The organism is Paraburkholderia sp. SEWSISQ10-3 4 (genome assembly GCF_030464785.1).
GTDB classification, from domain to species: domain Bacteria; phylum Pseudomonadota; class Gammaproteobacteria; order Burkholderiales; family Burkholderiaceae; genus Paraburkholderia; species Paraburkholderia aspalathi.
Genome location: NZ_JALPRI010000037.1, coordinates 1 through 45,875 on the forward strand (window position 1 = coordinate 1; position 45,875 = coordinate 45,875).

41 protein-coding genes and 1 riboswitch are annotated in these 45,875 nt (G+C 63.5%); of the genes, 16 read left to right on the forward strand and 25 right to left on the reverse strand.

Annotated features, from left to right (window positions below; genetic code table 11):
• Positions 1–104: 104 nt before the first annotated feature.
• The 4 genes from M0D68_RS35515 to M0D68_RS35530 all read right to left on the reverse strand — a co-directional run bounded on the left by M0D68_RS35515 (position 105) and on the right by M0D68_RS35530 (position 5,029).
• A complete protein-coding gene (locus M0D68_RS35515) occupies positions 105–1,340 on the reverse strand; it encodes a multifunctional CCA addition/repair protein (protein ID WP_266212754.1) in 1,236 nt (411 codons plus the stop codon).
• Positions 1,337–1,990: a glutathione S-transferase family protein gene (locus tag M0D68_RS35520; RefSeq protein WP_266226795.1), complete on the reverse strand. Its 654-nt coding sequence runs from the start codon at positions 1,988–1,990 to the stop codon at positions 1,337–1,339. The genes M0D68_RS35515 and M0D68_RS35520 overlap by 4 nt, the downstream gene beginning before the upstream one ends.
• Before the next feature lie 32 nt (positions 1,991–2,022).
• Positions 2,023–2,976 (reverse strand): complex I NDUFA9 subunit family protein, encoded by a 954-nt coding sequence (locus tag M0D68_RS35525; RefSeq protein ID WP_200620596.1) that lies wholly within the window; start codon positions 2,974–2,976, stop codon positions 2,023–2,025.
• Between the two features lie 85 nt (positions 2,977–3,061).
• Positions 3,062–5,029: a lytic transglycosylase domain-containing protein gene (locus M0D68_RS35530; protein WP_093640991.1), complete on the reverse strand. Its 1,968-nt coding sequence runs from the start codon at positions 5,027–5,029 to the stop codon at positions 3,062–3,064.
• A 77-nt stretch (positions 5,030–5,106) separates the two neighbouring features.
• Here M0D68_RS35530 and M0D68_RS35535 point away from each other — a divergent pair, with 77 nt between their 5' ends.
• Complete coding sequence (locus M0D68_RS35535) at positions 5,107–5,649, forward strand: 5-formyltetrahydrofolate cyclo-ligase (RefSeq protein ID WP_234487889.1); 543 nt, start codon at positions 5,107–5,109, stop codon at positions 5,647–5,649.
• Between the two features lie 58 nt (positions 5,650–5,707).
• On the opposite strand, the gene M0D68_RS35540 is transcribed toward M0D68_RS35535, so the two are convergent.
• Positions 5,708–6,220 carry a winged helix DNA-binding protein gene (locus M0D68_RS35540; RefSeq protein WP_054040851.1) on the reverse strand — a complete coding sequence of 171 codons (513 nt, stop codon included), beginning with the start codon at positions 6,218–6,220 and terminating at the stop codon, positions 5,708–5,710.
• A 207-nt stretch (positions 6,221–6,427) separates the two neighbouring features.
• On the opposite strand from M0D68_RS35540, the gene pxpB reads away from it, so the two are divergent.
• The 6 genes from pxpB to M0D68_RS35570 all read left to right on the forward strand — a co-directional run bounded on the left by pxpB (position 6,428) and on the right by M0D68_RS35570 (position 12,889).
• Positions 6,428–7,081: a 5-oxoprolinase subunit PxpB gene (gene pxpB, locus M0D68_RS35545; RefSeq protein ID WP_266226797.1), complete on the forward strand. Its 654-nt coding sequence runs from the start codon at positions 6,428–6,430 to the stop codon at positions 7,079–7,081.
• Positions 7,078–8,130 carry a biotin-dependent carboxyltransferase family protein gene (locus tag M0D68_RS35550; protein ID WP_256455914.1) on the forward strand — a complete coding sequence of 351 codons (1,053 nt, stop codon included), beginning with the start codon at positions 7,078–7,080 and terminating at the stop codon, positions 8,128–8,130. The genes pxpB and M0D68_RS35550 overlap by 4 nt, the downstream gene beginning before the upstream one ends.
• Before the next feature lie 19 nt (positions 8,131–8,149).
• The gene (gene pxpA / locus M0D68_RS35555) at positions 8,150–8,902 is read left to right on the forward strand and encodes a 5-oxoprolinase subunit PxpA (RefSeq protein ID WP_093640982.1); all 753 of its coding nucleotides are present in this window, start codon (positions 8,150–8,152) and stop codon (positions 8,900–8,902) included.
• 272 nt (positions 8,903–9,174) lie between these two features.
• Complete coding sequence (locus M0D68_RS35560; protein WP_256455913.1) at positions 9,175–9,924, forward strand: DUF969 domain-containing protein; 750 nt, start codon at positions 9,175–9,177, stop codon at positions 9,922–9,924.
• Positions 9,921–10,877 carry a DUF979 domain-containing protein gene (locus M0D68_RS35565; protein WP_175053966.1) on the forward strand — a complete coding sequence of 319 codons (957 nt, stop codon included), beginning with the start codon at positions 9,921–9,923 and terminating at the stop codon, positions 10,875–10,877. The genes M0D68_RS35560 and M0D68_RS35565 overlap by 4 nt, the downstream gene beginning before the upstream one ends.
• Before the next feature lie 218 nt (positions 10,878–11,095).
• On the forward strand, positions 11,096–12,889 hold the full coding sequence (locus M0D68_RS35570; RefSeq protein ID WP_266226798.1) for a tetratricopeptide repeat-containing glycosyltransferase family protein: 1,794 nt from the start codon (positions 11,096–11,098) through the stop codon (positions 12,887–12,889).
• Positions 12,890–12,987: 98 nt separating this feature from the next.
• Here the strand turns inward: M0D68_RS35570 and M0D68_RS35575 are convergent, their stop codons facing one another.
• The 13 genes from M0D68_RS35575 to M0D68_RS35635 form a co-directional block, all read right to left on the reverse strand.
• Positions 12,988–13,245 carry a BrnA antitoxin family protein gene (locus M0D68_RS35575; protein ID WP_211706175.1) on the reverse strand — a complete coding sequence of 86 codons (258 nt, stop codon included), beginning with the start codon at positions 13,243–13,245 and terminating at the stop codon, positions 12,988–12,990.
• 51 nt (positions 13,246–13,296) lie between these two features.
• The gene (locus M0D68_RS35580) at positions 13,297–13,575 is read right to left on the reverse strand and encodes a BrnT family toxin (protein ID WP_093640967.1); all 279 of its coding nucleotides are present in this window, start codon (positions 13,573–13,575) and stop codon (positions 13,297–13,299) included.
• Positions 13,576–13,777: 202 nt separating this feature from the next.
• Positions 13,778–14,929: a TraB/GumN family protein gene (locus M0D68_RS35585; RefSeq protein ID WP_200653120.1), complete on the reverse strand. Its 1,152-nt coding sequence runs from the start codon at positions 14,927–14,929 to the stop codon at positions 13,778–13,780.
• Entirely contained in the window at positions 14,922–15,941 is a 1,020-nt protein-coding gene (locus M0D68_RS35590; RefSeq protein WP_093640961.1) for a peptide ABC transporter ATP-binding protein, read from the reverse strand. Before M0D68_RS35590 ends, M0D68_RS35585 begins: the two co-directional genes overlap by 8 nt.
• Complete coding sequence (locus M0D68_RS35595) at positions 15,938–16,942, reverse strand: ABC transporter ATP-binding protein (protein WP_054040839.1); 1,005 nt, start codon at positions 16,940–16,942, stop codon at positions 15,938–15,940. Before M0D68_RS35595 ends, M0D68_RS35590 begins: the two co-directional genes overlap by 4 nt.
• 1 nt (position 16,943) lies before the next feature.
• A complete protein-coding gene (locus tag M0D68_RS35600) occupies positions 16,944–17,861 on the reverse strand; it encodes an ABC transporter permease subunit (RefSeq protein ID WP_093640955.1) in 918 nt (305 codons plus the stop codon).
• Positions 17,862–17,868: 7 nt separating this feature from the next.
• On the reverse strand, positions 17,869–18,879 hold the full coding sequence (locus M0D68_RS35605; protein WP_093640952.1) for an ABC transporter permease subunit: 1,011 nt from the start codon (positions 18,877–18,879) through the stop codon (positions 17,869–17,871).
• 132 nt (positions 18,880–19,011) lie between these two features.
• The gene (locus M0D68_RS35610; RefSeq protein ID WP_093640949.1) at positions 19,012–20,640 is read right to left on the reverse strand and encodes an ABC transporter substrate-binding protein; all 1,629 of its coding nucleotides are present in this window, start codon (positions 20,638–20,640) and stop codon (positions 19,012–19,014) included.
• 208 nt (positions 20,641–20,848) lie between these two features.
• Positions 20,849–22,492 carry an ABC transporter substrate-binding protein gene (locus M0D68_RS35615; RefSeq protein ID WP_093640946.1) on the reverse strand — a complete coding sequence of 548 codons (1,644 nt, stop codon included), beginning with the start codon at positions 22,490–22,492 and terminating at the stop codon, positions 20,849–20,851.
• A 311-nt stretch (positions 22,493–22,803) separates the two neighbouring features.
• A complete protein-coding gene (gene metF, locus M0D68_RS35620) occupies positions 22,804–23,634 on the reverse strand; it encodes a methylenetetrahydrofolate reductase [NAD(P)H] (protein ID WP_093640943.1) in 831 nt (276 codons plus the stop codon).
• 11 nt (positions 23,635–23,645) lie between these two features.
• Complete coding sequence (locus M0D68_RS35625; RefSeq protein ID WP_054040830.1) at positions 23,646–23,999, reverse strand: phage holin family protein; 354 nt, start codon at positions 23,997–23,999, stop codon at positions 23,646–23,648.
• 128 nt (positions 24,000–24,127) lie between these two features.
• Positions 24,128–25,543: an adenosylhomocysteinase gene (gene ahcY / locus M0D68_RS35630; RefSeq protein WP_093640940.1), complete on the reverse strand. Its 1,416-nt coding sequence runs from the start codon at positions 25,541–25,543 to the stop codon at positions 24,128–24,130.
• 33 nt (positions 25,544–25,576) lie between these two features.
• Positions 25,577–25,711: riboswitch (S-adenosyl-L-homocysteine riboswitch) on the reverse strand.
• Positions 25,712–25,764: 53 nt separating this feature from the next.
• On the reverse strand, positions 25,765–26,562 hold the full coding sequence (locus M0D68_RS35635) for a glycosyltransferase family A protein (RefSeq protein WP_266226800.1): 798 nt from the start codon (positions 26,560–26,562) through the stop codon (positions 25,765–25,767).
• Positions 26,563–26,785: 223 nt separating this feature from the next.
• Here M0D68_RS35635 and M0D68_RS35640 point away from each other — a divergent pair, with 223 nt between their 5' ends.
• On the forward strand, positions 26,786–27,763 hold the full coding sequence (locus tag M0D68_RS35640) for a LysR family transcriptional regulator (protein ID WP_093640937.1): 978 nt from the start codon (positions 26,786–26,788) through the stop codon (positions 27,761–27,763).
• 145 nt (positions 27,764–27,908) lie between these two features.
• Here the strand turns inward: M0D68_RS35640 and M0D68_RS35645 are convergent, their stop codons facing one another.
• Both M0D68_RS35645 and M0D68_RS35650 read right to left on the reverse strand, forming a co-directional pair.
• Positions 27,909–29,660: an OmpA family protein gene (locus M0D68_RS35645; RefSeq protein ID WP_266226803.1), complete on the reverse strand. Its 1,752-nt coding sequence runs from the start codon at positions 29,658–29,660 to the stop codon at positions 27,909–27,911.
• Between the two features lie 172 nt (positions 29,661–29,832).
• The gene (locus M0D68_RS35650; protein ID WP_266226805.1) at positions 29,833–31,482 is read right to left on the reverse strand and encodes a GMC family oxidoreductase; all 1,650 of its coding nucleotides are present in this window, start codon (positions 31,480–31,482) and stop codon (positions 29,833–29,835) included.
• 309 nt (positions 31,483–31,791) lie between these two features.
• Here M0D68_RS35650 and M0D68_RS35655 point away from each other — a divergent pair, with 309 nt between their 5' ends.
• Together M0D68_RS35655 and M0D68_RS35660 are read left to right on the forward strand one after the other, a co-directional pair.
• The gene (locus tag M0D68_RS35655; RefSeq protein WP_266226806.1) at positions 31,792–33,519 is read left to right on the forward strand and encodes an isovaleryl-CoA dehydrogenase; all 1,728 of its coding nucleotides are present in this window, start codon (positions 31,792–31,794) and stop codon (positions 33,517–33,519) included.
• 63 nt (positions 33,520–33,582) lie between these two features.
• Complete coding sequence (locus tag M0D68_RS35660; RefSeq protein ID WP_266226807.1) at positions 33,583–35,001, forward strand: coniferyl aldehyde dehydrogenase; 1,419 nt, start codon at positions 33,583–33,585, stop codon at positions 34,999–35,001.
• Positions 35,002–35,069: 68 nt separating this feature from the next.
• Here the strand turns inward: M0D68_RS35660 and M0D68_RS35665 are convergent, their stop codons facing one another.
• The 5 genes from M0D68_RS35665 to fliE all read right to left on the reverse strand — a co-directional run bounded on the left by M0D68_RS35665 (position 35,070) and on the right by fliE (position 38,344).
• Positions 35,070–35,435 carry an EscU/YscU/HrcU family type III secretion system export apparatus switch protein gene (locus tag M0D68_RS35665; RefSeq protein WP_175053982.1) on the reverse strand — a complete coding sequence of 122 codons (366 nt, stop codon included), beginning with the start codon at positions 35,433–35,435 and terminating at the stop codon, positions 35,070–35,072.
• Positions 35,435–36,874 carry a flagellar hook-length control protein FliK gene (locus M0D68_RS35670; protein WP_266226810.1) on the reverse strand — a complete coding sequence of 480 codons (1,440 nt, stop codon included), beginning with the start codon at positions 36,872–36,874 and terminating at the stop codon, positions 35,435–35,437. Before M0D68_RS35670 ends, M0D68_RS35665 begins: the two co-directional genes overlap by 1 nt.
• Before the next feature lie 81 nt (positions 36,875–36,955).
• Positions 36,956–37,282, reverse strand: a complete 327-nt coding sequence (locus M0D68_RS35675) for a flagellar protein FliT (protein WP_093640916.1) — start codon at positions 37,280–37,282, stop codon at positions 36,956–36,958.
• Entirely contained in the window at positions 37,279–37,713 is a 435-nt protein-coding gene (gene fliS, locus M0D68_RS35680) for a flagellar export chaperone FliS (RefSeq protein ID WP_093640913.1), read from the reverse strand. Before fliS ends, M0D68_RS35675 begins: the two co-directional genes overlap by 4 nt.
• 295 nt (positions 37,714–38,008) lie before the next feature.
• The gene (fliE, locus tag M0D68_RS35685) at positions 38,009–38,344 is read right to left on the reverse strand and encodes a flagellar hook-basal body complex protein FliE (protein ID WP_093640911.1); all 336 of its coding nucleotides are present in this window, start codon (positions 38,342–38,344) and stop codon (positions 38,009–38,011) included.
• A gap of 237 nt (positions 38,345–38,581) precedes the next feature.
• On the opposite strand from fliE, the gene fliF reads away from it, so the two are divergent.
• The 6 genes from fliF (at position 38,582) to M0D68_RS35715 (ending at position 45,752) form a co-directional block, all read left to right on the forward strand.
• Positions 38,582–40,381 carry a flagellar basal-body MS-ring/collar protein FliF gene (gene fliF / locus M0D68_RS35690; protein ID WP_093640908.1) on the forward strand — a complete coding sequence of 600 codons (1,800 nt, stop codon included), beginning with the start codon at positions 38,582–38,584 and terminating at the stop codon, positions 40,379–40,381.
• Positions 40,371–41,366 (forward strand): flagellar motor switch protein FliG, encoded by a 996-nt coding sequence (gene fliG / locus M0D68_RS35695; protein ID WP_093640905.1) that lies wholly within the window; start codon positions 40,371–40,373, stop codon positions 41,364–41,366. Before fliF ends, fliG begins: the two co-directional genes overlap by 11 nt.
• A complete protein-coding gene (gene fliH, locus M0D68_RS35700; protein ID WP_208620711.1) occupies positions 41,353–42,036 on the forward strand; it encodes a flagellar assembly protein FliH in 684 nt (227 codons plus the stop codon). Before fliG ends, fliH begins: the two co-directional genes overlap by 14 nt.
• A complete protein-coding gene (fliI, locus tag M0D68_RS35705) occupies positions 42,030–43,697 on the forward strand; it encodes a flagellar protein export ATPase FliI (protein WP_093640899.1) in 1,668 nt (555 codons plus the stop codon). Before fliH ends, fliI begins: the two co-directional genes overlap by 7 nt.
• Positions 43,698–43,699: 2 nt before the next feature.
• Positions 43,700–44,149, forward strand: coding sequence for a flagellar export protein FliJ (gene fliJ, locus M0D68_RS35710; protein ID WP_093640896.1), 450 nt, complete (start codon positions 43,700–43,702; stop codon positions 44,147–44,149).
• Positions 44,150–44,210: 61 nt separating this feature from the next.
• Positions 44,211–45,752, forward strand: coding sequence for a flagellar hook-length control protein FliK (locus M0D68_RS35715; protein WP_093640893.1), 1,542 nt, complete (start codon positions 44,211–44,213; stop codon positions 45,750–45,752).
• The last annotated feature ends 123 nt before the right edge of the window (positions 45,753–45,875 follow it).

The window sequence follows — 45,875 nt, forward strand, 5'->3', positions numbered from 1 at the left end:
CTAATAGACCACTAACAATTCAAGGAAAGGCACGAAAGCCAGAACAAGGAAAGGCCAACCCCCCAAGAACACTGACGAACAAGCGCCGCACAGGCAAAAAAACCTCAAACAACAAGAGCCCCTTCAACAGCGCGAACGCGCTCCTGATGCACTGCATCCTTAATCCCCGCAGGCGAGTCAACGAGCCGCTTAGCCACGGCACCAGCATCCACCCCCCGCGCAGCAACAAGCGCAACCCGCAGCCGCTCAGCCTGCGGATACTCCCGCATCTCAAACCCAAGCCGCCCACGCGCATCCGCCTCACAAGCCTGCAAGGCTTCAGCAAACCGCCCAGGTTTCCGAATCGCATCGCTGCGCTCGAGCAGCCTCACCAACGCGGCTGCCCCCATCTCCATCACGCGATGAATATTCCCGTGCTCCCGCGCGACCAGCAGCGCCAGATCGCGGCATTCATTCGGCACCCGCAGCCGCTCGCATAAAGGCTTCAGCAAATCCACGCTGCGCCCCTCATGCCCGATATGCCGCGGCAATACGTCGTCCGGCGTCGTCGCTTTGCCCAGATCATGCGTGAGCGCCGCAAACCGCACCGGCAACGCGTAACCCTGCTGCGCGGCATGGTCGACCACCATCATTACGTGCACGCCCGTATCCACTTCGGGATGATAGTCAGCCCGCTGCGGTACGCCGAACAATGCATCGATCTCCGGCAGAATCCGCGCCAAAGCGCCGCATTCCCGCAGCACTTCGAACATGCGCGACGGCTTCTTCTCCATCAATCCGCGCGACACCTCCTGCCATACGCGCTCGGCGACCAGTGCATCGACCTCACCCTCGGCCACCATCTTGCGCATCAGCGCCATCGTCTCCGGAGCCACCGTGAAATCGACGAAACGCGCCGCAAATCGCGCAATCCGCAAAATCCGCACAGGGTCTTCCAGAAACGCATCGCTGACGTGACGAAACAGCCGCGCCTGCAAATCGCCCCGGCCGTTGAACGGGTCGATCACCGGGCCGGTCAGTTCGCCGTCCGGGCGCATTTCGCGCGCCATCGCGTTGATTGTCAGGTCGCGGCGCGCGAGGTCCTCTTCGAGTGTGACGTCCGGCGCGTAGAAGAACTGGAAGCCGTGATAGCCCGCGGCCGTCTTGCGTTCGGTGCGCGCAAGCGCGTACTCCTCGTGCGTCTGCGGATGCAGAAACACCGGGAAATCCTTGCCCACCGGACGATAGCCCTGCGCCACCATCTGCTCGGGCGTCGCGCCCACCACCACGTAGTCCCGGTCCTGCACGGGTACGCCCAGCAACTCGTCGCGGATCGCACCGCCTACTGCGTAGATATTCATGGGCATACGTCTTGGTACGGAATGGCATGCGTTTCGCGCAGCGCGTCGTCGATCCACGACTTCACCGCCGGCAACGCCGTCACGCGACGAACATAAGCCGCGGCGGCCTCGGAGAGCGCCGGTTGCCATGTGTTGAAGCGCATCACGACCGGTGCGTACATCGCGTCCGCAATGCTGAACTCGCCGAACAGGAAAGGACCGCCGTAGGTATCGAGACACCTGCTCCAGATCGCGTCGATACGCGCAATGTCGGCCAGTGCGCCCGGTGTGGCGTTCTTACCCGGAAACGACGCGCGAATGTTCATCCACATGTTCGAGCGCAATTCGCCGAAGCCCGAATGCATCTCGGCGCTGATGCTGCGCGCGTGACTGCGCGCCGCCGGGTCGCGCGGCCACAGCGCATGCTGCGGGAAGCGCTCAGCCAGTGTCTCGGCGATCGCCAGCGAATCCCAGGTGGCCAATCCATCTTCGCCGATCAGGCACGGCAACTTGCCCGGACCGGTCGGCGCATACGCCAGAATCGCGGACTTCGTGCCGGCTTCATTCAGATGAATCAGCACCTCTTCAAATGGAATGCCGAAATGTTTGACCAGCAACCACGGACGCATCGACCATGACGAGTAGTTCTTGTCACCGATAAGCAGCTTCATGCCTGGTATAAAAGGTAGAGATTAGAAAAGGTTCAACGCCCCGCGCTCGCGCGAAACGTGTCGAAGCGCGAACGCGACGACGCGCCGGTCAGATACACGGGCGCGATCGTTTCGATGCTGGCGGGTTCGATGCCGAGTTCAGGCGCAAGCGGTCCGCTCAACACGTTGTCGACTTTCATCGAATCGAGATTGTCGCGCGAAATCACCGGTTCGCCCGGCGCCATTTCAAACGTCAACGCCTGCAAGCGCGCCAGCGCCTCCGGCAGGCGAATGATTCGCGCATGCCGGCCGATCACGTCGCCGCAATACTTGACGAGGTCTTCGAGCGTATAAACGGTCGGCCCGCCCAGCTCGTAGGTATGGCCGCTCGCCGCGTCGAGATCGAGCACGTTGCAGATCGCTTTGGCCACGTCGCCGACGTACACCGGCTGGAATTTTGCGTCCGGCATCGCAAGCGGAATCACCGGGAACATCCGCTGCAGGAACGCGAACTTGTTGAGCAGTTGGTCTTCAGGACCGAACACCACGGACGGACGGAAAATCGTCCACGCCAGATTCGCCGCATGCACGGCCTTTTCCCCGTCGCCCTTCGAGCGCGAATACATGCTCGGCCCGTTCGAGTCGGCGCCGAGCGAGCTGATATGAATCAGCCGATGCACGCCCTTGCCTTCGCAAGCCGCAACGATTTTGGTCGGCAATTCGACATGCGCGCGGGCGAACTCCGGGCCGTAGGGCGTGCCACGTTTGCCGTGCAGCGTGGCAACGAGGTTGATCACGCAATCGGCGCCCTCGACAAAACGCGCGAGCTGAACCGGATCGAACACGTCAGCTTCGATCACGTCGATGGGGAGCAGCGTGAGATGGCGGGCGTTATAGCGCCGCCGGGTGGCGATGCGCACGTCTTTGCCCATTTCAACCAGAGCATTGACGAGATGGCTGCCGATAAAACCGGAACCGCCGATGACCGCAACGGCTTGATGTCGCATTTTCGACTCCCTGGTGGAAGCCGCGGCAACGGCTGGCGTGGCGCACCGCCGCATCAGAAAACCTGACGCGGCGGCGGCACGGCGCTTACGGTGCGATATAACCCAGACGCGCCTTCAGCGATTGCGGACGGCCTTCGAACAATGCCGCGTAGTAGACCGTGTTGGACAACACATTCTTGACGTAGTCGCGCGTTTCCTGGAACGGAATCGCCTCGGCGAAGATCGCGCCTTCAACCGGATGCTGCAACGATTGCCGCCAGTTGCGCGGACGGCCGGGACCGGCGTTATAACCGGCGGTGGCCAGCACAGCAGACCCGTCGAACTGATTGTAGATCATGGACAGGTAGTTCGTGCCGAGCAGGATGTTGGTGTTGATATCGTTCATCTGCTCCCGCGAAATCGGGCCGAGGCCGATTTTCTTCGCCACCAGTTGCGCGGTGCCCGGCATCAGTTGCATCAGACCGCTCGCGCCAACTTCCGAGCGAGCGTTCATGATGAAACGCGATTCCTGGCGAATCAGCCCGTATGCCCATTCGACGTCGAGTCCATTCGACTGCGCATCGCGCTCAACGATATCCTTGAACGGCGACAAATAACGCAGCGAGAAATCGTGCTCGCTCTTCGTGCGGTCCGCCGTGTTCACGGTCCGGTCATACAACTCGATGCGGCGCGCGTATTCGGCCACAGCGATCAGCTGCCGGTCGCTCATATTGCGCAGCGGCCAGTTCCATTCGCGATTGCCCTCGAGCCGCAGATTCAGCGCGTAGAAGCGCTGCGCCAGATCGAGACCCGGCGTGTTGCCGGCCTGTTGGATTTCGGCGTCGGTCACGGTGGTTTTCGGCGGCACGGTGATCTTCTGGCCGAGCTCTTCCGCAGCCAGTTGGCCGTAGAAGTTGAAGCCCTGCGAGATCGACTCGAATTCCTGGTTGGCCGTGGTTGTGTCGCCAGCCTGCTTGAGCGCACGGGCATGCCAGTACACCCACGACGGCTGATTGCGCAGCGCCGCCGGCATCTGTTCGATCGACCAGCGCACCATGGTCCAGTCGCCGGCGAGCAGCGCGGTGCGGGTGCGCCATTCGTACGCCGGGTTCGACAGCGGCGCATTCGCCGACAGGCGGTACCAATCCACCGCGCTCGGCATCTGCTTGGCAGCGGCTTGATACGCAATCGTGCCCCAGCCGATTGCGCGCTCGGGCGAGCTCAACGACGGCGCGACCGAGGCGAAAGTGGCCGCGGCCATGGCCGGATCGTTGCGCGCCATGCGCGTGATCGCGAGCAACGCGAGTTGATGCGATTGCGTATCCGGACCGACGCCGCGCGCCAGCAACAACGGCGGCGTACTCGTGGCCTGGCCGAACAGCACCGGATCGGGCGGCTGGTTGCTAAGCGCATCGACGAGCTTGCTGCCCGTGCTCGTGTAGTTCTGTTCGTACGCGAGGCGGATCTGTTGCCACACGTCGTCGGAACTGAATTGCTGATTGACCGCGAGCGCGGTGATCAGATCGACGCAGCCGTCGCCGTACGACTTCGGGTCGACGAGCAGCGCACGCGCCGCGTCGGCGACGTTTTCACCCCGCGCGGCACGCGACTCGAGCGCGTAGCACTTAACCTGCGTATCGTCGTTCAGCACGAAACGCGCGTATTGCTGATCGAAGTTACGCCAGTCGTGACGTGCGCCGAGCACCGTGAGGTAGTCGTTGCGCATGCGGTCGGCGATGGCCTGGCCGTCGTACTTCTGCAGGAACGACAGCACCGGCGCATCCGGCGCGTCAATGCGCGCGTGGCCGCTGGAATCGAACAATTGCGGCTTGAGCTGGAAGTACTCCAGATACGAAGGCGCTGGATAGTTCGGGATCATGCTCGCCAGTTGCGCTGCGCGCGCCGCGTCATTATTGCGGGCGGCTTCGCGAAGCTGGACGAAGGTCTGGTCGTCGTTCGTGAGTTGCGAAAGGGGAATGGGCTTGACGGCGGAAGCCGTGCTGCACGCGACGAGTGCCGCAGCGGCAAGCGCCAGACCGGCCGCGCGATATACTCGATAGAGGCGTATTGACATCGTTGTTTCTGGAGCGCGAATTGAACCCAAGCATAGCATGCAACCCTGTCGCAGAATCGAAAAAGGCGCTGCGTCGAATGCTATTGGAAGCAAGGCTACAAGCGGCTTCCGAGCCGGCGCACAACGCCGCGCTCAACCGTCGCGTTCTCGATGCGTTGAAACACTACGGCGTGAGCAGTGTGGGGTTCTATTGGCCGCTGGCGGGCGAATTCGACGCGCGCGCCGCGATTGCGATCTGGCTCGCGGCCGACTCGCAACGCGAGGCGGGTTTGCCGATCGTCAAGGAACGCGGCGCGCCGCTCGAATTTCACGCATGGGCGCCGGATATGGCGATGAAGATCGGCCATCATAAGATTGCCGAGCCTACTTCGGGGCGCGTGGTGGTTCCCGATCTGCTGTTCGTGCCGTGCGTGGGTTTCGACGCCAACGGCTTCCGGCTCGGTTACGGCGGTGGCTACTACGATCGCACGCTGGCCACATGGCCGGGACCGAAGAAGCCGGTTACGGTCGGCATCGCCTATGAAGCGTGCCGCACGGACGCATTGCAGCGCGAGGCTCACGACATCCCGCTCGATCTGATCGTGACAGAAGCCAGTATCTATCCACAGCCGGCGGATTAAGCGTTTGAAGAGCGCCCTGCGAGGCGCACCCTTCAATACTTGCCGCGGCCGAACCCCGTTATAAAGACGCCGCCGCCCGCGCGGCCGTGTCGTACAGCCCGGACGCGTTGCGCATCAATTGCGCCGCCTCGCCAATCTGTTCGTTGGTCAGGCCGCTTTCCTTTAGCGTCGAAATCAGGCAACTCTCGCGCACTTCGCGGTATTTCAGGCAGAGCTCGCGGCCCGCATCGGTCGCCGAGAAGAACACTTCCTTGCCGGTCTTTTCGCTTTTTACATACCCTCTAGCTACGAGCTTCTTCAACGCGTAAGTGGCGACGTGCGTGTCCTCGATGTTCAACACGAAACAGATGTCCGCCAGCTTCTTGCGCCGCTCGCGATGGCTGACGTGATGCAGCAGCGAGACTTCGATCGCGGTCATGTCTTTTTCGCCGGCCGCCGACATGCAGCGCACCATCCATCGGTTGAATGCGTTGCCCGCCATGATCAGTGCGTACTCCAGTTCGGACAGCTCCGCGCTGGTGTCGGACACGAGATGTTCCGAGGAAACGATCTTGGTGGGGTGGCGCGACATGGTGAAAATTCTCGAGAAACAGGATGGGAAAGTGTCAGGAGTGTACGACGAGCCACCCATTCCGGGGAGCCTGGCGAAAACGCTTATAGATAAATTGTTGATATTTTATTGATAATGTACGCTTCATACATCGTGGACCCGATGCCGATAACCAGGTATAGGGTCCGATATGTTCGACATTCCCGACTCAACCTGGGCCATTAAGCGATGAGCCAACCAAGAATCTTCCCGCTCGGCGACGCCGCGCTTGTCTGCGAGGCGCCGCCGCCTGCCACGCTGGACTGCCAGCGGCGCGTGTGGGCTGCCGCCGAGGCCGCGCGCGACTGGCCGCACGTGCTCGAGGTTGTGCCGGGTATGAACAATCTGACGCTCGTATTCGATTCGCTCGAAGCCGATCGCGAAGCGCTGGTGAGCCTTCTGCAGGCAGCCTGGAATGCGGTGAGCGACGTGCCCGCGGCCGGCCGTGCAGTCGAAATCCCCGTGCAATACGGCGGTGAGTTCGGCCCCGACCTGCAAGTAGTCGCCAATCACACCGGCCTGAGCGTGCGCGAGGTCGTGCAACGTCACGCGGACGGCGAGTACGTGGTGTTCTTCCTCGGTTTTCAGCCGGGCTTCGCCTATATGGGCGGGCTCGACACAGCGCTGCACACGCCGCGCCGTTCATCGCCGCGGCTGGAAGTGCCGGCCGGTTCGGTCGGTATCGGCGGTGAGCAGACCGGCATTTATCCGGCGACCTCCCCCGGTGGCTGGCAGTTGATCGGCCGCACCGAACTGCCGCTGTTCGATCCATCTCGCCGTCCGCCCACGCTGCTGCAACCGGGCGACCGGGTGCGCTTTACCGTCGCGGGGATACACGCATGATCGATGTGATTCGCGCGGGTCTGCTGACCACGATTCAGGATCTTGGCCGTCACGGCTACCGGCACCTCGGTGTCGCGATGGGTGGCGCGCTCGACCGTCTGTCGCTCGAAGTCGGCAACCGGCTGGTGGGCAACCGGCCCGATGCAGCCGGCCTGGAAATTACCTTTGGACCGACCGTGCTGCGCTTTCTGCGCGCCACGCGTGTGGCCATCACCGGCACCGAATTCGGTGCGACGCTCGACGGCAAGCCGGTCTATTCATGGTGGAGCCTGCCGGTTCAGGCAGGCCAGGAGCTGGTTCTGCAAGCGGCCAAACGCGGCATGCGCGGCTATGTCTGCATCGCGGGCGGCATCGACGTGTTGCCGATGCTCGGTTCGCGCAGCACCGATCTCGCCGGCCATTTCGGCGGACTCGGCGGCCGGGCGTTGCGCGACGGCGACCGTCTGCCGGTCGGCGCGCCGCCGCAACGCGGCCATCTCGGCTTTACCCCCGAAGCGCCGGAGTTCGGCGTGAAGGCGCCCGCCTGGTGCAAGTTCGTGCTGGTTCACGAACCGCTGCGGCGCGGCCGGCATCCATCGGGCGTGCCGTGGGCTGTGCCGATCCGCGTGCTGCAAGGCCCGGAATACGATAGCTTCACTGAAGAAGCGCACGAATCGTTCTGGTCCGATGAATGGCTGGTCACACCGAACAGCAACCGCATGGGCTACCGCCTCGCCGGCACGGAACTGAAGCGCACCCGGAAAAACGATCTGCTCTCGCACGCGGTGCTGCCCGGCACGATTCAGGTCCCGCCGAACGGCCAGCCGATCGTGCTGATGAGCGATGCGCAGACCACCGGCGGCTATCCGAAGATCGGCGCTGTGATCCAGGCCGATCTATGGAAGCTCGCGCAGGTTCGCCTGAACGCCGCCATCCGTTTCATCCCGACGACGCCCTATGAGGCGCGCCAGGCTTTGTTGGAAGAACGCACGTACTTGCGGCAGATCGACGCCGCGATTGCCATGCACGAAGAACGTTGCGCGCGCCAGCCGGCGATCGCAGCGCTGTAACACTATGTAGGGGAACACCATGGAAATCGATTTGAACGCCGATCTCGGCGAAGGCTGCGGTTCCGACGAGGCGCTGCTCGACCTCGTCAGCTCGGCCAACATCGCGTGCGGCTGGCACGCGGGCGGCGCCAACGCCATGCGCGACTGCGTGCGCTGGGCGGTGCAAAAGGGTGTGTCGATCGGCGCGCATCCGAGCTTTAACGATCCTGAGAACTTTGGCCGCAAGGAAATGGATCTGCCGGCCAACGATATCTACGCCGGCGTGCTGTATCAGCTCGGCGCCCTGTCGGCGATCGCGCAGGCCGAGGGCGGGCGCATCGCGCACGTCAAGCCGCACGGTGCGCTGTACAACCAGGCCGCGCGCGACGCGAAGATCGCCGATGCGATCGTCTCGGCGGTTCACGATTTCGACCCGTCGGTGGCAGTGTTCGCGCTCGCCAACAGCGGACTCGTGACGGCTGCCCGGGCAGCCGGCCTGACTGCCATCGAAGAAGTATTCGCCGACCGCGGCTATCGCGCCGACGGCTCGCTCGTACCGCGCAAGGAGCCGGGCGCGCTGCTCGACGACGAAGACGTGGTGCTGGAGCGCACGCTCGCCATGGTGCGCGAGCGCCGCGTGCAAGCCGTCGACGGACACTGGGTGCCGCTCAACGCCCAAACCATCTGCCTGCACGGCGACGGCCCGCACGCGCTGGCGTTCGCGCGGCGCATCCGCAGCGCGCTAGAGGACGCGGGCATTGACGTTCACGCGGCCGGCGCCGCGAGCGTCTGATCCGCGCGTCGATCGACGCGAGCCAGACAGCGCGATTCAACCGTTGCTCAATCCTGAACGCCCCGCACCATGCGGGGCGTTTGCCAGGTGCAGGACGACGCATTGCAGTACCCGCAGTGGAACAGCAAACAAGCAGCAAATGCAGGTGCAGGTGTAGTCGAAGCAACGCGGCCATCAAGAGCCGTGGCAGCAAGACGGCGCGTGGATCACCAGGCGCCGGCCCACGTTAGCCGCCACAAGCGGCGAGGTTGAAACCCTGTTTGGAGATCCAGATGCAGACAACAGTCAGTCTATGGCCGCTCATTGGCGTGGCCGTCATCATCGTCGGCTTTTTATTACGGTTCAATCCGATGCTGATCGTGGCGGTGGCCGCGATCATCACCGGTCTGGCCGCGCACTTCCCGCCTGAAAAGATCCTCGCTGAAATCGGCACCGGTTTCATCAAGACCCGCAATATCCCGCTGATCATTCTGCTGCCGCTGGCCGTGATCGGCCTGCTGGAACGGCATGGCCTGCGCGAGCGCGCGCAAGCGTGGATCGGCGGCATCAAGGCCGCGACCGCAGGGCGTTTGCTGATTGTCTATCTGCTGGTGCGCGAGCTGACCGCCGCTGTCGGCCTGACCGGTCTCGGCGGCCATCCGCAAATGGTGCGTCCGCTGATCGCACCGATGGCCGAAGGCGCGACTGAAACGCGCTTCGGCAAGATCAGCGACGCCGTGCGTTTCAAATTGCGCGCCTTCTCCGCGGCGACCGACAACGTCGGCCTGTTCTTCGGTGAGGACATCTTCGTCGCGTTCGGCGCAATCGTGCTGATGACGACCTTCCTGAAAGAAGCCGGCATCATCGTCGAGCCGATTCACGTGGCCGTCTGGGGCATTCCGACCGCGATCTGCGCGTTCATCATTCACGGCTTCCGCCTCTATCTGCTCGACCGCAGGCTCGAGCGCGAACTGCGCGGCAATGCCGCTGCGAACCCCGCCTCCGTTGCGCCGACGCAACCCGCAGCAGGAGACAAAGCATGACGTTCACGATTACCTATTTGTTCTGGCTGCTCGGCGTCGTGCTGCTGGTGATCGGCGGCATGATCGTCACGGATAAGGAACACCCGCGCCGTTTCACCGCCGGCGGCTTCTGGATTCTTTACGCGCTGATTTTCCTGATCGGCGACAAACTGCCACCCTCGGTGGTCGGCGTGCTCGTAATCGTGATGGCGCTGGCCGCAGGCTTCGGCGGTGTGACCGCGGCCAAGCCGAAACTGCTGTCGCTCGAAGCGCGCAAGGCGAGCGCCGCGCGTCTGGGCAACAAGCTGTTCGTGCCCGCGCTGACGATTCCGGTTGTCACCGTGATCATTACGTTGTCGGCCAGCCATCTGATCTTCGGCGGCATGCCGCTGATCGAGAAGGCCAACGTCACGCTGATCGGCTTCGGCATCGGCTGCGTGATTGCACTTGCGATCGCGTGCGTGCTGACGCGCGATACCGTCGGTCAGTCGATGAAAGAGGCGCGCCGCCTCGTCGATGCGTTGTCATGGGCCGCGGTGCTGCCGCAGATGCTCGGCATGCTCGGCCTCGTGTTCTCGGACGCCGGCGTCGGCAAGGCGGTCGCTCACGTGACCACGGCCTACATCAGCCTCGACTACCGCTTTATCGCGGTGGCCGTGTACTGCATCGGCATGGCGCTCTTCACGATGGTGATGGGTAACGGCTTCGCCGCGTTCCCGGTGATGACCGGCGGCGTCGGCGTGCCGATCCTGGTCGGCGTGTTTCACGGCAACCCGGCAGTGATGGTCGCGATCGGCATGTTCTCGGGCTACTGCGGCACGTTGATGACGCCGATGGCCGCGAACTTCAACATGGTGCCGGCCGCGCTGCTCGAACTGCCGGATAAGAATGCGGTGATCAAGGTGCAGGTGCCCACCGCGCTGAGCTTGCTGGTTGTGAACATCTTCCTGTTGAATTTCCTGATGTTCCTGTAGGACCGTTGGCCGAGCCGCATGGCAAATGCCAACATTGCGTAGGACTCTCGCTCTGATCCATGCATGCGCGTGAGTCCGCGGCAAATGGACGCCGCCGAATTCGGAGGCGTCCGATCGTCTGGCAAGGGGCCCGAACATAAGCTGGTGGATGATCTTCCATCCACATGCGCTGGCGACGCGCGCAACGCGCGCCGTCAGCGCTTTCCAGCAGGTCCCTCATGGAACACCACTCCCACCCCACCAACACGCCGCCCTCCGCCTACCTCACCTCTCTGATCGAGGCCGCGCTCGAAGCACACCAGGCCGGCCGTCTCGATACCGCCGAGCCTTTCTACCGCGAAGCCCTCGCACTCGACCCAACGCATGCCAAAACGCTGCATTACTTCGGCGTGCTGCAGCATCAGCGCGGCGACCACGCTTTCGCCGCCGAGTTGATGAGCGAAGCGCTCAAACTCGATCGCACTGATGCCGCCTGCTGGAGCAACCGTGGCCTCGTCGCCGCTGCGCTCGGCCATCGCGAAGAAGCGATGATCTGCTATGACCAGGCGCTGCAGTTGCAACCGGATTTCGCCGACGCGCGCAACAACTTCGGTGTCGCGCTGCAAGCGCAAGGCTCATTCGAAGTAGCGATCGAACAGTATCGGCTGGCGTTGGCGGTCAATCCCTCGCTGGCCGACGTACATCTGAATCTCGGCACGGCGCTGAACAAGCTCGGCCGCTACGACGAAGCGCTGGCCTGCTATCAAAACGCGCTGTCGCTCGATCCACAATCGGCGGAAGCGCATTTCAATGCTGGCAATGCGTACAACGCGCAAGGCGATCACGCCGCGGCCATCGCCAGTTTCGAGCGGGCACTGGCGCTGCGCGGCGACTATGCTGAGGCTCACATCAACCTGGGCAGCCTGATCGGCAAGCTCGGCGACTACGTCGGCGCCGAATCGCAGTATCGGCGTGCGGTCGCACTCAAGCCGAACCCGACGAATCTGGTTTGCCTCGGCGGCTCGCTTGGCGCGCAGGGTCGCCTCGATGAAGAAGAAGGCTTCTACCGCCACGCACTGGCGCACGATTCCAACTACGCGGACGCGCATCAGGGCCTCGCGTGGCTGTTGCTCAAGCGCGGCGACTACAAGCAGGGTTGGGCCGAATTTGCGAAGCGCTGGCGCAAGAGCGACTACGAGGCGATCGCCGTGCCGGGCGTTGCCGAGTGGCATGGCGAGCCGCTCGACGGGCGCCGTCTGTTGCTGGTCGGCGAACAGGGTTTCGGCGACCATTTCCAGTTCCTGCGCTATGCGCGCGTCCTCGAGCAACTCGGCGCCGCGGTCGATCTTTGTGTGCGCGAGCCGCTTCTGCCGCTGGTCGAACGCATCCCGGGCGTGCATCGCGCGTTCAGCGGCAAGCCTGAAGACCCATACGATTTCTGGGTGCCGATGATGAGCCTGCCGTCGTGCGTCGGCACCGAACTGTCGACCATCCCCGTGGACGTGCCGTATATGTTCGCCGACAAGGCAAAGATCAAAACATGGCGCAAGCGGGTGGATGCAGCCGGCAAAGCAAAACGCAAAGTGGGCCTGGTGTGGTCCGGCAGCCCGACGTTCGGCAACGATCGTTATCGCTCGATGGCTTTGGCCGCCCTGAGCCCACTAACCGAGCTGAAGGACATCGCGTGGTACGCGCTGCAAAAGGGCGCCGCGCACGCTCAGTTGGCTGATGCGCCTGAAGCTTTCCGCGCCCACGATTTCACCGAAGATTTGAAGAGCTTCGACGACACCGCCGCGCTCATCATGAATCTCGACCTTGTGATCGCCGTGGACACCGGCGTGGCGCACCTGGCGGCCGCACTAGGCAAGCCGGTGTGGGTGTTGCTGCCCGCCAACTCGGACTGGCGCTGGCTCGAAGAGCGCAGCGATTCGCCGTGGTATCCGGCGATGAAGTTGTTCCGGCAGACCAGGTTGGGCGATTGGGCGCCGGTGGTCGAACGCGTATCGGAAGAACTACGCGACGGCAGTCTATAAAACCCGCGCTGCGCAGATTTCAGGCGTTTCTGCGCAGCGCCTTCTCAATCCCTTCGTACACACCTTCGTACGCAGACAGAATGCCGCGACGCCACACCTTAAGAACGGCGACGCTGCTGCGCCAGCATGTAAGCGCGCAACAACTTGTTGATGCGCGTTTGATAGCCGGCTCCCTGTTCTTTGAACCAGCTCAGTACATCCGCGTCCAGTCGCATGGTCACAGCCTGTTTCGGCGGAACGTGCAGCTCGGCACGGTCAAAAAAATCGTCGCCCAATTCGGGCACGTCGCTCGTGTCGATTTGCGCGTCGCCTGCTTTTGCAAGTCGCTTCCAGTCGGTTCCTGATGTTTTACCCATGATTTCGCCTCTGCTCCTTTTCAGCCATTCCCACGCTACCCACCGTGCCAGTCAATTCCAGACGCTGTACTTGTAGCGTTTGACCTCGTGCTTCGTCGCCTTGCGGGCCGAAATGATACGGATCACATCGGCATTGCGTTCGACGTACACCACCACACCTACGATGGCGGCCATCCAACCCAGCGCGATCCAGCGTTCCTCGCCGTAGTCTTCCCGCTGGTCTATCGCCGTCAGCACCGGATGATCGAACACGTCGACAGCATCCCGGAAATCGATGCCATGCTTACGAATGTTGATTTGATTCTTGAGTTCGTCCCATTCAAACCGCACACAGCACCTGTATTGACGTCTGTACATACATCATAGCACGCACGCGTAGCTATGTCCGCGTGAGCCGCGAGCAGTTTGCGACACACGTCAGCATCGGACTGGCTGTGAAATTACCGGTTCCTGATCTGGCCGAACGGCCTACCCCGGTTAGGACTGTGATCGACCACGCCGCAAATCTCGCCACGTGAGGCTGGGACGATGCTCACCCGGCATCCACCACGAACCCGTGCTGCCGCAAAAGCTGCAGCACGCCCTTGCGGCCACCCAGATGCAACGCGCCGATCGCCACGAACACAGGCTTGTTCGGCCCGGCGATCAGCAGCATCCGCGATACGAAGCGCCGGTTGCGCTCGTACACGATCCGGTTGTCGATCGAATCGGAAATCCGCTTGTCGCGCGCCAGCTTTTCGGTTTTGGCGGCTTGCCACGCCGCAATCGCATCGGCATCGCCCACTCGCCACAGCCGATGCAACGTCTTCACATCGTCGACGTTTTCCGCTGGCGTCTGCACCAGGTCCTGGGCGAGCATTTCGCGTTGCTGCGCAAGCGTGAGTCCGGTGAACGCACGCATTTGCTGTGGCAACGTCTCGAGGCCGACGATCTTGCCGCGCGTCCTGATATAGACGTTCTGCAATTGCGCTTCCGTGCCGTACTCGGTCTGCAAGCCGGCACTCAACGAATCGTAGGTTTCGACCACCAGTGACGCGAGCCACGGCCGCATCTTCTTGATTTCATCCTGCGCCGCGGGATTGCCGCGCAGGCGCAAGGCCAGCTTGCGCCACAAAGGCTCCGGCAACAGACCTGGCAAACAGTCGCGCCGGCATACGCCGTACTTCGACACATCGTCTTGCGAGACCAGCAGTTCGTCGGGTGAAAGTTCGAGCGCCAGCGTCGGCGAGGCCGCCAGGGCGCCGAGGATCGGCGCGCGGAACGGTTGCCCGGGCGGATAGTCGGCCGGGTCGCCGACATGCAACGTGCCAAGCACGTAAATGGTCGTGGTGCCGCGTGTCGCGACATAGAACGGCATGCGCGCCGGCTGCGCGCGTACCGGACCGCTCGCCGTGGTACCAGGCGTAGCGGGCGGCGGATTGAAGCCGGGCAAGGTGCTGCGTGGCGGCGCCGGCAGACTGGGCACCGGCACCGCCGGCCGCCCCGCCTGAGCGGGCGCATTGGCGGCCGCGCCAGCAGCATGCGCGAGGCCGATCGGCCCTGCGCTCAGGTGAAAAGCAGAACATACGCCGAGGAGCGTGGCACCGGTCAGTGCAAACGCTCCCCAGCGCCGCGCGAAAGCAGTGTGGCGGCCACCATCACGCGAGCGGCGCGCAAGACGACGCGCCGCCACTGCATCAGGCATCCATGTCCCCCACCTCCTCGGCGCGGTGACACGACACCTGACGGCCATCCACTTCACGCAACTTCGGTTCTTCGCTGCGGCAACGGTCGATCGCGTACGGGCAGCGCTGATGGAACGTGCAGCCCGACGGCGGATTCAGCGGCGACGGCATTTCGCCTTGCAGCTTGATCTTGATCGTGCGATCCGCTTCGAAGATCGAAGGCGTGGCCGACATCAACGCACGCGTGTACGGATGTCGCGGATTCGAGAAAATCCGCTTCTTGTCGCCAAGCTCCGCCACGCCACCGAAGTACATCACCATCACATCGTCGGCGATATGTTCCACCACCGAAAGATTGTGCGAGATGAACACGTAGCTGGTCTTGAACTGCTCCTGCAGATCCATGAACAGATTGAGAATCTGCGCCTGGATCGACACGTCGAGCGCGGACACCGGTTCATCGGCGACCACGATTTGCGGATCGAGGATCATCGCGCGCGCAATCGCCACACGCTGCCGCTGACCGCCCGAGAACATATGCGGATAGCGCTTGGCATGCTCCGGACGCAGGCCGACCGTGCGCATCATCTGCGCGATCCGTTCGGCGCGTTCGGTCGTGCTCAGTTGCGTGTTGATCGCGAGCGGTTCGCTAAGCGTCTGCTCGACTGTCTTGCGCGGATTCAGCGAGGCAAACGGATTCTGGAACACCATCTGCACGCGCCGCCGCAGCGCCGCGATCTTCGCATGATCGGCGCCCGCCACGTCTTCACCGTCGATCAACAGACGGCCCGCGCTGGGCTTTTCGATCATGGTCAGTTGACGTGCGAGGGTGGATTTTCCGCAACCGGATTCACCAACCACCGCCAGAGTCTTGCCGCGTTCGAGCGCAAACGACACGCCGTTCAAAGCCTTGACCGTGCCCTGGCTGAACATGCTGCGCTTCACCGAGTAGTAGCGCGCCAGTTTGTCGGCAACCAGGACGTGATCGCCCGCATGGTCCGACTGGCGCCGCGGTTCGAGTACTGCGTTCATCGTGCGCCTCCATGGGTGTGAACGTTGGCGTCGCCGCTCAGGTTCAGGGGTTTGATGCAGCGCACGCGCGCCACTTCTGCGTGACCTTGCATCGGTGTCAATGCCGGTCGCGCCTTCATGCAGTCGTCGACCACGTACTTGCAGCGCGGTGCGAAGAGACACCCTTTCGGACGATCATCACGCCCCGGCACCATGCCCGGCAGTGCGGCGAGCCGCACCGCGCCGACATTGTGTTCCGGAATAGCCGCCAGCAGCGCTTCCGTGTACGGATGATGCGGCGCCGCGAAGATGTCCGGCACGCGGTTCGTTTCGATCACTTCGCCAGCGTACATGACCGCGACTCGCTGCGCGACCTCGGACACCACCGCCAGATCGTGCGAGATCAGCACGAGCGCCATGCCGCGTTCCTTCTGCAGCTTGATCAGCAGTTCCATGATCTGCGCCTGGATCGTCACGTCGAGCGCGGTGGTCGGTTCGTCGGCGATCAGCAGCTTCGGGTTGCAGGCAATCGCCATCGCGATCATCACGCGCTGGTTCATGCCGCCCGACATCTGATGCGGAAATGAACCGATGCGGCCTTTCGGGTCTGGAATGCCGACCTGGTCGAGCAACTCCAGCGCGCGTTTGTCCAACGCACTACCGCGCAGGCCTTCGTGCAGCTTCAGCACTTCCTTGATCTGATAGCCGACCGTGTAGCTCGGATTCAGACTGGTGAGCGCGTCCTGAAACACCATCGCGATGTCTTTGCCGATGATCTTGCGGCGCTCTTTGGCCGACGCCTTCAGCAGATCCTTGCCGTTGAAGGTGATTTCATCAGCGGTGACTTTGCCCGGCGCGTCGATCAGGCCCATCAGCGCCATCATCGTCACGCTCTTGCCCGAGCCCGATTCGCCGACCACGCCGACCACTTCGCCGGGCGCGACATCGAGATTGATCCGATCGACTGCGGGCAGTCCGTTGAAATTCACCGCCAGATTGCGGATGGTCAATAAGTTGCTCATGTCATGCCATCCGTTTCAGTTTGGGATCGAGTGCGTCGCGCAGCCCGTCGCCGAGCAGATTGATCGCGAGCACCGAGATCAGGATGGAAAGACCCGGCATCGTGACGATCCACCAGGCGCTGTCGATATAGTCGCGCGCCGAGGCCAGCATCGCGCCCCACTCCGCCGAAGGCGGTTGCACGCCGAGACCAAGGAAGCCGAGCGCGGCAGCATCGAGAATCGCCGACGAAAAGCCCAGCGTAGCCTGCACGATCAACGGTGCGGTGCAGTTCGGCAGCACTTGCGAGAACATCAAACGCAGCGTGCCGGCGCCGGCGACGCGCGAAGCCGTCACATATTCCTTCTGCAATTCGCCTTGCGCCGACGCTCGCGTCAAACGCACATAACCCGGCAGCGCGACGATCGCGATCGCCAGCATCGTGTTGACGAGACCCGGGCCGATGATCGCGACCACCGCGACTGCCAGCAGCAGCGAAGGCAACGCGAGCAGCACGTCCATGATGCGCATGATCGGCGTATCGGCCCATTTCTCGAAGAACGCCGCGATCAAACCGAGCACGATGCCCGGAATCAGCGCGAGCACCACCGAGACGAAGCCGATCCAGAACGACAGCCGCGCGCCGTACATCAGACGCGAGAGGATATCGCGGCCTGCTTCGTCGGTGCCGAGAACGAACTTCCAGTTACCGCCGTCGAGCCAGGCGGGCGGGATCTTCACGAAGTCGCGATACTGTTCGATCGGGCTATGCGGCGCGATCAAGGGCGCGAAGATCGCGATGAAGATCAACACCAGCACGATGATGCCGGCAGCAACCGCACCACGGTTTCGCGAGAAATTCGCCCAGAATTCGCGGGCGGCGATGGCGCGGCCGCTGGGCGGCGTTACTGCTGTGGGGACTGTATTTTGAATGTCTGCCATGGTCAGGTTACCTCGTATGGCGAATGCGCGGATTCAGCACGCCGTACAACAGATCGACGACGAGGTTCACGACGATCACCAGCGTAGCGATCATCAGGATACCGCCCTGCACTACCGGATAGTCGCGCCGGCCGATCGCGTCGATCAGCCACTTGCCGATACCCGGCCACGAAAACAGCGTCTCCGTCAGCACGGCGCCTGCGAGCAAGGTGCCGACCTGCAAGCCGATCACGGTCACGACCGGAATCAGCGCATTACGCAATGCATGCACGACGATCACGCGGCCCGGCGACAAACCCTTCGCACGCGCAGTGCGAATGTAGTCTTCGCGCAGCACTTCGAGCATCGACGAACGCGTCATGCGCGCGACGACAGCCAGCGGAATCGTGCCGAGCACAATAGCCGGCAAAATCAGATGACTGACCGCGGATTTGAACGCGCCTTCGTCGGTGGACATCAACGCGTCGATCAGCATGAAGCCGGTCACGTGCGGAATGTCGTATTCGACCGCGATGCGGCCCGACACCGGCGTCCATCCGAGGTCGACGGAAAAAAACATGATGAGGATCAAACCCCACCAGAAGATCGGCATCGAGTAGCCGGTGAGCGCCGTGCCCATCACGCCGTGATCGACCACCGTGCCGCGCCTGAGCGCCGCGAACACGCCCGAGGGCAAGCCGACGATCAACGCGAACAGCATCGCGCAGATCGACAGTTCGACGGTAGCGGGAAAACGTGCGAGGAATTCGCCCATCACGCTGGTATTGGTGATGATCGAGGTGCCGAGGTCGCCGTGCATGGCGCGACCGATGTAATGAACGTATTGCATCGGCAAGGACTCGTCGAGCCCGAGGCGGTGCATCGCGGCGGCGTGCATGGCGGGATCGACGCCGCGCTCGCCCATCATCACTTCGATGGGGTCGCCCGGTATCAGGTGAATCAGCGCAAACGCGAGGATCGTGATGCCGATGAACGTCGGTATCACCATGCCGATGCGGCGCAAAACGAAGCGGAACATGGTTCGTCCCTATGGTCTTGATGAAGAAAAAACGCAACCGGCGACGAGGGCTTGTGACCCCGGTCGCCGGACCATTTCGACCAGTTTTCTAACCGTGCGAAAAGCTACTGCGTAAGCTTGACTGTATGACTGTTACTTGACGCTGACGCCGTCGAAACGCGCATAACCCAGCGGTTCGATACGCATATCGACCACCTTCTTGCTGACAGGCTGGTACACGGTCGAGTGAGCGATCGGCGAGAACGGCAGTTGCTGCGCGAAGATCTGCTGCGCCTGCATGTAAGCCGTCGTACGTGCGCCCTGATCGGACGTGACGCGCCCCTTCTGGATCAGATCGTCGAACGGCTTATAGCACCACTTCGAGAAGTTGTTGCCGTTCACCGCTTCGCAGCCGAGCAGCGTGCCGAGCCAGTTGTCCGGATCGCCGTTGTCGCCGGTCCAGCCGATCAGCATCGTGTCGTCTTCACCTGCGTGCGCGCGCTTGATGTACTCGCCCCATTCGTACGTGACAATCTTCGCCTTCACGCCGATCTTGGCCCAGTCGGCCTGGATCATTTCCGCCATCAGGCGGGCGTTCGGGTTATAAGCGCGTTGCACCGGCATCGCCCACAGCGTGATGTCGAAACCGTTCGGATAACCGGCCTTGGCCAGCAGCGCCTTGGCCTTGTCCGAATCGAAGGATGCGCCCTTCAGGTTCTTGTCGTACGACCATTGGGTCGGCGGCATCGGGTTCGTCGCGGACTGGCCTGCGCCTTGATACACCGACTCGATGATCGCCTTCTTGTTGATCGCCATGTCGAGCGCCTGACGCACTTCGAGCTTGTCGACCGGCTTGTGCGTCACGTTGTACGCGAGATAGCCCAAGTTGAAGCCCGGTTGCGACGGCATGTCGATATTCGCTTCAGCCTTCAGCGGTGCGATGTCGGCCGGACGCGGATAGCTCATCACCTGGCATTCGTCGCGCTTGATCTTTTGCACGCGCACGCCGGCGTCCGGCGTGATCGAGAAGATCAGCTTCGAGATCTTCACCGCGTTCGGCTTCCAGTAATCCGGATTGCCGTCGAAGCGGATCGTCGCGTCTTTCGTGTAGCTGCGGAAGATGAACGGACCCGTGCCGACCGGGTACTGGTTGATGTCGGCGGCCTTGCCGGCCTTCATCAACTGGTCGCCGTATTCACCCGACAGAATCGACGCGTATTCCATCGCCAGATTCTGGATGAACGGTGCGTTGACTTCCTTCAGCGTGAACTTGACCGTGTACGGATCGACCTTTTCGACGCTGGTGATCAGCTTGTCGAGGCCCATGTCGGTGAAGTACGGGAACTGCACCGGGTAAGCTTTGTGGAAGGCCGAGTTCGGATCCAGCATGCGCTGGAACGTGAACACGACGTCGTCCGCATTGAATTCGCGCGTTGGCTTGAAGAACGACGTGGTCTGGAACTTCACGCCATGACGCAGGTGGAACGTGTACGTCTTGCCGTCCGCGGAGACTTCCCATTTTTCGGCGAGGCCCGGCTCGACCTTGGTGCCGCCGCGCTCGAATTCGACGAGGCGGTTGTAGACGGTGAACGTGTTAGCCGTGAAATCGGTGCCCGTGGTGTACTGGGCCGGATCGAAACCCGCAGGGCTGCCTTCTGAGCAGTAGACGAGTGTTTTGTTCGGAATCTCGGCATGCGCGCTCGTAGCGCCCAGCATCGATGCCGCTGCAGCTGCGACGAGCGTCGTAACACGCGCGGCGCGCAACAGGTTGTTTTGCTTCATGTTTCCTCCAGGTTCGGGGCCGGCTTCCGCCGGCGTAGCGCGATCTTACTTGAGCTTGGCTCACAGCAACAAGCGGAGGAAAATACCCCTGTTGACGATCGGAAACAGTTAGGGCATGTGGGCGGCCGTACGCCGGCGCTGGCCGGAGCGTACGGCTGTTACGAAGACGAGGCGAGGCGGCCTCGGCCGGAAAACCGCCCGCCTGCTGTTATTTCAGGCCGACGTTCATGAATTGCGTCGGGCCGAACGGGTCGATCTTGAAGCCCGTGACGTTCTTGCTGATGGGCTGATACACCGTGGAATGGGCGATTGGCGTGAACGGCACCTGGTCCTTGAAGATTTCCTGGGCTTCCGTATAAGCCTTGGTGCGCTCGGCAAGATCGGTCGTGCCGCGACCCTTCCGGATCAGATCGTCGTAAGGCTTGTAGCACCATTTGGAAAAATTACTGCCGTTCACCGCGTCGCAGCCGAGCAATACGCCCAGCCAGTTATCCGGATCGCCATAGTCGCCGGTCCAGCCGATCAGCATTGCCTCATGCTCGCCCGAATGACCGCGGCGAATATATTCACCCCATTCGTAAGTAGCGATCTTCACCTTGACGCCGATCTTCGCCCAATCCGCCTGCAGCATTTCCGCCATCAGACGCGCGTTCGGGTTGTAAGGCCGCTGAACCGGCATGGCCCACAGCGTCAGATCGAAGCCGTCGGGGTAGCCCGCCTCCTTGAGGAGCGCTTTCGCTTTGTCGACGTCGTACGGGGCGTCCTTCAGATTCTTGTCGTAGCCCCATTGCGTCGGCGGCATCGGATTGGTCGCCGCCTGGCCGGCGCCCTGATACACCGATTCGATAATCGCTTTCTTGTTGATCGACATATCGAGTGCGCGGCGCACCATCAGATTGTCGAGCGGCTTCTTGGTGTTGTTGTACGCGATATAGCCGAGATTGAAACCGACCTGACTCGGAATGGCGAGCGATGCATCGGCTTTAACCGCTGGAATATCGCCGGGGCGCGGATACGACATCACCTGGCACTCACCGCGCTTCAATTTTTGCAGCCGCACGGCCGGGTCGACGGTAATCGCGAATATCAGCTTGCCGATTCTGACTACACCCGGTTTCCAGTAATCGGGATTGCCGTCAAACCGGATTGAATCGTCCTTCGTATAGCTGCGGAAAATGAATGGACCGGTACCGACCGGATATAGATTCATATCGGACGCTTTACCTGCTTTCAGTAACTGATCGGCGTATTCAGCCGACAAAATCGACGCAAACGGCATTGCGATCTGCTGCAAAAACGGCGCATCGACTTCCTTCAGCGTGAAACGCACCGTATACGGATCGAGCTTCTCGACCTTGGTGATGTTCTTCGCGAGGCCAAGGTCGGTGAAATACGGAAACGGCACTGCGTAGGCTTTGCGGAACGGCTGTTCCGGATCGAGCATCCGCTGATAAGTAAAGACGACGTCGTCAGCGTTGAATTCGCGAGTGGGCTTGAAGAACGAGGTGGTCTGGAACTTCACGCCGTGCCGCAGGTGGAACGTGTAGGTCAGGCCGTCCTGCGATACGTCCCATTTCTCGGCAAGGCCAGGCTCGATATCGGTACTGCCGTGCGCGAACTCGATCAGCCGGTTATAGACCGTGTACGAGCCGGCGGTGAATTCCACGCTGGTGGTGAACTGGGCGGTGTCGAAACCCGCCGGACTGCCTTCGGAGCAAAACACGAGGGTTTTGTCGGGCAGCGTGGCCGCGTCGGCTACGGCGGCCGCGAGGCCGGCAGCCAGCACCGCACAGGCGCTCAAGACTGGCAAACAGGTATGGCGAACTGCAAACAGCAATCGGGATACTGTCATCACGTTCTCCGCACAGCAGCCAAGTCAGCTGCGCTTCGATCATAGACAGTGCAAAAATCGGGTTCAATGCGGGCTTACGCTTCGCAAGAAATGCCCCAATGGGCATGTTTGTTGCGTCGCAGCAGGATGTGATGCCTGACGCGGAGCTCGGATTGCCCGCCCCACTGGCGCTGCACTGCACGCCGGTGCAACGTAAGGCACAGAATGCGCGGGCACATTTCAGGCGCGAGGCGCGGCAGCGTCGGATTTCACCCATAAAAAAACCGCGCGGCAGGTAAGCCGCGCGGTTTCTGGACAACGGTGCCTAAAGTTTAAGCGCCCAGCCGTTCGCAGATCGCCTTGGTCGCCGCGGCGCCATTGAGCGTGTAGAAGTGCAAGCCCGGCACCTTCGCCTCGATGAGACGCCCGCACAGGTCGGTCACCACGTCCAGCCCAAAGGCGCGAATCGACTCGCGGTCATCGCCGAAGCTTTCCAGACGGCGCGCGACCCAACGCGGCACTTCCGCACCGCACATCTCGGAGAAACGCATCAGCTGCGAGAAGTTCGTGATCGGCATGATGCCCGGCACGATCGGCACGTCCACGCCGAGCTTCCGCGCGTCGTCGACGAAGCGGAAGTACGCATCCGCGTTGAAGAAGTACTGCGTGATCGCCGAATTGGCGCCGGCCTTCACCTTGTGGGCGAAGTTTTCCAGATCGTGACGCGGCGAGCGCGACTGCGGGTGGTACTCCGGATAGCCGGCCACCTCGATCCAGAACCAGTCGCCGAATTCGGCGCGGATAAAGCTCACCAGTTCCGACGCGTAACGCAATTCGCCGACTTCGCCCATGCCGGACGGCAGATCGCCGCGCAGCGCGACGATATGGCGGATGCCATGCGCGCGGTACTCGTTGAGGATCGCGCGCAGGCTCTCTTTCGAGGAGCCGATGCACGAGACGTGGGGCGCCGCTTCGAGCCCTTCCTTCGCCATTTCGACGACGGTGTCGAGCGTGCCCTGTTGCGTCGAGCCGCCGGCGCCGAACGTGACAGACACGAACTTGGGCTTGAGCGACGCAAGCTGCCCGCGGGTGGCGCGCAGCTTGTCGACGCCTTCCTGCGTTTTCGGCGGGAAGAATTCGAATGAAAGTTCGATCGGGTTCATGATTCAGTAGATCAACCGAGACTGCGGTTGCCGAAAATAAGCGCGGACAGCAGCCAGGAAACGATGCTGTACAGAATCGAGCCGAAGAAGGCCGACCAGAAACCCGACACCTCGAATCCCTTCAGCAGCGACGCGCACAGCCAGAAGCACAGCGCATTGACCACCAGAATGAAGAGTCCGAGCGTGACGATCGTGACGGGCAGCGTCAACAGGATCAGCACCGGACGCAGGATCGTATTGATCAATCCGAGCACCACCGCGACGATCAAGGCGGTGCCGAAACTACGGATATGAATCGACGGTACGAGGTAGGTGATGATCAGGAGCGCAAGCGCGTTGATCAGCCAGGTCAGCAGCACGGTCATGTAGAGCTCCTTTGGCAGGGTGTCCGTTTGAACGGAAACGGGCGGGCATGGCGAACAAAGCGGCGCCTTACGCGCCGCCTCGCCGTCAAACTGTCATGCTTTAAAACCGCCCGCGCGCTTGATGCTACTTAGTAGCGGTAGTGGTTCGGCTTGAACGGACCGTTCTTGTCGACGCTGATATAGCTCGCCTGATAGTCCGACAGCACCGTCAGTTCCGCGCCGATACGGCCCAGATGCAGACGCGCCACCTTTTCATCAAGGTGCTTCGGCAACACGTAGACCTTGTTTTCATACTTGTCGCCGTGCACGAACAGTTCGATCTGCGCGATCGTCTGGTTCGTAAACGATGCCGACATCACGAACGACGGATGGCCCGTTGCGCAACCCAGATTCACCAGACGCCCTTCAGCCAGCAGGATGACGCGCTTGCCGTCCGGGAAAATGATGTGGTCGACTTGCGGCTTGATGTTTTCCCACTGGTACTTGCGCGTCGAGGCAACGTCGATTTCCGAATCGAAGTGACCGATGTTGCAGACAATCGCGTTGTTGCGCATGGCAGCCATATGATCGTGGCCGATCACGTGGAAATTGCCCGTTGCCGTCACGAAGATGTCGGCCTTGTCCGCCGCGTATTCCATCGTCACGACGCGATAGCCTTCCATCGCTGCCTGCAACGCGCAGATCGGATCGATTTCCGTGACCCACACCGTCGCGCCGAGACCGCGCAGCGATTGCGCGCAGCCCTTGCCCACGTCGCCATAACCCGCCACGACCGCGATCTTGCCCGCGATCATCACGTCGGTTGCGCGCTTGATACCGTCGACCAGCGACTCGCGGCAGCCATACAGGTTGTCGAATTTCGACTTCGTGACCGAATCGTTCACGTTGATGGCCGGGAACGGCAGGCGCCCTTCCTTTTCCATCTGATACAGACGGTGCACGCCGGTCGTGGTTTCTTCGGTCACGCCCTTGATGTGCGCGAGACGCGTGGAGTACCACACCGGATCGGCGTCGAGATGCTTGGCGATCGACTTGTACAGCGCGACTTCTTCTTCGTTTTCCGGCTTCGAGATCACCGAACGGTCTTTCTCAGCCTTCGAGCCGAGGATCAGCAGCAACGTGGCGTCGCCGCCGTCGTCGAGGATCATGTTGGCGAATTCGCCATTCGGCCATTCGAAAATGCGGTGCGAGAATTCCCAGTATTCGTCGAGCGATTCGCCCTTGAACGCGAACACCGGCACGCCGCCTTGCGCAATCGCGGCGGCTGCATGATCCTGCGTCGAGAAGATGTTGCACGATGCCCAGCGCACGTCCGCGCCGAGTGCCGTCAGGGTTTCGATCAGCACGCCGGTTTGAATCGTCATGTGCAACGAACCCGCAATACGCGCACCCTTCAGCGGCTGCGAGCTCTTGTATTCCTCGCGCGTCTGCATGAGGCCGGGCATTTCGGTTTCAGCGATATTCAGTTCCTTGCGGCCCCAGGCTGCAAGCGACATATCGGCGACGAGGAAATCTTGCTTTGAATCGAGAACTGCGGCGTTCATCACGCCCTCCTTTCTAAAAAATTGACTAGAAATTTGACGTGAGCGCGGTTCGATGCGGTGGATGGGAGCGCAATGCGCATCCTGGCCCTCCGATTGAAGCCTCCGAGCCTGGCGGGCGGCCAGCGAATATGCTGATTCGCGGTACCCGTCGCAACGCTCCTCGAAGACGAACGGCGATTGTAGCAAATCGAGATGGCTTCGGGGTGGTGCCGGGTTAGTGATTACGCGGCGTGATTCGGGAGCGCAGAGGCGGCTGGCACGACAGCGACGCTTGCCGTGCGCAACTGCTCGATGCCCGCGCGGGCGGTTTCGAGAAACTGCCTCGAAAAGCGGAACGCGTCGGCCACGTCGGCGGGATCCGGTGCCTGCAAACCAAGAACGATACGGAAATAGCGTTCGGCGTGAATGCCCGCGTGGTAATGCATACGCACGCGTTTCGCGTCATCCAGGCGCCTGTTGCCGAAAATGTCGCGCAGAGCCCATGAAAACGCGCCGTCTTCGCCACCGATGCGGCGGAACGCGTCGTCCATCGGAAATCCGCCAAGCGCGGCATACACCGCGCGGCGGATGATCAGGCTGCTCGGTACCGTATTGCTAAGCGTCGCGGCGTGCTGGGCGAAGTCACCATGCCCGGTGAGCTCAGCCGGAAAATCCGTGTACTCGACGTCGAGCCGTACAGACACTTCATTCGGGTTCTGCGTGAGAAACGCGCTCGCGGCGGCTAACGCGCCGGGCAGGTATTCATCGTCGGCGTCAAGGAAGGCAAGCAGACCGTGAGCCGCATGCATCGTGCCCCAGTTGCGCGCCCGAGCCGGGCCGCCGTTGTACGGCATCTGCAGCAAGCACACGCGTGCGTCGAGACGCCCGTAGTGTGCGACCAGATCGGCGGATGCATCGGTCGAGCCGTCGTCCACCACGATGATCTGCGCGGCTTCCGGCTGAATCAGGCAACTTTGGAGCGCACGGCCGAGCGTCGCCGCGCCGTTGTAGCAGGGAATGATGATCGAAATGGACGTCATGAATTGAAACGGGCGCTGCGGGCCAAACGGTAGAGAACCGTCGATGGTAGCCCGCTTCCCGTCGGGTCCATCCTGGAAAAGCGGCGTGCGCGGCCGTGCCGACCAACGCACTGCGCGCAAACGGCGCCGACACGAAGCGCGCCATTCGCGTGCCCCCCAACATAAATACGATGACTTACAATCGCTCGGGTCATTCCAAATTGGAATTCTGGAGCCTGAGATCGTGGAACTACGCGCGCTGCGGTACTTCGTCGAAGTGGTCCGTCAACAGAGCTTCACCGTCGCCGCCGAGCAGATGTTCGTCACGCAGCCGACCATCAGCAAGATGGTCAAGTCGCTGGAAGACGAAATCGGCTCGCCGCTGCTGCTGCGCGACGGGCGCCAGATGGTGCTGACCGACGCCGGCCGGATCGTCTATCAGCGCGGTCAGGATGTGCTGGCCGCGCACGCGCAGTTGCAGGCCGAGTTGAATGACCTCGACACGCTCGGCCGCGGCGAGCTGACCATCGGCATTCCGCCGATGGGCGGCTCGCTGTTCACGCCGGCCATCGCCGCCTTCCGCCAGCGCTACCCGAAAATCGAGCTGAAGTTGTTCGAGCAGGGTTCGCGCGCGATCGAGACCGCGCTGATCCACGGCGAGCTGGAGTTAGGTGGCGTGTTACAGCCGGTCGATCCGGAAAACATCGAGGTGCTGCCGATGACCCGGCAATTGCTGTGGCTGGTCGCGCGCACCGGCTCGCGCTGGGACGATCTGCACGAAGTGCCGCTCGTCGAGCTCGCCAACGAGCCATTCGTGTTTTACGGTGAGAGCCTCGCGCTCAACGACGTCGTGCTGAACGCGTGCCGCACCGCCGGCTTTGCGCCGACGATTGTCGGGCGCAGCGGACACTGGGATTTCATGGCGGCGCTGGTGCTGGCCGGCGTCGGTATCGCGCTGTTGCCGGCACCGTACTGCCGACGGCTCGACGCGGCGCAGTTCACCTGCCGCCCCGTGGTGGAACCGGAGATTCCGTGGGAAATGGCAATCGGCTGGCGCCGCAATGGGTATCTATCGCACGCAGCGCGCGCGTGGCTGGAGGTGGCGCGCGAGACGCTGCCGGGGCAGGCCGGTGACGATTTCATGCTAGGGCCGGGCATCGGCGTGTCCGGCATCACTGCGCCCGTTCAGACACCGCCGTCGGAAACGCGACCGGCTAAGTGACGACATGCCGCCCGGTGCAGACCGGACGGCATGCCTTCCTAGCTAAGCCGACCTTGACGGCTTGGCTCAAAAGTCCGCCTCGAGAGCCTGCGCCAAGGCGCATCTCAGAGACTTACTTACCTTCAAGGCTTACCAAGCTCCATCATTACTGCTGCGCGACAAACTCGATGCGGCGATTGGCAAAACGGCCGCTCGCCGTGTCGTTGCTCGCGACCGGATTGGCATCGCCATAACCTTGCGCGACCAGCGAATCCGCCGGCACACCCGTCTTCACGAGATACGCGCGAACCGCTTCGGCGCGCTTCTTCGACAGTTGCAGATTGCCTTGTGCACCGCCGACATTGTCCGAATAGCCGGCTACTTCGAGCTTGGCCGTCTTGCCGTTGCGCGCGCAGGCATTCAACACTTGCGCCGACTGGTTCAGATCTTCCAGCGCCGAGGCCGGCACGCGAGCGCCGGCGCTTGCGAAATTGATCACCTGCAGGTTCAGCACCTTGACCACGTCCGCTGTCACGCAGGAACTATCCGGCGCGAGGAGACCCTTGATTGCGCTGCGGAAGTTTTCCGTTGCGTTGGCGACCGCCTGTTCGACGTTGAACGAACCGATCTGATACGAGGCGCCGAACAGAGATTTGAGTTTGTCGAGCCAGCCGAGCTTCGCGTTTGCCGCGCTGCCGCTCAGTTCGATGTGCGCGCCACCCACTTTCACCTCGGCGCCCGGCAATGCCATCAGCGGCAGCAGGCCGTCCAGATGAACGAGCCAATCGGCTTGCTTGGTGTCCTGATCGACGGTGACGTTCGCGACGAAACGGTCAGCACCGAAGCGCTTCGTCAGCGCGTCGATCAGCTGGATCTTTTCGGCTTCGCTGCCAACCGTGGCGGTGAGCGTCGGCTTACCGGCGGGGTCGACTGTGAAGCTGAGTTGGCTGTCTTTGGTCGGCGCGGGCGCGGCGGCGGGTTGCCGCGTGTCGCTGGCGGCGCTTGCTGCGACGGCACTGGCGGCAGGCGTCGAAGCAGCGACATCAGCGGCCGCGGGCGCGGCGGCCGAAGCCCCAGCCGGTGCGGAAGCGGGCTGCACGGTTGCCGCGGCTTCCGCACTACTGCGCTCACCGCTTTGTTCGCCTCGTTGCTCGCCATGGCAACCACGCAGGAACAGGAAAGCCAGCACCGCGGCAATCGCCGCGAGCAGCCACCACACCCACTTGCGCGGACGGCGTTCTTCGCGCACCACCGCGTCGGCCGGCACGCGGATGCTCGACAGGGCTTCGGCCACAGGTTTGGCAGCAGGCGTCGGATGATCGATGTGCGCCGAGACCGCTTTCAGCTGCGACAGAATATTGCCGGTGAACGCGCCGAGTCCGCTCAGCCCAAGGCCGGCCATCAGACGATCGTTCAGGTACGGCGCAATGGCCGGCAGTTGATGGCCGAGCAGCGTCGGCAACTGGCCGACATTGCCCTGACCTTCGAGAAAATGCCGCTTCAGCAAACCCAGCAACGTAGCGCCGACGATGCCCGTCATGGCGTGCGTTGCATGCGCCGGGACGCCGGTTTGGGTGGCCACCTCGTCGCTGAGCGTGTCGACGCGGCGATCGAATGCGCGCTCGAGCAATTGCCGCCCCACGCCTTCCAGCTGGCTCACGCCGGTAGTGGTACCGAGCAGTTGCGGCAACTGCTCGGCGATGTGGCCGTTCACCTCAGGCAAGAGAATCGTTGCGAACAGCGAACGCGCGCCATCGAGCGTCGCGCCCTTCTGCATCAGACCGGCCACCAGCGCCGGGCCGGTTGTTGCAAGCACCTTCTGGGTCGCGTCCGGCGGCAGCCCGAAGCGGGCCGCCATCTGTCGCACGACACCGTCCGTCAACGCGGACTGAATCAGCTGAATCACATTGATACTCATCGCTTCGCTTCCTTGATTTCCCGAACGCATCACCTGACGCGTCCTTTTTCGCGGCGCGATTATAGGTTTGGGGAAATCTCATAAACGAAACGACACAATTTATGACGAATTAGCCGACGTTCGCCTAAATATTCTTATATTTGCGACCCAGATTAAGAAAATTGATGTCCGATCAAGCCGCCACGCCGGTGACGCCGGTCGACTTCATCGCCGACGCCGTTTGCCCTTCACGCCGGCTCGCCGCGATCAGTTCGGCCGCGCGCTCACCGATCATCACCGTGGGCGAATTCGTGTTTCCGCCGATCAGCGTCGGCATCACGGAGGCATCGACGATCCGCAGCCCCGTCACGCCGCGCACGCGCAATTGCGGATCGACCACCGATTGCGCATCGCCACCCATCCGGCACGTTGCCACCGGGTGGTAGATCGTGTCGGCATGCTCGGCGATGGTCCGGCGCAATTCCTCCTCGGTCTGGCCGACATGCGTGTACAGCTCCTTGCCGCCATGCAGCGCGAGCGACGGCGCGTCGAGAATGCGCCGCGCCATCTGCGCGCCCTCCACCAGCAGGTCGAGATCGCGCGAGTCGCTGAAAAACCGCGGATCGATCACGGGCGCGGTGCGCGCGTCGGCGCTCGCGAGCGTCACCGTGCCGCGGCTATGCGGCCGCAGCACGCAGACGTGCAGCGAATAACCGTGGCCCCAGTGCATATGGCGGTTGTGGTCGTCGACGATCGCCGCGCAGAAATGCAGTTGCAGGTCCGGGCGATCGAGTGTCGGCCGGCTCTTCAGAAAGCCGCCCGCCTCGGCGACATTGCTCGACAGCATGCCCTTCCCATGCCGCATGAAGGTCATGAACTGCGGCAGCATCCGCGCAATGCCGCGAATCGAAAAGCCGGTCGGCTCGATCGACGACACCCGTTTGTTGATCGTGAAGTCGACGTGGTCGATCAGGTTCTGGCCGACCTCGGGTGCATCGTGCAGCACGGCGATGCCGAGCGACTGCAGATGCGCCGCCGGCCCGATGCCCGAGCACATCAGCAGTTGCGGTGAATTGAACGCGCCCGCGGCCAGCACCACTTCCGCACGCGCTTCCAGCGTTTCGGTACGGCCGCCGCGCACGATCTCGACGCCGCTCGCGCGCTTGCCGTCGAAGGTCACGCGCAGCACCGTCGCATCGGCGATCGTGTGCAGATTGGGGCGCGCGCGGTCATAGATATAGGCGCGCGCAACACTGCAGCGCCGTCCGTCGCGCTGCGTCACCTGATAGAAGCCGATGCCTTCCTGGTCCGCGCCGTTGAAGTCGCTGTTCGATTTGTAACCGGCTTCGATCGCGGCCTGCACGAAACGCTTCGAAAACGGATTGCGATAGCGCAGATCGGACACCGTCAGCGGGCCGTCCGCGCCATGCCATGCGTCGGCGCCGCGCTCGTTGCCCTCCGCGCGCCGAAAATACGGCAGCACGTCGGCCCACGACCAGCCTTCGCAGCCGAGCTGCGCCCATTCGTCGTAATCGAGCGGATGGCCGCGCGTGTAGATCATCGCGTTGATCGCGCTCGATCCGCCGAAGCCGCGCCCACGCGGCTGATAGCCCTGGCGGCCGGCGAGCCCCGGCTGAGGCGTCGTCAGATAGCCGTAGTTGGTTTTGAGTTTGTGCGGCACGACGGCCGCCACCCCCACCGGCATGTTCACGAACAGATTGCGGTCCGTATGCGGACCGGCTTCGATCAGGGCAATCGTGGCGTCCGGGCAGCTATCCGCCAGACGGCTCGCGAGCGAGCAGCCGCCTGAGCCCGCACCGACGATGATGTAGTCGTATTGCATCCGCTCCTCCAATTGGGGCCGCGTTGCTCGCGAACCCTGTCTAGTACACACTTGTCTACGTGTGTTTTATCGGCATTGTAGGGAGCGTTCGGTTGCGACGGCGGGTTCGTGTCAGAGCGATCCCTCTAAACGAAAGCCCTCCCGCGACCCTATGATGAAAGGCGCGCGTGCGCCCGTCAGGCCGCCGCGCAGGGCATTCAAACACGGCGCCCGGTGCGCCGTCCTCAAAGCGTGCGGTACGACACGCCACGATAAAACAGCACAGCGTCGATCAACGATCGGCGGACATCCGGCGAACGGAGACAGCAGATGGAACGGCACAGCTTCGGCCACACTCACGACGTGACAAATCAGGCGCCTCCGCTCACGGATTACAACCTGTTTGCGAGCGACGTGGCGTTGTCCGCCGCCCTCGAACGCGACGGCGCCGCGTGGCATCGCGAGGCGCTGCTACGGCACGGCGCAGCGCTCACCACGCCGGAGACACTCGCGCTTGCCGAACTGGCGAACCGCCACACGCCCGAACTTGTCACGCACAGCCCGCGCGGCGAACGCATCGACGCACTGGAGTTTCACCCTTCGTGGCACACGCTGCTGTCGCTGTTGCGCGGCGAAGGCCTGCACGCGTTGCCGTTTTCGGACCCGCAGAGCGGCGCCATGGTCGCGCGTTGCGCCGGCTACTTCCTGCACGCACAACTCGAATCCGGCTCCCTCTGCCCGCTGACGATGACCTTCGCGAGCATTCCGGTATTGCAACGCGAACCGGCTTTGTTCGAGACACTGCGCGACAAGCTCTACGCCCGCGAACACGATCCACGCGACGTGCCGCTCACGCAAAAAACCTCGGCGATGATCGGCATGGGCATGACCGAGAAACAAGGCGGCTCGGACGTGCGCAGCAACCAGACCCGTGCCTATGCCACGCGCGGCAGCGGCCGTGGCGCCGAATATCGCCTTGTCGGCCACAAATGGTTTTTCTCCGCGCCGCAATGCGACGCGCATCTGGTACTCGCCCGCACCGACGATCACGAAGGCCTGTCGTGTTTCTACGTGCCGCGTTTCGCGCCGGACGGCAGTAAGAACGCCGTGCAGATCCAGCGCCTGAAAGACAAGCTCGGCAACCGCTCGAACGCCAGCAGCGAAGTCGAATTCTTCGACGCGTTCGGCATCATGATCGGCGACGAAGGCCGCGGCGTGCCGACCATCATCGAAATGGCGAACTACACGCGGCTCGATTGCGTGATCGGCAGCGCGGCCCTGATGCGTGCGGCGCTGGTGCAGGCGATCCACCATGCACGGCATCGCAGCGCCTTCGGCCGGCAACTGGCCGATCAGCCGCTGATGCGCAATGTGCTCGCCGACCTGGCGCTGGAATCGGAAGCCGCGACGGTGCTGTTCATGCGACTAGCACGCGCTTTCGAAGCGTCGACGGATGCATCGTCGACCGCGCCCGCCGAGCGCGCGTGGCGCCGGATCGTCACGCCGGCGGCGAAGTACTGGGTCTGCAAGCGCGCGCTGGAATTCACCGGCGAGGCGATGGAAGTGTGGGGCGGCAACGGTTATGTCGAAACCGGTCCGATGGCGCGCTTCTATCGTGAAGCGCCCGTGAATTCGATCTGGGAAGGCTCGGGCAACGTGATGTGCCTCGACGTGCTGCGCGCCATGGAACGCGAGCCCGAAGCGGCGCAGGCCCTGTTCGCAGCGTGGCAAGCGGATGCGCAAGGGCACCCGGCTCTGTTCGCAGCGTGGCAAGCGGATGCGCAAGGGCACCCGGCTCTGAGCGCCGCGCTCGGCAAGCTCGCCGCCACGCTCAACGGGCCCGCCGAACATCGCGAAGCCTCCGCGCGACGGATCGCGCAGCAGATCGTGCTGATCGCGCAGGCCACCTTGCTGGTGAAGCACGCGCCGCCGGAAGTCGCCGACGCCTTCATCGCAACGCGTCTCGCCGACGGCTGCGGCGAGAGCGGCCGCGTGTACGGCACGCTGCCGGCGACGTTCGATCACGCCGCGATCATCGAGCGGGCATTTCCCGCTTGAACAGCACAACACACCAATAAGCGCGACCCAACGCGCACGTTATCCATCAGGGAGTGGACACACATGAAGAACGATTTGCCAGAAGTCGTCGCGCTCGAAGCGCTGCTGCGCGATCAACGCCATGCGTATTTGCGCGCGCCGTATCCGTCATGGGATGCGCGCGCCGGCCATCTGAAAGCGCTGCGCAAAGTCATGCTCGACAACCGCGACGCACTCGCCGCCGCGATGAACGCCGACTTCGGCAATCGCGCGAAACAGGAAGTGCTGCTCGCCGAATTCCTGCTGATCAAGGGTGAGATCGACGCCGCGCTCAGACACGGCAAACGGTGGATGAAAGCGCAACGTCGCAGCACCAACAAATGGCTGATGCCGGCGCGCGCGAAAGTGGTGCCGCAACCGCTCGGCGTGGTCGGCATCATCGTGCCGTGGAATTATCCGGTGCTGCTCGCAGTCGGCCCGCTGATCAGCGCACTGACGGCCGGCAACCGCGCCATCATCAAGATGTCCGAGTTGACGCCGCGCACCTCGGCGCTATTCGAACAGCTGATCGGTCAGACCTTCCCGCGCGACCACGTCGCCGTAGTGAACGGCGATGCTGCATTGGCCGCCGCGTTTAGCGCGCAACCGTTCGACCATCTGCTATTCACCGGCTCGACCAAGGTCGGCCATGAAGTGATGCGCGCCGCCGCCGAACATCTCACACCGGTCACGCTCGAACTCGGCGGCAAGTCGCCGGCGATCATCGGTCAGCACGCACGCTTCGACAACGCCGTGGATAACCTCGTCGCCGGCAAGACGCTCAACGCAGGCCAGACCTGCGTCGCGCCGGACTATGTGCTGGTGCCGCGCGGCAAGGAGCAGGCGTTCATCGAACGGGCACGCGCGCGGATGGCGACGATGTACCCCGACTTTGCGCGCAACCTCGACTACACATCGATCATCTCGGAGCGGCATTTCGCTCGGCTGCAACGTCTCGCCGACGAAGCGCAGGCCGCCGGCGCGCAACTGCACACGCTCACCGACAGCACGCCCGATGAGGCAAGCCGCCGCTTTCCGCTGATCGCCGTGACGAATGCGCCGGATGAAAGCGCGCTGATGCAGGAGGAGATTTTCGGCCCGCTGTTGCCGATCATCCCCTATGACACGCTCGACGATGCGATCACGTGGATCAACACGCGTCCCCGCCCGCTCGCGCTGTACCTCTACGCCGACGACAGTGCGACCATCGACCGCGTCACGCGCGACACCATCGCGGGCGGCATGGCGATCAACGAAACGCTGATGCATCTGGCGTGCGAAAGCCTGCCGTTCGGCGGCGTCGGTGCGAGCGGCATGGGTGCGTATCACGGTTACGAAGGCTTCGTGACCTTCTCGAAGATGAAGCCGGTGCTGACGCAGGCGCGGCTGAACGCGCGCGGATGGATCTCGCCGCCGTACGGCAAGCGGGTGAATGCGCTGCTGAAGCTGATGATGAGGTTTTGACGGGACGGCCATCCGTGGGGCAGCGTACTGCGACGACGGCCGCGAAGTAAGCGGCCCGCGTTCAGCACTCAGCGCCTGGGCGCCCCACCCGAAGCGTCCGCAATATCCGTAGCGACGACATCCGTGACGTCCTGCGCGGCGGCCACGCCGCTCTCGGGCGCATGCTCGGCCCCGCTTTCCAGCCGATGCAGCCACGCGAGCAACTCGGCCACCGCCTGATAAAGCTGCGGCGGAATCCGTGTATCGAGGTCGACCTGCATCAGCAACGAGACCATTTCCGGCGCCTCGTGCACATACAGGCCGGCTTCCTTGGCGCGCTGCACGATCATCTCGGCCAGCATGCCGTAGCCCTTGGCGATCACGCGTGGTGCGGGATCGTTGCCTTGTGCGTCGTAGACGAGCGCGGCCGCACTGCGGCGATGTTTGCGGCTCATCACATATCCCAATCGAAATCGTCGACCGGCGCGGCTCCCGGGCGTGCGGCACGCGCCGTGCGGCGCCCCGCCGACACTTTGTCGGTCGCTGCGGCCGCTGCGGCAGCCGACGCCGAACGCGCATAAGCAGACGCCGCTGCCTGCCCGGCCGCCGACGCACCAGCAGCACCCGCCGCGGTAGCTGGTATGCCGCCGCCGATCTCGCGAATCGTCAATCCGTTCAGTTCGATACCCGCTGCCGCGAGCCGCTGACGAAAGTTCTCACCCTGCGCCGCCAGCCGCGCCGCGCCGGCAGGACTCGCCTGCACGCGCGCGACCAGCCGCATGCCGGTCAGCGTCAGGTCCGCATCCACAGTGCCGAGCGTGGGCAGCGACAGCGTCAGCCGCGTACGCCACGGCTGGCCGTCCTCGCTCGCCGTGCCGCCGCCGCTGCGGTCCCATTCGTCGCCTTCCTGTTCGATGGTCCAGTCGAGCTTGGCGCCAGGCCACGCTTCGCCGGTCCAGCGAAACTGCCCGGTAGCAAGCAGATCGAGCTGCTGACGCACCAGAGGAACGGTCGCGGGATGAACCGCGGCCGCCATCGATTGCGAGCTTTGCGACGACCCGTCGTCGGCCAGCTGCGCCGCGGCGCTGTGCGCGCTCGCGTGCGCCGGCTGGCCGTTCAGGTCGGACAGAGAACTTGCCAGCACCTCGCCGGCCACGAAGCGCGCGGCCTGCGCGGTCTGGATCGACGGCATCGCGCGGGCGGCCGCGTTGCCTTCCGGCGCGCCGTTGCCCGGACCGTTGGGCGCGGCGCCCGTGCCCTGCCGGGTTGTCGTGTTCGAGGAAGAAGCCGGATCGGCGTCGCTCGCCCAGTCGAGCGGCAATTGCGCGGCGGCGGCCACCAGCTTGTTTTGCGCCTCGCTGGCGAGGGCCGCGGGCGGCCGCTGCCCGGCCAGCCATTGCGCGAGATGGGATTCGTAGAACAGGCCGCTATCGCCGACCGTCTGTTGAAGTGCGGCCGCGAGCGCGGCGACCGGCACCTGAGCCGCCGCCACATTGGCGGTGGCCGCGGTACCGGCGGTACCGGTGGTAGCAGCGGTATTCGGATTGGCAGATGAAGCAGCAGGCGTGGCTGTCGTATCGAAGAGCGACAAGCCGTCGCCTTCGACGTCGAGCGCCGGCGCGGCCGGCCAGATCGGCAACTGGCCGAGCACCGCCGGAGTCGCCTCGCCGCCGGAATTCACAATCGCATTAAGCGTGAGCGCAACGGCAGACAGCGCGGTTTGCGCGGAAGCCGGCGCTGGCGCGGGGGGCGCGATGGGGGTGGTATTGAGAATCTCGGTATCGACGCCCGCCGCACCGGTCTGCGAGGCGGTCGCACTACCCGGCGCGAGATTGAGCAGACTGTCGACCCGGTTCGCGAGCAGCGAAGTGACGACCGCGTCGATTCCGTTCATACCGATTCCTTGGTCACATTGGCAGCAACGCGCTCAAATCCAGTCAGGCGGACTCAAGCAGCGCCTTGCTCGCGGGCAAACTCAGCGTGCCCCGTACAGTTCCTTGAGCACACGAGTCGGCCGTCCGGCGAACAGCGCCGACAGATTGGCCATACGCGGATTCGCCAGATCGCGGATCGCAGCGTCGTCGGCCAGAATCTGACGGATCAGCGCGTATTTGCGCAGGCGCTCCGCATCGTCCAGTCTGACCCCGGCTTCCGCGTCTTTCAACGCGTCCACCAGATTCCGATATTCCTCCTGCAAGTGGACCAGATCATTCCACAGGGCTCGCCGGGCAGCTGTCAGCATGCGGCGGGAAATCGCTGCAATCGCCTCGTAGCGGGCGAAATATTCTGCGTTCGATGTCATCTCATGCTTTCCGCGGCCGGCTGGGCTGCCATCCGCGCGATCTCCGGGGCGATCCCGATCCATGCCTCTTCGAGTGTCGCCAGCAGGCCGTCGACTTCGACCAGCATCGCCTCGCTCTGTTTTATATTGGCTTCGAGCAGCCGGCGCGACATATAGCTATATAGCGCGTCCAACCGCTCTGCAATCTCGCCGCCCACCTCAAGGTTCAGCGATAGTTGCAGCCCGCTTTCGACGATCTGAATCGCCTTGCCGATCGCCTCACCACGCGCCGACACATTGCCTTGCTGCACATGCATGCGCGCTTGCGCAATCGCCTGCCGGGCGCCCTGATACAACATCACGATCAGACGATGCGGACTCGCGCCCATCACCCCTGTCTCGACGCCGACGCGCGCGTACGCATTGGCTCCAGAGTGTCCTGGGGAAAACATCGGCGCTCCTCCTCTCTTGCACTTCGGTTGGTCGCGGCACCCCATCCGTGCACGTTGCCGCACCCGGATTTCTGCCTGTATCTGGTTATCGGATAGGCAGCGGGAAAGCTTTAGGCCGTTGTAAGGGGGATTAAGGGGCCGAAAGGGGCGATATCGCGCTGAGCGTGGCAAGGCCGCCCGCCACGAAGCGCCTCGTGGGCGCGCCGGGCCGGCTGTCCTGCCGTGAAACCACACAGCGTTGCATCTGGGCGCATGCGTTCGGGCGGGCGGAACAGCCCTGCCGCCCGAGCCGCACTTACACCGACATCTGCATGATGTCGTTATAGGCCGACACCAGTTTGTTGCGCACCTGCAGACCGAACTGGAAGCCGATGTTGGCCTTCTGCGAGTCGACCATCACGTCGTTCAGCGAGACATTCGACGCGCCGAGCTCGAACGCCTGCGATTCGCCGGCCGCCTTGGTCTGATCGCCGCTGATCTTGTCCAACGAGGCCTTCAGCGCCGAGGCGAAACCGCCGGCCGTCGCCGCGCCGGACTGCTCGGCCACCGGGGTGTTGCCGCCGGCCGCTTGCGCCGCCATCGACTGCATCTGTTGCAGCGCCGACGAGAGCGCGTTCACGGGCAAAGTCATGTTCTCTCCAGGGATTGACGACCGGGATGCCAGAAACCGTACCGATCTGAACGAAAGCATAGCAGTGGGTCATCCGGGAAAGCCCCGAAACTAGGGGGGAAACCCGGCTCTATTCAAGCAATCGGGTTGAGCCGCGCTGCGGATAATTTCAATGGTGAAAGTCTCTGTCCGCACGCCCGCCGACCCTCGGCGCGCAGAAGCGGCAGAACGCAAAGGCATCCCGGAGATACCCGACGCATGGATTCGTCAGCCAACTCTTTGATCAACCCCGACGCCCGCATGGGCCTCGCCGGCGCGCAGCCCGGCGCCGGTGCTGCCGGCACCGGCCAGGCCGGCGGTGCCGCGGACCTCGGCGGCCTTGGGGGCAACCTGGGCGGCAACTTCGGCCAGCGTCTGTCAGGCCTCGCGCAAATGCGCGGCAACCCGCGCGCGCCGCTGATTTTCGCGGTCGCGCTGCTGGTCGCTATCGTCGCGGGTCTGTTCCTGTGGTCGCGCGCACCGGACTACAAGGTGCTCTACAGCAACCTGTCGGACCGCGACGGCGGCGCCATCATCACCGCGCTGCAGGCGGCCAACATCCCCTATAAGTTCTCCGACGCCGGCGGTGCGATCCTCGTGCCGGCCGAGCAGGTGCATGAAATGCGTCTGCGTCTGGCTTCGCAGGGCCTGCCCAAGAGCGGCTCGGTCGGCTTCGAACTGATGGACAACCAGAAGTTCGGCATCAGCCAGTTCGCCGAGCAGATCAATTACCAGCGTTCGCTCGAAGGTGAACTGGAACGCACGGTCGAGTCGATTTCCTCGGTGAAGTCGGCGCGTGTGCATCTGGCCATTCCGAAGCCTTCCGTGTTCGTGCGCGACAAGGAAGCGCCGTCGGCTTCCGTGCTGGTCAACCTCTACCCGGGCCGCGCACTCGACGAAGGCCAGGTGCTGGCGATCACCCATATGGTGTCCTCGGCGGTGCCGGATATGCCGGTGAAGGGCGTGACCATCCTCGACCAGGACGGCAACCTGCTCACGCAGCCGTCCACCGGCAGCGGTCTGGACGCCTCGCAACTCAAGTACCGCCAGCAGATCGAGCGCAACACGCAGCAACGCATCGACGCGATCCTGTCGCCCCTGTTCGGTTCCGGCAACGCGCACTCGCAGGTCAGCGCCGACATCGACTTCTCGCACACCGAGCAGACCTCGGAAAACTACGGCCCGAACGGCAACCCGCAGCAGTCGGCGATCCGCAGCCAGCAAACGAGCACCGCGACCGAAATGTCGCAAGCCGGGGCCTCCGGCGTGCCGGGCGCGCTGTCGAACCAGCCGCCGCAACCGGCCTCCGCGCCGATCACGGCGAGCAACGGCGCGAGCGGCGTGACCACGACGCCGGTCAGCGACCGCAAGGATTCGACCACCAACTACGAACTGAACAAGACCGTGCAGCATCTGGAGCAGCCGATGGGCGGCATCAAGCGTCTGTCGGTGGCGGTGGTGGTCAACTATCTGCGGGTGGTGGACGCCAAGGGCCACGCGACGATGCAACCGGTCACTGCCGACAAGCTCGCGCAGGTCACTCAGCTGGTGAAAGACGCGATGGGCTTCGATCAGGCGCGCGGCGACTCCGTCAACCTGGTCAACAGCCCGTTCACCGCCGACGTCGACCCGGACGCCGATCTGCCGTGGTGGCGCACGCCGGACATGATCGCGCTTGCCAAGCAGATCGCGACCTACCTCGGCATCGCCGCAGTCGCCCTGTTCCTCTACTTCGTGATGGTGAAGCCGGCGCTGCGCCGCGCTTTCCCGCCGCCGGAGCCGGTTGCCGCCGCGGCGCTGCCGTCGCCGGACGAGCCGGTGCTGCTGGACGGCATCCCCGCCGCCGAGCGTGCGGGTGCGCCGACCGTCGCCGAACTGGAAAGCGACAACGAATTGCTCGCGCTGGAAAACTCGAAACACAAATACGAACGGAATCTGGAATTCGCGCGCAACATCGCGCGCCAGGATCCGAAGATTGTTGCAACCGTCGTGAAAAACTGGGTGTCCGATGAGCGCTGAAGGCGTAATGAAGAGCGCGCTCCTGCTGATGTCGATCGGCGAGGAAGAAGCCGCGCAGGTGTTCAAATTCCTCGGGCCGCGTGAGGTCCAGAAGATTGGCGTGACAATGGCCGCGCTGAAGAACATCACGCGCGAGCAGATCGACGAGGTCCTGCAGGAGTTCGTGCGCGAGGCCGAGAAGCACACCGCTCTCTCGCTCGATTCGAGCGACTACATCCGTTCGGTGCTGACCAAGGCGCTCGGCGACGACAAGGCCGGTGCGATCATCGACCGGATTCTGCAGGGCAGCGATACCAGCGGTATCGAAGGCCTCAAGTGGATGGACTCCGCGGCGGTGGCCGAACTGATCAAGAACGAGCACCCGCAGATCATCGCGACCATCCTCGTTCACCTGGACCGCGATCAGGCTTCGGAAATCGTCGCCTGCTTCACCGAGCGGCTGCGTAACGACGTGCTGCTGCGGATCGCCACGCTCGACGGCATCCAGCCGGCCGCGCTGCGCGAACTCGACGACGTGCTGACGGGCCTCCTGTCCGGCAGCGACAACCTCAAGCGCAGCCCGATGGGCGGCATCCGCACGGCGGCCGAAATTCTCAACTTCATGTCGAGCAACCATGAAGAAGGCGTCATCGAGAATGTTCGTCAATACGACGCGGAACTCGCGCAGAAGATCATTGATCAGATGTTTGTGTTCGAGAACCTGCTCGATCTGGAAGACCGCGCGATCCAGCTGTTGCTGAAGGAAGTCGAGTCCGAGGCGTTGATCATCTCGCTGAAGGGCGCGCCGCCCGCGCTGCGCCAGAAGTTCCTGTCGAACATGTCGCAGCGTGCTGCCGAACTGCTCGCCGAAGACCTCGATGCGCGCGGCCCGGTCCGCGTCTCCGAAGTCGAGACGCAGCAACGCCGCATCCTGCAGATCGTGCGCAATCTGGCGGAAAGCGGCCAGATCGTTCTAGGCGGCAAGGCGGAAGATGCGTATGTCTGATCAGAACTCCGCAGCGAAGGAGCGCCTCTCGGCCTACCAGCGCTGGGAGATGGCCTCGTTCGATCCGGTGCCGCCGGCGCCGCCCGCACCCGAAGTCGACGACGGTGCGTTCGAAGCCGAACTCGAACGTCTGCGCGACGCCGCGCATGCACAGGGCATCGCGACGGGTCACGTGGCCGGGCAGGCGCTCGGCTATCAGGCCGGTTATGAGCAAGGCCACGCACAGGGTTTCGAGCAGGGTCAAAGCGAAGCACGTGAAGAAGCGGCACGCCTCGCCGCGCTCGCCGAAACCTTCAAGGCAGCGCTCGACGGCACGCAAGGCGCGATCTCGGAAACGCTGGTCGCATTGGCGCTCGACATCGCCCAACAGGTGGTGCGCCAGCATGTGCAGCACGATCCGACCGCGCTGATTGCCGCCGCCCGCGAGGTGCTGGCCACCGAACCGGCACTGGTCGGCGCGCCGGCGCTGATCGTCAGCCCCGCCGACCTGCCGGTCGTCGAAGCCTATCTGATGGAAGAACTGCAAACGCGTGGCTGGACCGTGCGTACCGATCCGTCGGTCGAACGCGGCGGCTGCCGCGCGCAAGCCGGCACCGGTGAAGTCGACGCCGGCATCGACACGCGCTGGGAGCGCGTCGCCGCCGCACTCGGCAAGGTGAGCACATGGTGAAGCCGACACTCGAAGAGATCCGCGCCAGCGATCTGACACCGCTCGAACGTGAGTTGGCGCTGGCGTCGTTCGGCGCCGAGGCGCTGGCGGATGTACCGGCCACGGTGACGCCCGCTGCGGCTGCCGTCGCGGCCATCGACGCCGCGCTACGCGATCCCGCTCACGGGCACCCTAACGCCGGGCACCCTGCGAAGGGCGCGGCGGCGAGCCGCGAATCCGCCGTTTCTTCGAGTCCCGTTTCACCCCCTCCCGCCCCTGCCCCGTACGATCCCGCCCTCGACAGCAATCCGCACATGCAAGCCTGGCGCGGCCGGCTCGACGCGCTACGCGCCCGCAACGCAATCGCCAAGCCGATGCGCGCCTGCGGACGTTTGACGCGCGCCGCCGGCCTGGTGCTCGAAGCGGTCGGTCTGCGCCTGTCGGTGGGCGCCGAAGTGATGATCGAGCTGCCATTCGGCAGTTCGCTGGCGATGGCCGAAGCCGAAGTGGTCGGCTTCTCAGGCGACAAACTGTTTCTGATGCCGACCACCGAAGTGATCGGCCTCTTGCCCGGCGCACGCGTGTATCCGCTCGAAAGCGCGCCGATCGCCGATCCGATGGCGGGCGCGAAGCGCCTGCCGGTCGGCTGGGAACTGCTCGGCCGCGTGCTGGATGCATCGGGCCGCCCGCTCGACGGCCTCGGCCCACTCGGCGCGCATGCCGATGCGCCGCTCTCCTCACCGGTCATCAACCCGCTGAACCGCGAGCCGATTCACAAGGTGCTCGACGTCGGCGTGCGCGCGATCAACGCACTCCTGACCGTGGGCCGCGGCCAGCGCATGGGCCTGTTCGCCGGTTCGGGCGTCGGTAAATCGGTGCTGCTCGGCACGATGGCGCGCTACACCAGCGCGGAGGTGATCGTGATCGGCCTGATCGGCGAACGCGGCCGCGAAGTGAAGGAATTCATCGAACAGATTCTCGGCGAGGAAGGCCTCGCGCGCTCGGTGGTGATCGCCGCGCCCGCCGACGTCTCGCCGCTCCTGCGGATGCAGGCTGCGTCGTACTCGACCTCGCTCGCCGAATATTTCCGCGACCAGGGCAAGCACGTGCTGCTGCTGATGGATTCGCTGACCCGCTACGCGATGGCGCAGCGCGAGATCGCGCTCGCCGTGGGCGAGCCGCCCGCCACCAAGGGGTATCCGCCTTCGGTGTTCGCCAAACTGCCGGCGCTCGTCGAACGGACCGGCAACGGCCCGGCGGGCGGCGGTTCGATCACCGCGTTCTACACCGTGCTGACCGAAGGCGACGACCAGCAGGACCCGATTGCCGACTCCGCGCGCGCGATTCTCGACGGCCACATCGTGCTGTCGCGCTCGCTCGCCGAGGCCGGCCACTATCCGGCGATCGACATCGAAGCCTCGATTAGCCGGGCAATGACCGCGCTGATCGACGATAACCATCTCGAGAAGACGCGTATGTTCAAGCAGATGCTGTCGCGCTATCAGCGCAACCGCGATCTGATCAACGTCGGCGCCTATTCGAGCGGGCGCGACGCGCTGCTGGACCGGGCGATTGCGCTGTATCCGCGGATGGAAGCGTTTTTGCAGCAGGGTTTTCGCGAATGCGCGAACTTTGAACCAAGTCTCGAGATGCTGGACGCTCTGTTTGCCCAAGGAGGCTGACGATGGCGAAACACTTTCCGATCAAGACGCTCATCGGCCTCGCCCAGGACGATGTCGACGCCGCCGCACAACGTCTAGGCCGCGCGCAGCGCGAACGCAACGACGTGCAGTCGCAGCTCGACTCGCTCGTGCAGTACCGCGACGAATATCACGCGCGTTTCACGGCGACCGCTCAGACTGGCATGCCCGCCGGCAACATGCGCAATTTCCAGGCATTTATTGACACACTCGACGCCGCCATCGAACAGCAGCGCAATCTGCTGGTGACGGCCAATGCGCGCGTCGAGGCGGCCAAGCCCGACTGGCAACGCCAGAAGCAGAAGCTCGGCTCGTATGAAGTGCTGCAGGCGCGCGGCGAAGCCGCAGAAGCAAAAACCATGGCGCGGCGCGACCAGCGCGATGCAGACGAACACGCCGCCCGCATTCTGAGGATGCGTGTCGAGGGCGCCTAACGCGCCCGGGCACCGCCTCGATTGACTGAACACCCCGTTTGACGGATTGACAGGATTCCCTATGTCGCTTCTTTCACAGATCGGCTCACTGCTCGGCTCGGCCAGCAGCACATCCACCAACGCGGCGATGGCCGCTGCGGCGAACGCCAAGCCGTTCTCGCAAACCTTGCAGCAGAGCATCGACCTGCAAAACAGCGCGGCCGCGCAGATCGCAAGCACGCCGCCGGCTCCGTCGTTCTCTCCGCCGCCCTCTTCGTCGGCGTCCGATTCGTCGTCTTCGGCAGATTCGTCGAGCGTGCATGACGCACCACCGCCGCCCGATCCGTCGACGAAGAGCCAGGATGCCGCGAGCAGCAATACGGACAACAGCAGCTCGACGAGCGCTTCCTCATCCAGCTCATCGTCGGGTTCATCGTCCACTTCGTCTGCCAATACGCAGCAGAGCTCGACCGACCAGACCAACACGACGCCGGCGAAATCCGGCAACACGACCACGCAGACCGACGCCGCCACGGCAGCAGCGGCTGCGGCTGCCCAGGCACAGGCTCAAGCGCAGGCCAACGCGAATAGCGCGACCGACCCGACGACCGCAGATCCCGCCACGGCGCTGACTGACGCCGCGACCACGCTGCCCGGCACGGGCACGGACCCGACGACGGGCACCACCACGGGCAAAAAGACGAGCGCGACCGATTCGAAGTCAGCGCAGGACGCCTTGCAGGCGGCGCTTGCCGCGCTGGCGAGCGGCCAGGGCGTGGTTCCGCAGCAGGCACTGGCGAGCGGCGCGGCGGCGAATGCGGCAACGGCGGCGAACGGTTTGGGTGCTGACGCGAGCAACGGACTCAACGGAACGGCGGATGGCAAGACACTGGCGGCCGGTTTGTTCGGCGACGGCAAGGGATCGAACGCGAGCAAGACTGCATTGACGACGGCGGCCACAACGATGGCGGATCCCTCGACGGCAGCAAAGGCAGCGGCTGACGCGCTGAGCGCGACGGCTGCGGCCGGCGGTGCGCAAGCTGACGATCTGGCGTCCTTCAAGAGTGCGTCCGATGCCGCGACGGCGGCGCTGGCGGCGGGCCAGGCAGCGGCGAGCGCCGCGAGTACGACGGCGGCCGTGCAGACGACGGGTAGTGCCGGTGCTGCCGAAGCGGCGAATACGTTGTCACCGCAGGTGGGCACGACGGATTGGGAAGATGCATTGAGTCAGAAGGTGGTGTTTTTGTCGAATGCACATTCGCAGAGTGCTGAGCTGACTTTGAATCCGAAGGATCTGGGGCCGCTACAGGTTGTGTTGCAGGTTGCCGATAACCATGCACATGCGTTGTTTGTTTCGCAGCACCAGCAGGTTCGTGAGGCCGTCGAGGCGGCGTTGCCGAAGCTTCGCGAGGCGATGGAGTCCAACGGTATCGGGTTGGGGAGCGCTAGTGTTAGCGATGGGTTTGCCCGGCAGGGCGGGCAGCAGCAGAGCGCAGATTCGGGGCGCTCTGGGGCGCGCGGTGCTGGGGGTTATGCAGGCGGCGCTGCTGGTTCGGATTCTGACTCTAGTGTTGCTAATGTTGCCGTTCGGCGGACTGTTGGGTTGGTCGATACGTTTGCTTAAGCCCGTTCGGGCGGGGGATTGCCTACTCGGCGCTTATTGTCCGTGTTCTTGGGGCTTTGGCCTTTCCTTGATCTGGCTTTGGTGCCTTTCCTTGTTTTGTTAGTGGTCTATTAGCGTTGCCCC

Bases quoted from the DNA above. Each gene is read 5' to 3' on its own strand.
- ahcY (WP_093640940.1), bottom strand. From the start codon at position 25,543: ATGAACGCCGCAGTTCTCGATTCAAAGCAAGATTTCCTCGTCGCCGAT.
- M0D68_RS35600 (WP_093640955.1), bottom strand. From the start codon at position 17,861: ATGGCAGACATTCAAAATACAGTCCCCACAGCAGTAACGCCGCCCAGC.
- pxpB (WP_266226797.1), top strand. From the start codon at position 6,428: ATGAGCCAACCAAGAATCTTCCCGCTCGGCGACGCCGCGCTTGTCTGC.
- M0D68_RS35635 (WP_266226800.1), bottom strand. From the start codon at position 26,562: ATGACGTCCATTTCGATCATCATTCCCTGCTACAACGGCGCGGCGACG.
- M0D68_RS35660 (WP_266226807.1), top strand. From the start codon at position 33,583: ATGAAGAACGATTTGCCAGAAGTCGTCGCGCTCGAAGCGCTGCTGCGC.
- M0D68_RS35645 (WP_266226803.1), bottom strand. From the start codon at position 29,660: ATGAGTATCAATGTGATTCAGCTGATTCAGTCCGCGTTGACGGACGGT.
- M0D68_RS35610 (WP_093640949.1), bottom strand. From the start codon at position 20,640: ATGAAGCAAAACAACCTGTTGCGCGCCGCGCGTGTTACGACGCTCGTC.
- M0D68_RS35625 (WP_054040830.1), bottom strand. From the start codon at position 23,999: ATGACCGTGCTGCTGACCTGGCTGATCAACGCGCTTGCGCTCCTGATC.
- M0D68_RS35675 (WP_093640916.1), bottom strand. From the start codon at position 37,282: ATGACATCGAACGCAGAATATTTCGCCCGCTACGAGGCGATTGCAGCG.
- pxpA (WP_093640982.1), top strand. From the start codon at position 8,150: ATGGAAATCGATTTGAACGCCGATCTCGGCGAAGGCTGCGGTTCCGAC.
- metF (WP_093640943.1), bottom strand. From the start codon at position 23,634: ATGAACCCGATCGAACTTTCATTCGAATTCTTCCCGCCGAAAACGCAG.
- M0D68_RS35535 (WP_234487889.1), top strand. From the start codon at position 5,107: ATGCTATTGGAAGCAAGGCTACAAGCGGCTTCCGAGCCGGCGCACAAC.
- fliJ (WP_093640896.1), top strand. From the start codon at position 43,700: ATGGCGAAACACTTTCCGATCAAGACGCTCATCGGCCTCGCCCAGGAC.
- fliH (WP_208620711.1), top strand. From the start codon at position 41,353: ATGCGTATGTCTGATCAGAACTCCGCAGCGAAGGAGCGCCTCTCGGCC.
- fliF (WP_093640908.1), top strand. From the start codon at position 38,582: ATGGATTCGTCAGCCAACTCTTTGATCAACCCCGACGCCCGCATGGGC.
- fliS (WP_093640913.1), bottom strand. From the start codon at position 37,713: ATGTTTTCCCCAGGACACTCTGGAGCCAATGCGTACGCGCGCGTCGGC.
- M0D68_RS35575 (WP_211706175.1), bottom strand. From the start codon at position 13,245: ATGGGTAAAACATCAGGAACCGACTGGAAGCGACTTGCAAAAGCAGGC.
- fliG (WP_093640905.1), top strand. From the start codon at position 40,371: ATGAGCGCTGAAGGCGTAATGAAGAGCGCGCTCCTGCTGATGTCGATC.
- M0D68_RS35605 (WP_093640952.1), bottom strand. From the start codon at position 18,879: ATGTTCCGCTTCGTTTTGCGCCGCATCGGCATGGTGATACCGACGTTC.
- M0D68_RS35650 (WP_266226805.1), bottom strand. From the start codon at position 31,482: ATGCAATACGACTACATCATCGTCGGTGCGGGCTCAGGCGGCTGCTCG.
- M0D68_RS35655 (WP_266226806.1), top strand. From the start codon at position 31,792: ATGGAACGGCACAGCTTCGGCCACACTCACGACGTGACAAATCAGGCG.
- M0D68_RS35585 (WP_200653120.1), bottom strand. From the start codon at position 14,929: ATGCCTGATGCAGTGGCGGCGCGTCGTCTTGCGCGCCGCTCGCGTGAT.
- M0D68_RS35715 (WP_093640893.1), top strand. From the start codon at position 44,211: ATGTCGCTTCTTTCACAGATCGGCTCACTGCTCGGCTCGGCCAGCAGC.
- M0D68_RS35570 (WP_266226798.1), top strand. From the start codon at position 11,096: ATGGAACACCACTCCCACCCCACCAACACGCCGCCCTCCGCCTACCTC.
- M0D68_RS35665 (WP_175053982.1), bottom strand. From the start codon at position 35,435: ATGAGCCGCAAACATCGCCGCAGTGCGGCCGCGCTCGTCTACGACGCA.
- M0D68_RS35515 (WP_266212754.1), bottom strand. From the start codon at position 1,340: ATGAATATCTACGCAGTAGGCGGTGCGATCCGCGACGAGTTGCTGGGC.
- M0D68_RS35540 (WP_054040851.1), bottom strand. From the start codon at position 6,220: ATGTCGCGCCACCCCACCAAGATCGTTTCCTCGGAACATCTCGTGTCC.
- M0D68_RS35550 (WP_256455914.1), top strand. From the start codon at position 7,078: ATGATCGATGTGATTCGCGCGGGTCTGCTGACCACGATTCAGGATCTT.
- M0D68_RS35615 (WP_093640946.1), bottom strand. From the start codon at position 22,492: ATGACAGTATCCCGATTGCTGTTTGCAGTTCGCCATACCTGTTTGCCA.
- M0D68_RS35595 (WP_054040839.1), bottom strand. From the start codon at position 16,942: ATGAGCAACTTATTGACCATCCGCAATCTGGCGGTGAATTTCAACGGA.
- M0D68_RS35565 (WP_175053966.1), top strand. From the start codon at position 9,921: ATGACGTTCACGATTACCTATTTGTTCTGGCTGCTCGGCGTCGTGCTG.
- fliE (WP_093640911.1), bottom strand. From the start codon at position 38,344: ATGACTTTGCCCGTGAACGCGCTCTCGTCGGCGCTGCAACAGATGCAG.
- M0D68_RS35520 (WP_266226795.1), bottom strand. From the start codon at position 1,990: ATGAAGCTGCTTATCGGTGACAAGAACTACTCGTCATGGTCGATGCGT.
- M0D68_RS35590 (WP_093640961.1), bottom strand. From the start codon at position 15,941: ATGAACGCAGTACTCGAACCGCGGCGCCAGTCGGACCATGCGGGCGAT.
- M0D68_RS35670 (WP_266226810.1), bottom strand. From the start codon at position 36,874: ATGAACGGAATCGACGCGGTCGTCACTTCGCTGCTCGCGAACCGGGTC.
- M0D68_RS35560 (WP_256455913.1), top strand. From the start codon at position 9,175: ATGCAGACAACAGTCAGTCTATGGCCGCTCATTGGCGTGGCCGTCATC.
- M0D68_RS35525 (WP_200620596.1), bottom strand. From the start codon at position 2,976: ATGCGACATCAAGCCGTTGCGGTCATCGGCGGTTCCGGTTTTATCGGC.
- fliI (WP_093640899.1), top strand. From the start codon at position 42,030: ATGGTGAAGCCGACACTCGAAGAGATCCGCGCCAGCGATCTGACACCG.
- M0D68_RS35530 (WP_093640991.1), bottom strand. From the start codon at position 5,029: ATGTCAATACGCCTCTATCGAGTATATCGCGCGGCCGGTCTGGCGCTT.